Annotated in this window: 52 protein-coding genes and 2 pseudogenes; 25 read left to right on the top strand and 29 right to left on the bottom strand. The window is 38.4% G+C overall.

Annotated features, from left to right (window positions below):
- Positions 1-125: pseudogene (locus FTT94_RS09815) on the bottom strand (RNA-guided endonuclease TnpB family protein); the annotation flags it as partial.
- A 186-nt stretch (positions 126-311) separates the two neighbouring features.
- Here FTT94_RS09815 and yccS point away from each other — a divergent pair.
- The 3 genes from yccS to FTT94_RS09830 all read left to right on the top strand — a co-directional run bounded on the left by yccS (position 312) and on the right by FTT94_RS09830 (position 3,489).
- Positions 312-2,462, top strand: coding sequence for a YccS family putative transporter (yccS, locus tag FTT94_RS09820; protein ID WP_373686026.1), 2,151 nt, complete (start codon positions 312-314; stop codon positions 2,460-2,462).
- An 18-nt stretch (positions 2,463-2,480) separates the two neighbouring features.
- Positions 2,481-3,047, top strand: a complete 567-nt coding sequence (locus tag FTT94_RS09825; RefSeq protein ID WP_180170698.1) for a hypothetical protein — start codon at positions 2,481-2,483, stop codon at positions 3,045-3,047.
- 142 nt (positions 3,048-3,189) lie between these two features.
- On the top strand, positions 3,190-3,489 hold the full coding sequence (locus FTT94_RS09830; protein ID WP_078189335.1) for a DUF3817 domain-containing protein: 300 nt from the start codon (positions 3,190-3,192) through the stop codon (positions 3,487-3,489).
- A 79-nt stretch (positions 3,490-3,568) separates the two neighbouring features.
- Here the strand turns inward: FTT94_RS09830 and FTT94_RS09835 are convergent, their stop codons facing one another.
- From FTT94_RS09835 to FTT94_RS09850, 4 genes are all read right to left on the bottom strand, one after another.
- Positions 3,569-4,798: an MFS transporter gene (locus FTT94_RS09835; protein WP_180170699.1), complete on the bottom strand. Its 1,230-nt coding sequence runs from the start codon at positions 4,796-4,798 to the stop codon at positions 3,569-3,571.
- Positions 4,799-5,048: 250 nt separating this feature from the next.
- Entirely contained in the window at positions 5,049-5,930 is an 882-nt protein-coding gene (locus FTT94_RS09840; protein ID WP_180170724.1) for a pirin family protein, read from the bottom strand.
- Positions 5,931-6,274: 344 nt separating this feature from the next.
- Entirely contained in the window at positions 6,275-6,646 is a 372-nt protein-coding gene (locus tag FTT94_RS09845; RefSeq protein ID WP_180049223.1) for a hypothetical protein, read from the bottom strand.
- Between the two features lie 192 nt (positions 6,647-6,838).
- Entirely contained in the window at positions 6,839-8,248 is a 1,410-nt protein-coding gene (locus FTT94_RS09850; protein ID WP_078189543.1) for an FAD-binding oxidoreductase, read from the bottom strand.
- Between the two features lie 372 nt (positions 8,249-8,620).
- Between FTT94_RS09850 and serA the strand changes: the two genes are divergently transcribed.
- The 3 genes from serA to FTT94_RS09865 all read left to right on the top strand — a co-directional run bounded on the left by serA (position 8,621) and on the right by FTT94_RS09865 (position 11,827).
- Positions 8,621-9,853, top strand: a complete 1,233-nt coding sequence (gene serA, locus FTT94_RS09855) for a phosphoglycerate dehydrogenase (RefSeq protein ID WP_078192852.1) — start codon at positions 8,621-8,623, stop codon at positions 9,851-9,853.
- Between the two features lie 117 nt (positions 9,854-9,970).
- Complete coding sequence (locus tag FTT94_RS09860) at positions 9,971-10,840, top strand: EamA family transporter (RefSeq protein WP_180170700.1); 870 nt, start codon at positions 9,971-9,973, stop codon at positions 10,838-10,840.
- A gap of 117 nt (positions 10,841-10,957) precedes the next feature.
- Complete coding sequence (locus FTT94_RS09865) at positions 10,958-11,827, top strand: DMT family transporter (RefSeq protein WP_180170701.1); 870 nt, start codon at positions 10,958-10,960, stop codon at positions 11,825-11,827.
- Between the two features lie 143 nt (positions 11,828-11,970).
- Here FTT94_RS09865 and FTT94_RS09870 read toward each other — a convergent pair whose 3' ends face one another.
- The 3 genes from FTT94_RS09870 to truB form a co-directional block, all read right to left on the bottom strand.
- Complete coding sequence (locus FTT94_RS09870) at positions 11,971-12,432, bottom strand: hemerythrin domain-containing protein (RefSeq protein ID WP_180026083.1); 462 nt, start codon at positions 12,430-12,432, stop codon at positions 11,971-11,973.
- Between the two features lie 126 nt (positions 12,433-12,558).
- Complete coding sequence (locus FTT94_RS09875) at positions 12,559-13,332, bottom strand: TSUP family transporter (protein ID WP_111884173.1); 774 nt, start codon at positions 13,330-13,332, stop codon at positions 12,559-12,561.
- A gap of 26 nt (positions 13,333-13,358) precedes the next feature.
- Positions 13,359-14,267, bottom strand: coding sequence for a tRNA pseudouridine(55) synthase TruB (truB, locus tag FTT94_RS09880; protein WP_180059150.1), 909 nt, complete (start codon positions 14,265-14,267; stop codon positions 13,359-13,361).
- A 153-nt stretch (positions 14,268-14,420) separates the two neighbouring features.
- Here truB and FTT94_RS09885 point away from each other — a divergent pair, with 153 nt between their 5' ends.
- The 4 genes from FTT94_RS09885 to FTT94_RS09900 all read left to right on the top strand — a co-directional run bounded on the left by FTT94_RS09885 (position 14,421) and on the right by FTT94_RS09900 (position 19,019).
- Positions 14,421-15,449, top strand: a complete 1,029-nt coding sequence (locus FTT94_RS09885; protein WP_180170702.1) for a lipase secretion chaperone — start codon at positions 14,421-14,423, stop codon at positions 15,447-15,449.
- A gap of 42 nt (positions 15,450-15,491) precedes the next feature.
- Entirely contained in the window at positions 15,492-16,472 is a 981-nt protein-coding gene (locus FTT94_RS09890) for a lipase family alpha/beta hydrolase (RefSeq protein WP_373686027.1), read from the top strand.
- A gap of 368 nt (positions 16,473-16,840) precedes the next feature.
- The gene (locus FTT94_RS09895) at positions 16,841-17,851 is read left to right on the top strand and encodes a triacylglycerol lipase (protein ID WP_180170704.1); all 1,011 of its coding nucleotides are present in this window, start codon (positions 16,841-16,843) and stop codon (positions 17,849-17,851) included.
- A gap of 202 nt (positions 17,852-18,053) precedes the next feature.
- On the top strand, positions 18,054-19,019 hold the full coding sequence (locus FTT94_RS09900) for a triacylglycerol lipase (protein WP_180077096.1): 966 nt from the start codon (positions 18,054-18,056) through the stop codon (positions 19,017-19,019).
- A 61-nt stretch (positions 19,020-19,080) separates the two neighbouring features.
- Here FTT94_RS09900 and rplS read toward each other — a convergent pair whose 3' ends face one another.
- The 12 genes from rplS to ispH form a co-directional block, all read right to left on the bottom strand.
- Positions 19,081-19,452: a 50S ribosomal protein L19 gene (gene rplS, locus FTT94_RS09905; RefSeq protein WP_078189351.1), complete on the bottom strand. Its 372-nt coding sequence runs from the start codon at positions 19,450-19,452 to the stop codon at positions 19,081-19,083.
- 139 nt (positions 19,453-19,591) lie between these two features.
- Positions 19,592-20,332, bottom strand: coding sequence for a tRNA (guanosine(37)-N1)-methyltransferase TrmD (gene trmD, locus FTT94_RS09910; RefSeq protein ID WP_180004770.1), 741 nt, complete (start codon positions 20,330-20,332; stop codon positions 19,592-19,594).
- Positions 20,333-20,374: 42 nt separating this feature from the next.
- A complete protein-coding gene (rimM, locus tag FTT94_RS09915; RefSeq protein ID WP_078189353.1) occupies positions 20,375-20,923 on the bottom strand; it encodes a ribosome maturation factor RimM in 549 nt (182 codons plus the stop codon).
- 17 nt (positions 20,924-20,940) lie between these two features.
- The gene (gene rpsP / locus FTT94_RS09920; protein ID WP_078189354.1) at positions 20,941-21,198 is read right to left on the bottom strand and encodes a 30S ribosomal protein S16; all 258 of its coding nucleotides are present in this window, start codon (positions 21,196-21,198) and stop codon (positions 20,941-20,943) included.
- A 138-nt stretch (positions 21,199-21,336) separates the two neighbouring features.
- The gene (locus FTT94_RS09925; protein WP_104852627.1) at positions 21,337-21,795 is read right to left on the bottom strand and encodes a type IV pilin protein; all 459 of its coding nucleotides are present in this window, start codon (positions 21,793-21,795) and stop codon (positions 21,337-21,339) included.
- Between the two features lies 1 nt (position 21,796).
- Complete coding sequence (locus tag FTT94_RS09930) at positions 21,797-22,294, bottom strand: type IV pilin protein (protein ID WP_104852628.1); 498 nt, start codon at positions 22,292-22,294, stop codon at positions 21,797-21,799.
- A gap of 11 nt (positions 22,295-22,305) precedes the next feature.
- A complete protein-coding gene (locus tag FTT94_RS09935; protein WP_257231373.1) occupies positions 22,306-26,799 on the bottom strand; it encodes a pilus assembly protein in 4,494 nt (1,497 codons plus the stop codon).
- A 25-nt stretch (positions 26,800-26,824) separates the two neighbouring features.
- Positions 26,825-27,634, bottom strand: coding sequence for a hypothetical protein (locus FTT94_RS09940; RefSeq protein WP_180170705.1), 810 nt, complete (start codon positions 27,632-27,634; stop codon positions 26,825-26,827).
- Positions 27,634-28,614, bottom strand: coding sequence for a PilW family protein (locus tag FTT94_RS09945; RefSeq protein ID WP_180170706.1), 981 nt, complete (start codon positions 28,612-28,614; stop codon positions 27,634-27,636). Before FTT94_RS09945 ends, FTT94_RS09940 begins: the two co-directional genes overlap by 1 nt.
- Positions 28,614-29,123: a type IV pilus modification protein PilV gene (gene pilV / locus FTT94_RS09950; protein ID WP_180170707.1), complete on the bottom strand. Its 510-nt coding sequence runs from the start codon at positions 29,121-29,123 to the stop codon at positions 28,614-28,616. The genes FTT94_RS09945 and pilV overlap by 1 nt, the downstream gene beginning before the upstream one ends.
- Positions 29,120-29,611, bottom strand: a complete 492-nt coding sequence (locus FTT94_RS09955; protein ID WP_180170708.1) for a Tfp pilus assembly protein FimT/FimU — start codon at positions 29,609-29,611, stop codon at positions 29,120-29,122. The genes pilV and FTT94_RS09955 overlap by 4 nt, the downstream gene beginning before the upstream one ends.
- Before the next feature lie 164 nt (positions 29,612-29,775).
- Positions 29,776-30,726, bottom strand: a complete 951-nt coding sequence (ispH, locus tag FTT94_RS09960; RefSeq protein ID WP_180170709.1) for a 4-hydroxy-3-methylbut-2-enyl diphosphate reductase — start codon at positions 30,724-30,726, stop codon at positions 29,776-29,778.
- A 133-nt stretch (positions 30,727-30,859) separates the two neighbouring features.
- Between ispH and gmk the strand changes: the two genes are divergently transcribed.
- From gmk to bfr, 6 genes are all read left to right on the top strand, one after another.
- Complete coding sequence (gene gmk / locus FTT94_RS09965) at positions 30,860-31,483, top strand: guanylate kinase (protein WP_078192517.1); 624 nt, start codon at positions 30,860-30,862, stop codon at positions 31,481-31,483.
- Between the two features lie 76 nt (positions 31,484-31,559).
- Positions 31,560-31,841: a DNA-directed RNA polymerase subunit omega gene (gene rpoZ, locus FTT94_RS09970; RefSeq protein ID WP_067762989.1), complete on the top strand. Its 282-nt coding sequence runs from the start codon at positions 31,560-31,562 to the stop codon at positions 31,839-31,841.
- 218 nt (positions 31,842-32,059) lie between these two features.
- Entirely contained in the window at positions 32,060-34,165 is a 2,106-nt protein-coding gene (locus FTT94_RS09975; protein WP_180133208.1) for a bifunctional (p)ppGpp synthetase/guanosine-3',5'-bis(diphosphate) 3'-pyrophosphohydrolase, read from the top strand.
- Positions 34,166-34,219: 54 nt separating this feature from the next.
- The gene (locus FTT94_RS09980; protein ID WP_078189365.1) at positions 34,220-34,603 is read left to right on the top strand and encodes a RidA family protein; all 384 of its coding nucleotides are present in this window, start codon (positions 34,220-34,222) and stop codon (positions 34,601-34,603) included.
- A 216-nt stretch (positions 34,604-34,819) separates the two neighbouring features.
- Complete coding sequence (locus FTT94_RS09985; RefSeq protein ID WP_078192519.1) at positions 34,820-35,014, top strand: bacterioferritin-associated ferredoxin; 195 nt, start codon at positions 34,820-34,822, stop codon at positions 35,012-35,014.
- A 257-nt stretch (positions 35,015-35,271) separates the two neighbouring features.
- Entirely contained in the window at positions 35,272-35,736 is a 465-nt protein-coding gene (bfr, locus tag FTT94_RS09990; RefSeq protein ID WP_180170710.1) for a bacterioferritin, read from the top strand.
- 49 nt (positions 35,737-35,785) lie between these two features.
- Here the strand turns inward: bfr and tfpZ are convergent, their stop codons facing one another.
- The 4 genes from tfpZ to FTT94_RS10005 are packed head-to-tail and all read right to left on the bottom strand — an operon-like array spanning position 35,786 to position 38,749.
- On the bottom strand, positions 35,786-36,520 hold the full coding sequence (gene tfpZ, locus FTT94_RS09995) for a TfpX/TfpZ family type IV pilin accessory protein (RefSeq protein ID WP_180170711.1): 735 nt from the start codon (positions 36,518-36,520) through the stop codon (positions 35,786-35,788).
- A 6-nt stretch (positions 36,521-36,526) separates the two neighbouring features.
- Complete coding sequence (locus tag FTT94_RS16670) at positions 36,527-37,498, bottom strand: O-antigen ligase family protein (protein WP_373686028.1); 972 nt, start codon at positions 37,496-37,498, stop codon at positions 36,527-36,529.
- Positions 37,489-38,181 carry a pilin glycosylation ligase domain-containing protein gene (locus tag FTT94_RS16680; protein WP_257231374.1) on the bottom strand — a complete coding sequence of 231 codons (693 nt, stop codon included), beginning with the start codon at positions 38,179-38,181 and terminating at the stop codon, positions 37,489-37,491. Before FTT94_RS16680 ends, FTT94_RS16670 begins: the two co-directional genes overlap by 10 nt.
- 52 nt (positions 38,182-38,233) lie before the next feature.
- Positions 38,234-38,749 carry a pilin gene (locus FTT94_RS10005; protein ID WP_257231375.1) on the bottom strand — a complete coding sequence of 172 codons (516 nt, stop codon included), beginning with the start codon at positions 38,747-38,749 and terminating at the stop codon, positions 38,234-38,236.
- A 267-nt stretch (positions 38,750-39,016) separates the two neighbouring features.
- On the opposite strand from FTT94_RS10005, the pseudogene FTT94_RS16685 reads away from it, so the two are divergent.
- The 9 genes and pseudogenes from FTT94_RS16685 to FTT94_RS10050 form a co-directional block, all read left to right on the top strand.
- Positions 39,017-39,967, top strand: a pseudogene (locus FTT94_RS16685) (acyltransferase family protein); the annotation flags it as partial.
- 120 nt (positions 39,968-40,087) lie between these two features.
- Positions 40,088-40,921 (top strand): SGNH hydrolase domain-containing protein, encoded by an 834-nt coding sequence (locus FTT94_RS16690; protein ID WP_257231379.1) that lies wholly within the window; start codon positions 40,088-40,090, stop codon positions 40,919-40,921.
- 222 nt (positions 40,922-41,143) lie between these two features.
- On the top strand, positions 41,144-41,557 hold the full coding sequence (locus FTT94_RS10020) for a pilin (protein ID WP_180170713.1): 414 nt from the start codon (positions 41,144-41,146) through the stop codon (positions 41,555-41,557).
- A gap of 58 nt (positions 41,558-41,615) precedes the next feature.
- Complete coding sequence (locus FTT94_RS10025) at positions 41,616-43,523, top strand: tetratricopeptide repeat protein (RefSeq protein ID WP_218956005.1); 1,908 nt, start codon at positions 41,616-41,618, stop codon at positions 43,521-43,523.
- Between the two features lie 10 nt (positions 43,524-43,533).
- Positions 43,534-44,385 (top strand): glycosyltransferase family 2 protein, encoded by an 852-nt coding sequence (locus tag FTT94_RS10030; protein WP_180170714.1) that lies wholly within the window; start codon positions 43,534-43,536, stop codon positions 44,383-44,385.
- 5 nt (positions 44,386-44,390) lie between these two features.
- Complete coding sequence (locus FTT94_RS10035) at positions 44,391-46,109, top strand: ABC transporter ATP-binding protein (protein ID WP_180170715.1); 1,719 nt, start codon at positions 44,391-44,393, stop codon at positions 46,107-46,109.
- Positions 46,110-46,177: 68 nt separating this feature from the next.
- The gene (locus tag FTT94_RS10040) at positions 46,178-47,626 is read left to right on the top strand and encodes a glycosyltransferase (protein ID WP_180170716.1); all 1,449 of its coding nucleotides are present in this window, start codon (positions 46,178-46,180) and stop codon (positions 47,624-47,626) included.
- A 16-nt stretch (positions 47,627-47,642) separates the two neighbouring features.
- Positions 47,643-48,737: a UDP-galactopyranose mutase gene (gene glf, locus FTT94_RS10045; RefSeq protein WP_180170717.1), complete on the top strand. Its 1,095-nt coding sequence runs from the start codon at positions 47,643-47,645 to the stop codon at positions 48,735-48,737.
- Positions 48,738-48,770: 33 nt separating this feature from the next.
- Positions 48,771-49,838 (top strand): glycosyltransferase family 4 protein, encoded by a 1,068-nt coding sequence (locus FTT94_RS10050; RefSeq protein ID WP_257231377.1) that lies wholly within the window; start codon positions 48,771-48,773, stop codon positions 49,836-49,838.
- A 119-nt stretch (positions 49,839-49,957) separates the two neighbouring features.
- Here FTT94_RS10050 and FTT94_RS10055 read toward each other — a convergent pair whose 3' ends face one another.
- The 5 genes from FTT94_RS10055 to FTT94_RS10075 all read right to left on the bottom strand — a co-directional run bounded on the left by FTT94_RS10055 (position 49,958) and on the right by FTT94_RS10075 (position 55,816).
- Positions 49,958-50,269: a glycosyltransferase gene (locus tag FTT94_RS10055; protein ID WP_180170719.1), complete on the bottom strand. Its 312-nt coding sequence runs from the start codon at positions 50,267-50,269 to the stop codon at positions 49,958-49,960.
- Between the two features lie 24 nt (positions 50,270-50,293).
- Positions 50,294-51,355 (bottom strand): UDP-N-acetylglucosamine 2-epimerase, encoded by a 1,062-nt coding sequence (locus FTT94_RS10060; RefSeq protein WP_180170720.1) that lies wholly within the window; start codon positions 51,353-51,355, stop codon positions 50,294-50,296.
- 355 nt (positions 51,356-51,710) lie between these two features.
- The gene (locus FTT94_RS10065; protein WP_180170721.1) at positions 51,711-52,070 is read right to left on the bottom strand and encodes a hypothetical protein; all 360 of its coding nucleotides are present in this window, start codon (positions 52,068-52,070) and stop codon (positions 51,711-51,713) included.
- Between the two features lie 3 nt (positions 52,071-52,073).
- Complete coding sequence (locus FTT94_RS10070) at positions 52,074-54,131, bottom strand: hypothetical protein (RefSeq protein ID WP_180170722.1); 2,058 nt, start codon at positions 54,129-54,131, stop codon at positions 52,074-52,076.
- On the bottom strand, positions 54,128-55,816 hold the full coding sequence (locus tag FTT94_RS10075) for a hypothetical protein (protein ID WP_180170723.1): 1,689 nt from the start codon (positions 55,814-55,816) through the stop codon (positions 54,128-54,130). Before FTT94_RS10075 ends, FTT94_RS10070 begins: the two co-directional genes overlap by 4 nt.
- Positions 55,817-56,001: the final 185 nt, after the last annotated feature.

Here is a 56,001-nt window from a genome sequence, read left to right on the forward strand (position 1 = left end):
CCTTTCCGCTTCAAATGCCTAAACCCTAAATCATTGACATAATTCCAGACGAAGTTCACTTCTGATGCTAGTTGGTCTAACACCTTGCAATGTTTGTCTTTTATACGTAATTTAAGGGTTTTCATGTGCTTATATTAACAATCAAAACTCAAGGAAAATAGTCCTTAGTTAAATCAAACGACACTTCATGTCGTGTCGCTTATATCTCTGACCTGAAGGACAGAGTTTTACGCTCCATTTGATAAAAATTGACAGTTCACAGAAAAAAGCTCAGTCTAATTTACAAAATCATTCGAATACTACAAAACTCTGTGAACACGCGACTTTCCTGGTTTCAACAGTTTCAATCCAGTGCAATCATTATGTATTGCCTGCAAATTTGTATTGTTTTGAGTGGCACCACGCTCGGATTATATTTTCTCGGTTTTCATAGTTTTATTGTGCCCGTCACCTTAGGTGCGATTGCTACCGCGCTCACGGACTTTGATGACCGACTCAGCATCCGACTGCGTAATTTGCTCTATGTCTGCGTACTCTTCTTTAGTGTCAGTAGTATTTTAGATTTTCTCTATCCCTATAAGCTGCTGTTTATCTTATATCTTTCACTGTCCAGTGCAGGATTTATTTTATTAGGAGCTTTGGGGCAACGCTATGCCACGATATCTTTTGGCACGATTTTACTATCGATCTACACCATGTTCGGCTTGGGCGAATATGACACCTGGTATTTTCAACCCAGTTGCTTTGTTCTAGGGGCAATATGGTATGGCTTGACCTCGATTCTTTTTTACCTGATTAAACCCACCCTACCCGTACAGGACAATCTCTCGCGTTGTTTTTTACAAATCGCCGAAGTACTGAATGCAAAAGCACGCTTATTTGACCCAGATAATGTCAACAATGTGGAACACTTACTGTATGAATTATCACTCAAAAACAGTGATGTCATCCCGAGTTTAAACACGACCAAAGCTTCTTTACTCACCCGTTTAAAAGCCTCAAGAGCAAATAAAAACACCATCTACTGGCTGAATTTATATTTCTTGGCACAAGATATTCACGAACAGGCCAGTGCGAATTATTTACACTATGAACAAATTCATCAAAATTTTAGCCGTACCGATTTAATTTTCCGTTTTCAAAAAAATATTCGATTACAGGCGCAGGCTTGCCAACAGTTGGCCTACTGTATTTTACATCGACAGCCCTATCAGCCTGATCCCATTACCGCACAAGCACTGGAACATTTGCATGCCTCTTTGCAGGAGTGGATGACCAATAATCCGCAAAATATAGAAGTGAAGAACCTACAGCTGATCTTGAGTAATTTGGACAGTGTACAAGAACGTTTTTCGCATGTTCAAGATTTAGATCATTCACAGCAACAGGCTTATCAGCAGCATATTGATAACCTCAATTTACTCGATGACGATATTCACGGCTGGCATGATTTATGGCTCAAACTGAAACAGCATTTGAGTCCCGAGTCTGCATTGTTTCGCCATGCCGTTCGCATCGCTTTTGTCTTTGCCATGGGCTATGCCATTTCGCTACTGCCCTTTGCCAAAAATGGCTATTGGATATTATTGACCAGTTTATTTGTCTGTCAGATGCGTTATTTTGCGACCAAAAGTCGTTTAAAGATGCGGACTTTGGGAACCATATTAGGGGTCTTACTTGGCATTCCTATTTTGTATTTTGTGCCGAGTGTCGAAGGTCAATTGCTGCTGACGATTATTTTTGGCGTATGCTTTTTCTATCTGAGTGCCAAAAAATATGCCATGGCGACCCTCATGGCAACCTTAATGGTCTTGCTGATTTTTAATTTAAAAGGCGCAGGTTATGCGGTCATTTTACCGCGTATCGTTGATACCCTACTCGGCTGTTTTATTGCGTGGTTTGCGGTGAATGTGATCTGGCCAGATTGGGACTTTCGCAATATTTCCAAGACCATTCAAAAAAGCTCTGCTGCGACCCTGCATTATTTTGATGCCGTGGTTGAGCAATACCTCCATGGTAAAACCAATAGCATTGATTATCGGCGTGCCCGTCGTTCAGCCCATAATGCTCAAACTGAATTGTCGAGCATGATTTCAAGTTTAAGTACCGAGCCTGAACCCGACCAAACTTTGATTCAACATGCTTTTCGCTATTTGGTCTATAGCCATAGCCAGCTCAGTTATATTTCTGCATTGGGGAGCCACCGTGAACAAGTACAAGACCAACAAGTCCTTGAACTACTGCAATGGTGTCAAAGCACGTTGGACGACGTCTTAATTCAACAAAAACCGCTCAACCCTGAGAAAATTCAGCAAAAACTTTTCGAAATTCAAACACTCAGCACTGAAGAAATGCGCTCTAAACACCTACAACTGGTGCTCAAGCAGATCAGTTTATTATTAGAAACATTAGCCGAACTGATTCAGCTTCGAACACAACTAATTCAGGCGGAAATTAAATAAAATCATTTGAGACTCATAATGAAAATGCTTAGTTTAGGTCTTAAACGCCTCATATTACCCACGATTGTGGCGACCTCATGTTTAGCTGCGTCTTCTGTTTTTGCAGCACCGACAGCACAAAATTTAAAGCGTATTCTGGAATGTCAGGCCGATTACGACACCTACCATGACACTTTACTCGACTATGAAAAGGTTCTAGGGCAATTGGGTTGGAAACGCCATGATGACCCACATCAACCGTTTATTTATATCTATAAAAATAAGCAGGCTGTAGAGTTTTTTGGCATGCCGACCCAAGAAATTGGCCTGTCTTCCAATGCAGTATTCGCAATCTATCGCCAAGCCGATGTGAAAAAACTTGCCCAAAAGTATGGCATTGAGCAGCATCCAATGTTTGCCAATATGCCGTTTTTCCGTGGTGAAAAAATCCTACGCACGGAAGCTGAAACGGATGATCTGCATGCCATCAATCACAAACTAAGCCTGTCTGAAATGACCGGAAAAAGCCCGATGATTTTACTCGGCTGTAACTATGAATTTGATCAGGGTTCAATTGAGGATGCCTTAGCGGATCTAGAAAATTAATCCGAGCAGATGACTCAGAATTAACTTTAAAAACATTTACTTAGATTCAATATGCGGATCAATTATTTCAACAGGAACGCTTCGTTCCTGCTGTGCTTTCAGGTACACTCAAGACTGAAATCACTTTGAATTTAGACTTCGCATGAATATCAAGACCTTACGCTTTGTAGGCCTACTCGAAGGCATCTCCTTTTTATTATTGTTGTTCATTGCTATGCCAATGAAGTACCTAATGGATAATCCAATATTGGTCAAATACGTCGGTATGGGACATGGCGTCTTGTTTATTGCCTTCTTGGTGGTGCTATTTGTGGTCTGTGAAAAGCAAAAATGGTCGCTTAGCGTATTTCTAATGGGCCTGATTGCATCGATTTTGCCTTTTGGCCCGTTCATTTTCGATCGCAAATTAAAAAATGCAGAACAACCTGCAACATCAAATTAAGACGGGATACAACAAATAAAAAAGCCCAATGTTGTTCTACACAGCATTGGGCTTTTTCTATAATGGCATGAACTCGAATTTAAAATTCACCCGACAATTGACGTTGTCGTATAATATCTCGCACCACCAAGCGTGGTAGGCTGAACCACAAGATAATGAGGGTAAAGCCTGCCAAACTATAGGCCCAAAGGCCAAAGTTTTCATATAGCACGCGCACGATTTCGATCACGGCAAAGAACGTCAGCATCATGATCACAGACACTGCCGCAGCCACTGTGCCCTTCGACATTTCAGACGACATTAAGGCAAAACGATAGAGCACAGAAAAGCTAATCCCTTCACCAAAACTGACCAAACTCATGCCGAGAATGAGAAAGGTCAGAAAATAACTTTCAGTCATCGTCCCAATCACCACAAGGCTCGTCCCGAGTAACATCAATGGTAGCCCGATCATCACAGACTGACCTAGAGGCAGTTTGTCGATGATTTTAATCAGGACAATATTACCAAGGATCAGCCCGCCTAAAACAGGAAACTGTGCCATGCCGTATTGCATACTACTCAGTCCTAGCTTCTCCACCAATATGACTGGAGATAGCGCAATCCACAGCATCAGTGGCATTGCCACCATCGGTAGGCCCAGTGTCAACGCCAAAAAGCGTTTGTTTTTTAACACCTGTTTAAAGTCATCAATGATATAGCCCACCGGTTGCTTGGGGATGCTGATGTGCTGTGTCGGCATCTTGGCTTTTAAACCAAACCAACTCAGAAAAGATAGAAATGCGATTCCAATAAAGCCCCAATGCCATGACACGTGATCAATCATAAAGGCACCGAGGACAGGACCGATCAGTGGCGCCAGTAGTGAAATATTGGCCATGATCGCCATGACTTTGATGGCATCTCGCTCTTCAAAAGTTTCCTGAACAGCAGCATAGCCCACAGCTGAAATGACCGATAAACCAAAACCTTGTAAAAAACGCAAAGTTAAAAAGCTTTCGATATTATGCGTGAGCAATATCGCTAAACAGCATAAGCTAAAGAATGCCACACCACCCAACAAGACTTTTTTACGGCCTAATCGATCTGACAAAGGTCCTAAGATTGCAGCGACACAGGCACCACCCAATAAGTAAAATGACATCGACGAGGGTGCCCATGCACTACTCACACCAAACTCTTGGGTAATCGCAAGCATGGCGGGTTGGACTAAGTCGTTTCCGATATAGACAGAAAATTCAAATAAAACCAGTGCCAAGGGAAACATTAAGGTGGCACGACTTAATTTTGTGGTTTGTACGTTTTGCATTGTTATCTACATATCAAATATGTGCTGTCGAGCTTGAAATGACAAATAGGGAGAGACACTTCAGCCCAATGACGAGCACTGTAATATTAATTTTAAAAATGAATTTGCGGCTTATCCGCCATATGTGCGTCGTATTCACAAGACGCTAGATAGAGATAAAATGAACTTCAACGAACCGATCTGTCGGTTTGAGTCCGACTATTTTAACAGTGTTTGCTGGCGTTGTATTGGTCTTTTTAAACTACCGCTTTTATGGTTTTTCATTGTCTGCTTTTTGGATAAAGCGACCTTGTTTTAGGTCTTCATAGGCTTGCATGAATTCTGCAAAATGATTCATCACAAAATAACCTCGCCCATAGATGGGTTCATTTAAAGGCTGCGCCGATAAATACAACATGTGGCTATCTTCAACTGCCGTCAATTCGACATTTTCACCTCGGCTCGACATGACTGCCATATGCTGTGCATTTAACTGTTCATCTGTTTCAGTAAATTTCAGCTTGCCCGAACGTAAATACACAAGTGTGGTATCCCCTTCTTGTGCAGGCAGGGTGATGCTTTGATTTGCTCTGACAAAGACATCAAATACTTGTATAGGTGTATGTGTTTCTGCGGGGCCGTCGGCTGTTAAATAATGCCCTGCAATAATCCTTACATAACCTGCATCTTGGGCTAAATTGATCTTTGGAATACTGGCTTTGGCTAAGCTCTGATAGCGCGCAGGATTCATTTTATCTTTAGCAGGTAAATTGACCCACAATTGCAATATTTCAAATGCTCCGCCCTGCTGTGCAAAGGCTTGGCTAAAGACTTCTTCGTGTTGTATGCCTGAAGCAGCAGTCATCCACTGCACATCGCCCTCACCAATGACGCCACCGCCACCTGCCGTATCATGATGTTCGAGTTCGCCTTTAAACACTAATGTGACGGTTTCAAACCCTCGATGTGGATGTTCCAGCACGCCTTTTTTCAGTTTGGTTGGTTTCAGCACCCCAGGCCCTAAATGGTCGAGCAATAAAAAAGGCGAAACGGTATTGCCCAACTCATAATGGGAAAAAACTGAAGTCACTGGAGCAAAGTCACCGACAGGTGAGCCTGAGTCATTGACGTGAATAAAAGCGAGGGTTTTCATCATAAATTTGAAATCTGATCATGATTTGAATTCGATTCAATATTATTAAAAACTATACGAACTCACGAGAATATTTTTAGGATTGAATATTCTATGTTTAGGATGAAAATTAAGATACGCGGAAACTCATCCGCAACTGTCCGAGTCAGGACACATTCAATATGTAAAGTTTCTGCGACCTACACAATTGAAGATGGTATTTGACGAGTTTTGCGGATGAAAGATAGTTTTGCTACTTTTGCCGAAACAAAAGTAGATACGAGCTCCAATCATCGAATTTAAAATGAAAGGACCCCGTCATGCTGAATATTTAATAAGAAATTTAGACCTTAACTTTTTATAATTTAAGGACACTTCGCCGCTTGGAAAGTCTTGGTATTTTTACCACGTTGGCACTGATATTCCTTTTGCGTATTTACACGCTGCCAGTCACCATCCACCAATCTAAAACTATAAATAGTACGAACCGATTTCACTGAATCATCCATCAAACCCGTTTCCGTCACTTTTACCTGCCCCGCATTTGGCGACTCAACACGGTTAAAGTACTGACGAATTTCCACAGTCGACAGCTCTTTACGCAAATCAGGACGTTCTTTTAACACCTGATCGAGTGGTGTAGCAGAAGAACCGACTTTAGACACAATTTTCTGCGTTGTCGCACAACCCGCCAACATCCCCACACACAATGCAGACACAGCAATTAAACGATACATAGAAGCAACTCAAATTTATTATTCAGTCCTATCATGCCGAACATTTGTCCAAAACACTATTTAAGCAATGTAAAAGAAGTTCCTCACTCCACAAAATCAACGTGCTGTTTCTCATCCATGTGCGGCTAAAAAGGCGTGCTATAGCCATAAAAAAACGCACCCGAAGATGCGTTCTAGTACGTCTTTAAAAAATTAAAGATCGAACAATTTACCTGGGTTCATAATTGCATTTGGATCGAATACTTTTTTCAATGCTTTCATATATTCGATTTCTTCTGCTGAACGTGTGTAATCGAGGTAAGGCTTTTTAGTCATACCCACGCCATGTTCTGCTGAAATTGAACCGTCATATTTTTTCACAGTTTCAAATACGTATTTGTTTACCACTTGGCATTTTGCAAAGAATTCATCTTTACTTAAATCCGCAGGTTTCAAAATATTTAAGTGCAAGTTACCGTCACCAATATGACCGAACCAGCAAATTTCAAAGTCTGGGTAATTCGCTTCCACAATTGCATCAATTTCTTTAATAAATGCAGGCACATGTGTAATCAGAACTGAGATGTCATTTTTGTATGGAGTGAACGGTGCGATTGACTCTGAAATGTCTTCACGTAAACGCCATAAGCTATGTACTTGGTCTAAGCTTTGGCTCATCACGCCATCCAGTACCCAGCCTTGTTCCATGCAATGTTCAAAGATTTCCATTGCCGCATCCATGATCGGTTCAAATGGTGCTTCAAACTCAAGTAAAACATAGAACGGACATGGTGTTTCAAATGGACGTTGTACATGACCATTGTCCAATACTTTTTGCATTGCAAGCTCACCAAAGAACTCAAATGCAGTCAGGTCGATTTTCTTTTGGAAGGCATGTAGAACAGGCATAATCGCATCAAAATCAGGCACACCGAGAACCAACACTTGTAAGTCATGGGGTTGACGTTCAAGTTTGATTTCAGCTTCAGTCACTAAACCTAGCGTACCTTCACCACCAATAAATAAGTGTTGAAGTGCATAACCAGTCGCATTTTTGATCATGCCTTTGTTCAAGCGCAGGATGTCACCTTTACCAGTAACCACAGTCATGCCCAACACCCAGTTACGAGTCATGCCGTATTTAATCACTTTAATACCACCCGCATTGGTACCAATGTTGCCGCCAATTTGAGATGAACCTGAAGATGCAAAATCAACTGGATAGTACATGCCTTGTTCTTCAGCATAGTTCTGAAGTTGTTCAGTCACTACACCTGCTTGTACGCGAACCATACGGTCAGCTGGAAAGAATTCCAAGATTTGGTTCATCTTGTCCATGCTTACCACGATTTCACCGTTAGCAGCCACAGCACCCGCAGACAAACCTGTACGACCGCCACTTGGTGTGATCGCTACATTAAATTGGTTCGCAAGTTTTACAATTTGTTGAACTTGTTCTGTGCTTGAAGGGAAAACGACGACCGACGGGTTTGGATCGAAGTGCTTAGTATGGTCACGACCCCAATTTTGGAGACTATCCGCATCTGTTTTAATACGGCTTTCGCCAACAATAGCGGTCAATTGGGTCAATAACTCTGGGGTTAAAGCGACTGGAGCATTCATCGTTTTCAGACCTTGCAAGAAGTAAACAAGTTTTTTAAAGGTCCAGACTTCATTCAGTCAAAACTGCGGTAACGCATATTTCAAGGGAAAAAGCCTGAAACAGAGCGCATCAAAATGTCAGGGAATTGGTCATGATGATTTTGAGCGGCACCATTATAAGCTATAACTGGGCTTTTTTTGACAAAACCCAAAGAAAAACGTGATTTCAAAATGTCACGAGGAATATGACCAAGTTAATTAGACCAAATCTAAAAAATATTGACTCATCATTCGCCAAAATAGCCATGACGTCGGTCATAAAGGAAATGTATATCAGGCGACTTCCTATGCTATTATATGCGCACTAAATTTGGCCTTTGTAGCGGAGCCGTAATGAGCCAACATCTTTCTTTACCTAAAGATAAAATTCGTTTCTTGTTGTTAGAAGGCGTTCACCAAAACGCAATCGACACTCTAAATGCTGCTGGATACACCAACATTGACTACCGTAAAACTGCGCTTGAGGGTGAAGCGTTGAAAGAAGCGGTTAAAGATGCTCACTTCATTGGTATTCGTTCACGTACTCAATTAACTGAAGAAGTTTTTGAAGCGGCGAACAAACTGATTGCTGTGGGTTGTTTCTGTATCGGTACAAACCAAGTGAACTTAAATGCTGCAATGATTCGCGGTATTCCAGTATTTAACGCACCATACTCAAATACGCGTTCAGTTGCTGAACTAGTACTTGCTGAAGCGATTTTATTACTTCGTGGTGTTCCTGCAAAATCTGCTTCAACTCACCGTGGTGGTTGGAACAAGTCTGCAGTCGGTTCATTTGAAACTCGTGGTAAAACTTTAGGTATTGTTGGTTACGGTTCGATTGGCTCGCAACTTTCTGTACTTGCTGAAAGTTTAGGTATGCACGTAATTTATTACGATGCCGTGACTAAGCTTCCGATGGGTAATGCACGTCAAGTCGGTTCTATGGGTGAACTTCTTGCCAATGCAGACGTGGTTTCTTTACACGTTCCTGACGTTCCATCAACTCGCAACTTCTTCGGCAAAGACCAATTTGCTCAAATGAAAGAAGGCGCAATCTTCCTCAATGCTGCACGTGGTACATGTGTCATCATTGAAGATCTTGCTGATGCTATCAAATCTGGTCATATTGCTGGTGCGGCTGTAGACGTATTCCCTAAAGAACCTAAAGCAAACGGTGAAGAATTCGTTTCTCCACTTCGTGGCTTAGACAACGTGATTTTGACTCCTCACGTGGGTGGTTCAACAATGGAAGCGCAAGCGAACATCGGTCTAGAAGTGGCTGAAAAATTCGTTGCTTACTCTGATAAAGGTATGACTTTATCTGCAGTGAACTTCCCAGAAATCGCGTTACCGTTGACTGAAGGCAAACACCGTTTACTTCATATCCACAAAAACGTGCCAGGCGTGCTTTCAAAAATCAACAACTTGTTTGCTGAACACGGTATCAACATCTCTGGTCAGTCTTTAATGACTAAAGGTGATGTGGGTTATCTTGTGATGGACGTTGATGCAACTGCATCTAAAGAAGCTTTGGATACTCTTCACGAAGTTGAAGGTACCATCCGCGTTCGCGTATTGTTCTAATTTAATTAGACACTGAAGCCACAGCCTTCGGGCTGTGGTTTTTTTATTGTAGTAGACTTTTAAAATCTGGCTTTTGCCAATCTCCCGCTCTTCGAGTCATCGAAACAAATTTAGTCTATGCCAAATTTTAAAGTTGCACCGGCTGTCCAAGCACCGCTGATCTTGCTTATTGCAATGATCAGTATGCAAAGCAGTGGTTCGTTCGCTAAGTACCTGTTTGGTCAGTTTCCCATCCTGACCGTATCCGCGATGCGTTTACTGCTTGGTGCATTAATCTTGGCGATTATCTTTAAAATTTGGCAAATCAATTTTAAACAAGTCAAATGGTCTGCAATTATCAGCTATGGCTGTGCGCTTGCAGGCATGAATATGCTGTTTTACTTGTCCATTGATCGCCTACCTCTCGGCATTGCCGTGTCTTTTGAATTTATAGGTCCGCTCAGTGTCGCACTATTTGCTGCACGCCGAAAATTTGATTTTATTTGGGTCGGACTGGCTATTTTAGGCCTTATCCTACTTTTTCCTTTTGACCAAGCTGCACAACGGCTTGACCCAATTGGGATCTTACTTGCCCTCGGGGCAGGTGCGTGTTGGGCACTCTATATCGTGGCTGGTCAAAAACCGTCAGGGGTCTCAGGCAATCATACAGTTTGCTTAGGCATGTTCGTCGGCATGTGTGTTTTGATGCCCATCGCACTCTTTGCAGGTATGCCGGCACAGGCGTTTGAGCCAAGTAGTCTACTGTATTTTATTGCACTTGCGACCCTAGCCAGTGCTTTACCTTTTACTCTAGAAATGATTGCGCTCCGCAATTTAACGGCGCTCAGTTTCGGAACGCTCATGAGCCTAGAACCTGCGATTGCAGCACTCTCTGGTTTTGTTTTCTTAAATGAACAATTGCTGTGGACTCAGTGGTTAGCCCTTGCTGTCATCATCTGTGCATCGATTGGGTGTACCTATACCACGCAAAAAGCCAAAGTCATTTAAATTCAAAATCCATCATGATTTGGTCAAATGTTAAAATTCACTCAATTGTTAGCATTAACCGCTATACTGTACTGACTCAAAAATAGGGCTCAACACCGCCCAACAACTGTGTGCCGCATGCCAAACTCACAATTATTAGCAGTCGTTTTCATGGTACTTTCCATGATTTCCTATCAGATCAGTGCATCATTCGCCAAACAATTATTTTTGGTGCTTGATCCACTCAGTGTGACCATTTTACGACTCTGTTTTGCTTCAATTATTATTTGTTTAATGTTTCGTTCATGGCACATTTTAAAACGACTGTCGTTTTTAAAATGGCGTGATCTGCTCTGCTATAGCGCAGCACTGTGCCTCATGAATGTCTTGTTCTATATGTCACTGGGCAAACTCCCTCAAGGCATTGCCGTAGGACTCGAGTTTATTGGGCCGCTAGGTTTGGCACTGCTGTCGATAAAAAATCGTAGTGACTATATTTGGGTGTTTTTGGCGATCTTAGGGATTGCGTTGATGGTGCCTTGGGGACAAGCCCAGAGTGGTAATTTCTCACTGATTGGTGCGGCGTGTGCCTTAACTGCGGGGCTATGTTGGGCATTCTATATTTACTTTGGACAAAAAGTGGTACACCAAAATATTGGTATGCATGCACTGACCATCGCCATTAGTTTATCGGCATTGACCTTATTACCCATCGGCCTCTATAACAACGCATCAGCTTTATTGGATACACAATATTGGCCTAAAGCACTGTTGATTGCCATTTTAGCCACAGCGATTCCCTATGCCCTAGACCTCAAAGCCTTAAAGATTCTAAGTAAGCTGAGTTATGGCACATTGTCGAGTATCTCACCTGCTTTGGCAGCTATTACGGGTATGGTTTTATTGGGAGAACGTATCGGCATGTGGCAATGGATCGCACTGCTGTGCATTATGCTCGCCTCAGTCGGGGTGACGATGCGTTCCTCTAAATCGGAAACAGCCAACTAAATTTTTAAAGGCAAAATAGTTAAATAAAAATGGCGGGATTGCCGCCATTTTTCAACACCTTGTCTAAGAACTCCTACATCTAAGCTTTTAAATACAAGGCTTTTAAATACAAGGTTCGAAAAAGTCTAGCTTCTATAAAGGACTTAACCAGTCAGGCTGTCTTTATCTGCTTTTTTATATTTTTTATACTCGGCTAAGTATTGTTTAGCCAAAGCTTCTTTTTGCTTATCATCCAATATTTTACCGGCTTGTTGAAAGAAACCGTGTTCCTCTTCCTGTAAATGATGATGCACAGTTTCTGAAAGTTTTTTGGCAATGGCCAGCCAGCCCGGATTGCTAAATTCAGTCTCAGTCAACTGCTCTAAAAGTTCGTCCATTTCATGATGTTCAGCCAAGGCATGACGGGTAATATTCAGCCCCGAATCGGTCATCATTAAAGGAATATAAAAATATCGGTCTTCCCCGACAGCATGCGCGAATAACTCATTTTTGAGCAGCTCAAATAAATCTCGACGCTCAGGTGTATCCCCTGATGTTTGAATGAGTTTTTCAGCAAGTTCACGTTGCTTTTCATGACTTTGGCGTAAAGCTTCAAAAATATTCATTCTGATGATGTCCTCTGATGCTTAGCGATAGCTGAGTATTTTTTTTAATTCAGCAAAATAAAGTGCTTCATTTTTATACTAAACATATCCGCATCAGAATACAGCGCAGCTCTGTTAAGTTTTGTTTTAAGCTTGTCCCGTAAAGGTTTGATAACCCAACCGTACAATCAAAATACTCACCAAAATCAAAAATAGAATTCGAATAAAGCCACTACCGTATTTAATTGCCGCACGTACACCAACGATCGAGCCTAAAATATTTGCTACAGCCATCATTAAGCCTATCGCAAATAACACATGGCCAGTGGGCGCAAAAAAACTCAGTGCTGCAAGGTTGGTGGTTAAGTTGGCGACTTTTGACAAAGCAGAGGCATGTAAAAAGTCTGCTTGTAGATAACGAATAAAAAAGAAAATAAAGAAACTGCCAGTGCCAGGTCCAAAGATGCCATCATAAAAGCCAATCACCAGACTACCAATAGCGGCAAAACCGAGGATTTTAGGAGTCAGTTCTTGGCGTACATGCACCTGACCAAATTGTTTTTTGGCAAAGGTATAAATTGCAATCACGATCAACATGACCAAAACGAAAGGACGTAAGACTTCTTTTGGAATCATTGATACACAGGCTGCTCCCACAAAGGAGGCAACAAATGCACAGCTTGCAATGACCGCAAGTAATTTCCAACGGAGTTTGACTTGGCGTAAAAAAGAATAGGAAGCTGACGCTGTACCAAAAATCGAAGACAACTTATTGGTGCCAAACACCGTCGCCGGAGATAAGTGCGGCATGGCATTCATAATGGCTGGAATTTGAATTAATCCTCCGCCCCCCACTGCTGCATCAATTGCACCGGCAAAAAATGCAAAAAATAAGAGGCTTAAAATAATTTCAATTTCCATAATTTGGCTTCAGTGGCTGTTGATGACTATTCAAGATTTAATACACGTTTTGGTACTAAGCGCTTACGATCGGTAATTTCCGCTAGACCTAAGCAACGTTCCCCATCAAATACCAAAACCTGCGCTTCCGCAGCATGCTCAATATTACTTTGCATTCCACGACTAAAATATTCAGCTCGACCTTCCGGCGCTTGCACTTTGCAGAAATGATCGACAGGTGAATACACCGGCAGCAATAATGCTTCACGCTCAGCTTCGGTCAGACTCTCTAAATATTCAATGGTAAAGCTTGGGTTAAGATCAAAATGACCTGTTTGAATACGGTGTAGATAGGTTAAATGTCCGTAAGTACCCAATGCTTTAGCAATATCTTCGCCTAATACACGAATATACGTGCCTTTGGAACAGGTGATGTCGAGTGTAAGACTATTCTCAGTAAATGATAATAACTCGATGGCATAAATCGAAATTGGACGTGCTTCACGCTCAATTTCTATGCCTTTACGCGCCAACTCGTACAGCGGGCGACCTTCTTTTTTCAGCGCAGAATACATCGGTGGAATTTGTTGGATATCTCCCACGAACTGTGCCAGTACCTGCTGAATCGTGGCTTCCGTCAAAACAGGTACGGCTTGTTCCATCAGTACCTCACCCTCCACATCACCCGTCGTGGTGCTGTGTCCTAAAAAGACCGTGGTTTGATAACGCTTGGTCGAGTCGAGCAAGAAATGTGAAAACTTGGTCGCTTCACCCAAACAAATCGGCAATAAACCTGAAGCCAGCGGATCAAGCGCACCAGTATGCCCTGCTTTTTGTGCACGAAACAACCAACGCACCTTCTGTAAGGCTGCATTCGAGCTAATACCTAATGGCTTATTCAAAAGAAATACACCATGTACAGGACGACGTTGGATCTTAGGAGAGGCTTTTTTCATGTCAAAATTTGGCTAATACAGGAACAGCGCAATGGTAACAACCCACATCTAACGTTTACAACTCTTCTATGTTTTTATCTGCATTTTATGTCATATTGAGTTCGCATTTAGAACTCTAAAACAATTAAAAACGGAATAAAGGTGCATTGGGATATGCAAAAAAATAAACTTTGGCTCATCATTGCCTTGGTCGTTATCGCAGTTGCTGTATTTATATTTTGGCTGGCGCCAAAAGCATCACAAAATGATCCTTCAGATCAATCGATTCAACAACAAAATACGCCTTTAGCTCAGGGCGAAAGCGCTACGGCTCAAGCCACAAGCGGTTCTTCACTGCTCAGTCCAAGTCAACAAGACACGGAAGTTAACTGTCAAATCAGTATGGATGGTTCAAACCGTCTGATCGTGAACGAACAAACACGGAATTGTTTTGAATATTTCATCACTCAATATGGTGAAAAATCGATTGATCAAATCAAAAAGGACTTTAAAGCCTACATTGCACAAGGTCATAAAGAGCCGGCGCTGTCCCAAATTTATGATTTGTGGGATCGTTATATGAAATATCGTGAACAGTTAGGTAATTTACAGCCACCAAGCGACGACAAAGAATCACCACAATATTATCGCTCGATCTACAGCAGCACCCAGAATTTAAGAAAACAGTTCTTTTCTGATTATGAAATTGAAGGTTTATTTGGCAAGGAAAATACTTATCACGAATACACGCTAAATCGCATGGAAGTAGTAAATGACAAAAAACTGTCTGAATCAGAAAAAGCCAAAAAACTAAAAGCCCTGTTTGATGAACTCCCAGAAGATTGGAAAGAAAATCTGGAACAAATCAATAAACTTGAAGATTTACGTAAGCTCACAGCAGACATTAAAGCCCGTGGTGGTTCAAGCGAAGAAATCCATCAAATGCGGTTAAATTTAGTGGGTCCAGAAGCTACTCAGCGCCTTGAAAATCTAGACAGCCAGCGCAGCTCTTGGAAATCTAGCGTAAATCAATACCTCACAGAGCGTGACAGCATTGTGAAAAGCAATATGAGTGACAGTGCTAAACAACAAGCGGTGCAGCAACTCCGTAATCAACATTTTAAATCGAAGGAAGATCAGCTCCGCGTCAGTACCTTTGAATCTGTACATGATCAAGGTGGAAAATTACCTTTCGCAGAATAACAGCAAACAACAATTTAAAAACAACCTCAATTTCAGGATGAAATGATGAAAAAACCACAAGCTCTTTTATGCGCAATCATCGCTGCATCAGCAGTGATCGCCAGCACACAATCCCAAGCGGCGGCAGGACTCCAACATGTCACCGCCAACAGCTCGGCAAACTATGCCAAGACCAAATATCCGATTGTGTTTACCCATGGTATGTTCGGGTTTACTCGCATTGGTTTTGACAGCTTTGGCATGGATTATTTTTATCAAATTTTGCCAGATTTAGCTCGTAATGGGGCCAATACCTTTGCTGCCCAAGTTTCTCCGCTAGAGTCGACAGAAGTCCGTGGTGAGCAATTGCTCTCTCAAGTCGAAGAAGTTCTTGCTCTGACCGGCCAACCCAAAGTGAACCTCATTGGTCATTCACATGGTGGACCGACAACTCGCTACATTGCAGCGATCAAACCTGAATATGTGGCTTCGGTGACTGGGGTTGCAGGCACTTATCGTGGCTCTCTAGTCGCAGATAAAATCCAAGCGAATAAAACCATTAATTCAGTCTTTGGGGTACTTGGTGATCAACTCTTAGCACCGATTATTACTTGGGCTGAAGGCAACTCGAGTCTACCCAACAGTGTTGATGCATCACTTACCGCAATCAGTGAAAAAGGTTCGGCTGAATTTAATGCAAAATTTCCAACCGCAGCACTAGCGGCGAACTGTAATCAGTCGGGTGCCAAAGTCGACAATGGTGTGTATTACTACTCATGGACAGGTACAGCACAAACCACGAATGTATTAGATGTACTAGATACAGTGATTAGTCAGCTTGCCCCTTTGGCCTATGGAAATCGTGACAATGACGGTTTGGTTGGACGCTGTAGCACCCACATCGGACAAGTAATCCGTGATGACTACAATCACAACCACTTAGATGAAGTGAATATGGTCTTTGGTCTACGCAGCCTATTTTCACCTGACCCAGTTGCGCTCTACCGCCAACATGCCAATCGTTTAAAATTACAGGGACTGTAATTTCAAAAGTTGGCTCCCTTTCAGCACTGAACAGGACGTCTTTGGACGTCCTTTTTTTGTTTACAATTTTTTTATTTGTACGCATTAAACAATTTAATTCAATAAGTTCTTAAATGATAACAACTAAAATAAATAGCAAAAATAAAAGACGAATGTATATAAATATACTTGTCACCTCAACGCCGCCCATGTCCTAAAATGACATGGAATTTCAAACCGAGCATGAAAAAATGGCAAGGCATCTTTGTCTATTCAAACTCTCTAAAATCAAAGATATGGCCTGGCCAGTCACAAAGATGTTGCTTAAAAACAGAGAGTATTTTCATGATTAAAAAGTAATAAAAACAACATCAGATCAAGGAACATTTATGCGATCTTTAGTAAACACGGCCAAGATGGCTTCTGTAGCTGCAGTTGCAGGCTTAGCGATGAGTATATCGGCAAGCACTCAAGCTGCGCCTAGCGTCCTCCAGGTGAAGGAAACGGCAAAATCGGACTACGCAAAAACTAAATATCCAATTTTAATGGTGCATGGTTGGCTCGGTTGGTCACGTATCGGCACCGACACCATCGGACTGGATTATTGGTACCAAATCTTGCCAGATATGGCACGAAATGGCTCAACCGTATTCGCAGCGCAATTATCTCCTGCAAATACCACAACACATCGTGGCGAGCAGTTAATTGCACAAGTTGAAGATGTTTTGGCTATTACAGGGAAACCAAAACTTAACTTAATTGGTCACTCTCATGGTGGTCCAACTGTATTGTATGTCGCTCAAACAAAACCACAGTACATTGCGTCTATTACAGGTGTTGCAGGTACCTATCACGGCTCTAAAGTAGCGGATGATATTCAAGGCAACTCACTTTCTCGTACTGCCTTCAATATTTTAGGTGATTATATTGTCGGCCCACTGATTGCTTTAGGTCAGGCAAAACCTGAGCTTGAAATTAATTTCGATGCTTCTATGAAATCATTATCACAAACAGGTTCTGCTGCATTTAACAGTACAGTTGCAAAATCTGCTGTAGCTGACGGTGTTTTGGCATCTTCAGAAAATTGCAGCAAAAACTTAAAGCAAGTCGACAGCAAAGGCATTCAGTACTATTCATGGACCGGTGTTGCGCAAACCACAAATCTACTTGATATCGATACGATCCTAATGCAACTCGGGCCATTGTCGTATGGCAATAAAGACAATGACGGTATGGTTGCACGTTGTAGTGCTTATATCGGTAAAGTCATTAACGATAGCTACAAACTTAACCATACCGATTTAGCCAATATGATGTTTGGCTTAACAGGGCTATTTGCACAAGATCCTGTGGCGCTGTACCGTCAACATGCAAACCGTTTAAAACTGCAAGGACTTTAATTCTTATCGTTGAAATTTAAATGCAATAAGGGGGCTTCGGCCCTCTTATTTACTTTAATCGATCTGATAAATCATGCTCTTTTATTTTGTTACATTTAGCGTCACAGTTAATCTTTTTCAATTTGCAACAGGTGATCTTTATTGCTTTATTAGAAGTGACAATAAATATTGTCATAAAACAATAATACATTGAGGATCGCTCATGAAATACGGACCATTTTTAGCAGGTTTAATTGCAGCTACATGCATCGGTAATGTATCTGCATCGCAAGCAACCCAAGTCACCGCCAAAGCTAGTTCTAGCTATGCAAAGACCAAATATCCAATCGTATTTAACCATGGTATGGGTGGTTTCATTACCGTTGGTACGGACTCTTTTGGACTCGACTATTGGTATCAAATCCTGCCTGATCTTGCCCGCAATGGTGCAAATGTCTGGGCAACGCGCGTATCGCCGTTTAACTCCACCGAAGTACGTGGCGAACAACTTTTACAACAGGTCCTTGAAATCCGAGCACTCACCGGTGCAGATAAAGTGAATTTGATTGGACATAGTCATGGTGGACCAACGATTCGTTATGTTGCCGGTGTGCGCCCAGATGTCGTGGCTTCATTAACCAGTGTTGCAGGACCTCATCAAGGCTCCCCTGTTGCAGATTTAATTTTAAAAGCTGAAGGCACCGCTGTCGAAGCACCCTTGGTCGGAGCTGTGAATTTTGTCTCTAAAGCCATTGTTTGGGCGCAAGGTCTAGATCCAACGACTTATCCTCATGATGCATTGGCAGGTGGTTCAAGTTTAACGCTAGCGGGTTCTGCAAAGTACAATACCGCATTCCCTCTGGGCTTGCCTAAATCCAATTGTGCTGATGGTAATAGCGTGGAAAAAGGCATTTATAACTATTCATTTACAGGTGTGGGCCAAATCACCAATATTTTAGATTTAGACTCAGCACTAAAAGTGACCGCATTACTGATCGATGGCGGAAAAGACAATGATGGCCTCGTATCACGCTGTAGTGCCAAGTTTGGTAAAACCATTCGTGATAACTACAACTGGAACCATTTAGATGAAGTCAACCAAGTGCTTGGTCTCAAAGCGCTATTTGCACCAGATCCTGTCGATGTCTATCGTCAACATGCAAACCGGCTAAAATCTCAAGGTTTATAATTTTCTTTCTCGCATAAAAAATGCGCCAAAAGGCGCATTTTTTACAGCGTTGTAAAACAAATTATTTTGCTTTACGAGCTGGTAATTTTTCACGAATACGTGCAGCTTTACCAGACAATTCACGTAGGTAGTAAAGTTTAGCACGACGAACGTCACCTCGACGTTTCACTTCGATACCAGCAACGATTGGTGAGTGAGTTTGGAATACACGCTCAACACCGAAACCGCTAGAAATTTTACGTACTGTGAACGCAGAGTTCAAACCACGATTTTTCTTAGCAATTACAACACCTTCAAATGCCTGAAGACGTTCACGCTCACCTTCTTTTACTTTTACTTGAACAACTACTGTGTCACCAGGAGCAAAAGCAGGGATGTCTTGTTTCAACTGTGCATTTTCAACAGCTTGTACTAAAGGATGTTTACCGCTCATGGGGTATCTCCGATTATGCGAGTTAGAAGAGGTCTAATCATCGCTGGGGCTAGAGGCTAAAGCGCATAGACCCGATTGACTTTCCCTTTATGCTTGACCGCTTCAATGCACAAAGAGCCTAATATAAGATTTAAAAAATTTAAACCTTGGAATCTTTCAGCCATTTCTTTTGCTGCTTGGTCAATTCAACTTTTTCAACCAACTCAGGTCGGCGCTCTAAAGTGCGTTGATATCGCTGCAAAAACCGCCACTTCTCAATATTGGCATGATGTCCCGATTTTAATACTTCAGGAACATCTAAACCTTCAAAATGGTCTGGCTTGGTATATTGTGGGCAATCTAAAAGACCATCCACAAATGAGTCTTGCACATGTGATTGCTCATCAGACATTGCACCCGGAAGTCTCCGAATCACACTATCCAATAAAACCATCGCAGGGAGTTCACCACCAGATAAAACGTAATCGCCTATTGACCATTCCTGATCAACATATTGTTGGATCAAACGCTCATCAACTCCTTCATAACGACCACACAATACAATTAATCCATCATATTTGACGAAATCTTGTACCGCAGGTTCATTTAAGGTTTTTCCTTGCGGCGACATATACACCACAGGGACATGAACAGCACCCGCTTGCTTGGCAAGCTCTTTGGCACGATGAATTGCTTTCGCTAATGGCTCAGCCATCATCACCATACCTGGACCACCACCAAATGGACGTTCATCCACTCTTTTGTAGTTGCCCTCAGCAAATTCGCGTGGATTGATACAATGAACTTGCACAATGTCACGTTTTGCTGCGCGCCCGCTAATACCGTAGGCTGTAATCGCTTCAAACATTTCAGGAAAAAGCGTAATGACTGCAAAAAACATCGCAGACTCCTCTATTTTCCTGCTGCGTCAATCCTTAAAGGATTAATAATCTACGCCCCAATTTACGTAGATACGACCAGCTTCGAGATCAACACGCTGTACTACATCTTTATGCCATGGAATCATTCGCTCTTCGCTATCGACACTGTCAGCAGTAGCGCGAACTACCATCACGTCGTTAGCACCTGTTTCAAACAATTCGTGGATTTGACCGAGGTTGACTTCTTGTTCGTCTTCTCCAAGACCTAACACTGTTAAGCCCTTCAAATCTGACCAGTAGTACTCGTCCACGCCTGCTTGAGGCAGTTGCGATTTAGAAATCCAGATATTTGCGCCAACCAAGTTATCTGCCGCGGTACGATCACTCACACCTTTTAGCGAAACAACCAAGCCTTTGCCATGTGGTTTCCAACGTTTTACATCTACTGTTTGCCAACCTGCTTTGGTCTCAATGTACCAAGGGAGGTAGTCAAAAATATTGCTCATAGGTTCTGTATTGGAATAGACCCAGAGCCACCCATTTAATCCATATGCTGAACGTAGCTGTCCAATCTGAATACGATCTTCGGGAACATTCTGTGTTGGTGTCATGGGTAACCTACTACTAATTAAGCAGTAGCTGCAGCTTTCTTAGCTTCAGCAGCTAAAGAAGCAACACGTTCTGAAGGTTGAGCACCTTGTGAAACCCAGTGAGCAAAACGGTCAGCATCTAAACGAAGTTTTTCTGCTTTACCTTGAGCTGTAGGGTTGAAGAAACCGATACGTTCGATGAAACGACCGTCACGTGCATTACGGCTATCAGTCACAATGATTTGATAGAACGGACGTTTTTTAGCACCACCGCGTGCAAGACGAATAACAACCATGATAGAACCTTATAGTTTTTACGGATTATCCCTGTACCGACCATCGATACATTTCAAATCCCTTTCATAGAGGGCAATATTTTACGTGAAATTTGCCCTGAATGAAAGATCAAAAAGTGTTTATCCACAATTTTGAATTTATTTATCGGCCCAGCTTAAACAATTGCCCGTAGCATCATCTTTTTTGAACCAACACTGTGTTCCGGAATGTGTCAAAGTCAAAGCTCCGTTACTTTTCTGCATTCCTGTTGATATAGGTGTTGCTGTCATTGTCCAAGATGCATTTGGAGAAGCTGTTATCGTTAAATTGTACAATGCAGGACCACTTCTTGGTGATACTGTTTGCCCATAAATAGCTGGATTTTTTAATGGGTTAGTCGCATAACTCGACGTAGAATTACTTACCCCATAATCTCCATTGGTCAACTTATAGGATTGCAACCTTTGTGCAATTTCCATCATTGTACTCTGAGTCTCTAGACGATTTTTTCTTTTCACATAACTTTGATATGAAGGCAATGCAACTGCTGCTAATATTCCGATAATAACAACGATAATCAGCAACTCTAAAAGAGTGAATCCTTTAAACCCTCTCATACTATCTCCAATCTTCCCCATTTGTGCAGCTGGTGCTGGAAACTGTTAAAGCGTCTTTAGTCATGCATTTTACGCCGCGCGAATCCAATAATAAATATTGAGAAGCCCTCAGTGCATTTCCTTTTAATTGATTTGGAACCGCAATCATTTTCCACCCTTGCCCAACAGTAGAATCTTCCAAGGCAATGGTCGAATCATTGATATCGACTAATTTGATTTGATAATCAAAATCAGTTCCTGAATCATATGGAATATTGATTTCACCCTTCGTAGCCGTTTGATGATCTGGAACATAACCCGCATAACTTAATTGCTTGCCTTTATAATTTTCCAACCGTTCAGCAATTTTGAGCATTTCTGACTGTGCTTTTGATTTATGCGCTCTAGCAACATATGCTTGATAACTGGGTATAGCGATAGCTGCAAAAATTGCAACTATCACCACAACAACCATCAATTCAAGCAAAGTGAAGCCTGCAGTATTTTTAATTTTATCCATACATGCTTCCCTTACCACTCAAACCAGCGGACAGGCTTAATCTTACGTGCCTGGCTATATTTATACAGATTTTGATCTGTTAAAGTTGTATTTGCAGGCTTACAATTTCCGACACAAGATTCTTGTGTCTCCGCAATAGGTCCAACCAACATGGTTGTTCTTGGATCAGTAGAGGAAACAGCACCAAAGGCAGGGCCATTAATACCTTGATAGCTAGTTTTAACATATGCAGCACAGTCACCATATGGCATGCAAATACGGTGAGTCGTAGAAATACCTGTCACACCACCACCACAACCACTTACAGTTCCAGTCAATGTCGCTTTCGGATCATACAGGCTGACATATAAATCACCAGTAATAAGCTGTGAATCTTCAAATGCACGCGCATAATTTCCTGAATCAACTGAACGTAGTTCAAAACTCCAACCACGAAGCATAGTATTACCAGTTGTTAATTTCATATTAGCGATATCAGCAGCAGAAATTTGCTTAGAAACCGTTTTGCCAAGTATGCCTGAATTAGCCAAATTCGCTGGCAAAATAGTCGCAGCAGATGTAAAACTCGAGTTTTCCAAACCATTGGCTGCTGCATCACGGTCAATTAAACCGTAGATTTTGTTTTTTCCGCCGACTTCCGCTTCCAAAGGAAAACTGCGATTACCTGAACCTGCTGTCACAAGTACAAAGCGGTTTTGCCCATCATCAAAAACTGCCGTAGATAAACGGTCATAGAAACGCGGTACAAATGTTCCATCTTTTAACTTCGCTATGGTTTGCACACGCACCGCAATATTAGTATTGTCAGTTGCAGACATTTGATTATTGTTATTCAAGTCTACACGGAAAATCTGTCCACCTAAATCTGCAAAATAAATCATGTCTGCAAGACCATCGGCATCATAATCACGTACCACAGGCTGCCCTACAACACTGTAATTTATATCACTATTAATCGTTTTCTTATAACTGTCACTAATTCCTGAGCCATTTGAGCTACTCATCCAGATCAAGTTACCATTTGCAGCATCTACTATATATAAAGCGTTGCCATAAGTTGAGGACGGCTCTGTAAAAGTAGCCGCTGGTTTTTCATAAACATCAGCATCGTAACCGCCGCCAAAAATTAAGACTTTTTTACGTTCGCCTTTGACACGAATTTCAGCAATAGTCGGTTTAGCCCAGATTTGAGCCATACGCTGAAATTCATTTGTTGATGTCGGTTTAATTTGGAATAATAGCTTCGGACTTGCTGGATTAAGTATATCCAATCCATAAAGCCCACTTCCCCCCATACGTAAACCGCCATAAATATTCATTTTATTGGCAACATATTTTGTGGTTGAAACTGTACCAGACTTAGTAATTTGCACCTTAAATGTATTGTCCGCTACCCATGGTGCATCTACACCATAAGCTATACCCGACAGGCTACCCACCCCTTTTGAATCTTTACCAGCCAACGTATCATATTGATTCGTTATAATTTCTGGCGGAACAAATACCGACTGCTCTTTACCTGTCGAAGCATCCACAATATGCAAGCCGCCATCCATTGACCCATAAACTGTATATTCTTTACGTGTATCCGCAACATTACTAGAAGTTACTGTTGACTCTTTTGTTACCATGAGCGGCGTTGAATGCACCACCCCACCAAGGAATCTATATGGGCTAGCTGGATTAACTGCAAGTGTATTAATCTCTGTAGAAGTTAAAGTTGTCTGTGTCGCAGCTGCAGGGAATGCAGTTTGATAACCCATGTAATTCAATAAAGCTAGGCGCTGGTTGATTGTATAAGTCCCGCTCAGTGCATCTGTACCAGTAGTATTAGTTGCCAGATTTGTCTTAGTCACTTTCTTTAAAGAACTGCCATCTAAGATGTAGACTTTACGCTCACTATCTACATTGCTGATTGAGTCTGCTTCAGCCAAAGCTGTAGATGGAACAGGAATTTTATTCCATGCACCACCACTATTAATTAATGAATGGTCAGAGCCAGAAGCCGCGGTAGACCATAAATCTTTTGCAGATGAGTTAATAACCTGCTGATTGTTTTCAACTTTATAAATTGCATTATTACTGCTGTCTTTCAGCGTACCGCCAAGAATTTTATATTTCTTTAAATTCCCAGCCCATGTACGAAAGGTAGAATCTTCCATTGGCATAATCATTGGGAAAAAGCCTTCAGTCATTGACTTAGTCTGATCTAAAGGATCGCGCGGTACAGAAATAGAGCCCAAGCTTGAAGGGGTAAAACCAACTGTTACATCCGATACAAATTTAATAATACTATTTTTAATATCGTCAGAATTTTCAGCATAATAAAATCCGCCGTCTCCATATGCCTTACTGCCCCATAAACATGCATTTTTTGCATCATCATTTGGCGCACTTGCACAATTATATGTTCCATCTGGGTTTTTTGTTAAACCTGCAAATGAGGCACCAAAACCAACCACAGCTGTTTTAATGTTCATATCTGCAGGATTTTTTTGTGTATTCGACGAATCCGTTCTGTTTCTAATTTTTTTAGCATATTCACCAATATACTCCCACCCTCCAGTCTCACCCGTAAATAAACCAGAATTTAGAGTTGGCGATACTAAAACACCTGCTCCTGATGGTTTCCCAGTAAAACCAAATGAAGCAGAGTTATTTAAAGATGTATTCATGATAGTCTGCGCCATACTATCTTTAGTCGAGTTTGGTGAACCATCTGTTAAAAAGTAAATGCCATTACCATCACAGCTACTCGTCGAACCACCAGCTTGATATATAGAACCATTCTTAGTATCGGATGCTGAATATGCAAAGCCACCATAATTATTATCAACAGGACCTGAAGAAGTAACTGTTTGTGTAATATCTCCCCATGGGCGATTTACTGCAGAAACAGTTTGCTTACATACACTATCTTTTTCATTGTTTTTACCTGAACTAACATAAGATGTTTGTCTCATATTGTAAGTCTCGGTATGAGGGTTACCTTGTTCGTTTCTAGCATTAGGTAATGGATTGGCACTTCCATCTGCTGGACTCAAACATTCTTTAGCTTTTTTTTCCTCATTCGTCGCATCCCTAGTCCATGTACCTGATTTTTGACATAATGCAATCCAGTTACTCATCACAGAATAACCTGATGGACAATTTTGAAACCCTTGGGTAATTACTGTTTGTGTTGTTGTACCAGTTTTTATCGAGAAAGGACTACTACGATAAGAAACTAGATTATTTGCTCCCTTATTCCCCCAAACCTTACCACCAATAGGTTCAATATCCATCGGTTCATGGGCAAGTTTCATCCAGCCACCATAGCGCCAACCTACAGGTAATTTTGCATGAGTTTCCCATAGAGAATTCATATCTCCCACACCTTGTGTATTTTTCAACTCTATTGGTGTTACTGGCAGCCAACCTCCACTACCATTGGGTTTATAAATTTTAATTGTTGAGCCCATACGCTTATTTGTTGCATCGTACCAATCTGACTCGTTCTTGTTCCACTCATTATCACAAGCCATCACGGTTGCGCCTAATGCCGTTGGACGTTCAGTACCTAATGCAACACATACATAATAAACTTGTTTAGTTGCATCATCCGATTTTTGCATAACAGAATAACCATCATACAAGATTGTACTTGTTGAAGGTAAGCTGGAATCCTGTCCTGTGGTCGTTCCCATCATGTAAGCTGCAGCTTCAGCATAAGCATGAGCAGTTGGCGTACCACTGGAGGCTTTAAAAATATCTGGATAGGCTGTACTGGATAGTTTTAAATTAGCGTTTGCTGTACCATCTTCATTAGTTGTCGTATCGACCGACTTAAGACTCACTAACTGTAAAATCAATTTCTCCCTTTGGGCGGCATTTAGTTGCGCATTCGGAACTAATATTCTTCCAGAGTGACCATCAACTAATTTGTTGGTTGTAGTTCCTACTGTTAAAGGTGTTTTTGCAGAAAAATGTCCTAAGCCCATATAAGTAGTATTAGGAATACTATTATCAGCCAACAATTGAATAAGAGCATCTTTTAAACGAGATAAACGATCAAATTTACCTGTAGAAGACTCAATTAATTTTCCAGCAGAATCAATACTTGGATTACCGCAGCCACGTAAATAGTAAGAAATAGTTGTTCCATTTATAGTTACTTGCTTTTTAAATGAAGTTTTATTTAGGGTATCACTTCCTACACGCCTATCAATGGCGTTATATGCCCATTGTTTGATAGTCCTCGTTCCACTGTCTGCGGTTTCCGTTACATCCACTTGGGTACAAAGTGAATTATCAACATCTCCTGGACTACCATATTGATTATTTTTCGGTAGCACTAAAGAACTAATCCCCATACTTCCTGATGTATCCAGCATGAGTAAAATTGAAGTCTTGCCAGTCGTATTTCCTCTATACAGACTCAAGTCACTTGCAAGGACTGCTGTACTTGTTGGTACTGCCATCACTGGAAGCAAGGCCATCATTATTACAAGGGGTTTTAATCTCATTTCTCTTCTCCCAATCTTCCAGTGCTTAATTTTTTGCTTCGGTTAAGCGGACTACATATTCTGCAACTTGCGTATTTAGCGGCACACCCAGCTGATTCAGACACTCATGCAAAGTTTCAACTTTAACTTGCCCACTTGTACTATCAGCTCTATTTTTTAATAACAGATCATCCATTACACGCCCGCTCAAACACGCATTCATATCCGATAAAGTTACAGACGGCGCCATTGCAGGAGCAAACGAGGTTGCAACTACACGGATACGTTTGGTATCTACATCCGCCTTCAAATCTGTATTTTTATTGGTTAATTCAAATTTGCGCATTTCCACTGCAGGATCATCCGGATTCACCACAGAAACCTGCGTCACAATTGCTTTACGGCTGATAGAAAACATTTTTTCTGGATTACAAACCGCATCAATATCTCCAGAAAGCGCAGCGCTTACACCTGTAGCAGCAGTCGCCGAAGCTCGCTCAATAATCCGGAAATCTCCAAGATTAAAGAACATGTTATTTTTAGCCGCACTGCTTTCTATTTCTGTTGGTTTAAAACAAAACTGCAGCTCCTTACCTTGGTTGCCATCTAATAAAACTTGCCCAATTGGCGTACCCGCTAAATTTGTGCTTTCATTGGCATTAAAGTTTTTTTCTAAATGATCCAATGCAACGTCGGAAGTCTGCATTAATAAGGTTTGGACTTGAGCATTCGTCGCTAGCTTTAGGCTAAAAATACTGTTGCGGATAGCGTATAAGCCAACAACTGTGATCAATATCAGTAAAATCAATACAGTAATTAGGGTTACACCCTGTTGGTGTTTTGAATGATTTATCATTAGATATCCCCCAATCCACCATTACGGATCGCAATTGTTGTGGTGTAAACCTGACGCAGGTAACCATCTTTTGCCGCAGTAATCGTCTGATCTAAAACTTTGAATTCTGTTTTTTCAGCCATTGCGACTTTTTCTGAGGAACGTACAAGCCAGCCTAAATTCACTCCAATCACAGCTGGCCGGTGAGTAACCGTACTCGTCAGGGGTATAGCATTATATTCATTCACACCTAAAGTGCGTGTAGTACCATTGGTATTGCGAACAACCAATTGCACTCTCATGTATTCAATATTTTTTGCAATAATTTCACCAGCATTTGCTGCATAATTTGCTGTCAGTGTATTTACAGCATTAATAGTTTGAGACTCATAAGTTTGTGGAACAGTTTCTCCATCTGCAAGAAACATACTTGAGGAGCAATTCAAGTTTGCTTCACTTTTAGAACTATCCTTACTAATGTAATAACGCTCAATGACATACCAGCCTTTGGCATAAGTTGTACTTGTTTTTATTGGCCCTCGTACTTTTTTACCATCACATGTAAAAGTATCCATAGGTGCTTGATACATAATCACCAGCTGATCACTTTTTGGAAAAGTACTAAATGCACTGTCATTATTCACACTTGCTGATTCTAAGTTATTACCCGTCAGCAACGCAGTTCCAAATTTCAAACCTTTTAAATTACCATCCGCAGGAGGGGTAGTACTGCTTGTTTGATTACTTAACACAATACCGCCATACAATGATGCATCATTAATAATGCTGGCATTGCCATGGTTTGCTAAGCGGATATTTTTCGTGACGTAATTAATCCCAAATAAACCGCTATCCTGCAAAGACGCAGCAGAGGATTGAATCCGATAGTTTTGCTGCCCACTGACAAGCATCTGAATTGCTACAGCAACCAATATCAGGCCCAACGTGATTGCAATCATTAATTCTATTAACGTGAAACCAGCCTGTTTAAATGTTTTCATTAATACGCCTCCAGCACCAAGCAACTAGAATCATCGGCATATTTACCATCTACTTTTAAACATGCATTTTGAACTGCGGGAGCATCTGGAGTAGCTTTAGCATCAGTAATTGGCTGTGTTTCCCCCCAAGCAGCAATTAAACATAATCGCTCCTGACTAGCCGAAGTATTCAAACAATTCATTACGCCAATTTTCATCCCTTTTGATACCGCTACATCACTGTATTGTTTTAAGTCATAAAGCGCCTGATTCACTGCACTACAACCGCTATCACAGTTAGGCAAAGAACTCGGTACAGCTGCCTTATAATTACCTGTCGGATTAAGCCTTACTTTTTCTGCGAGCCCATTCAGCAAAATAAGTGCATCTGCCCTTTTAATTGATTCTTCAGTAGCTGCTGTCGCTCTAACTTGCAGCGCCGCATAGCCCAAGATTGCGATAGCAAGGATTAACATCGCAACCAAAACCTCCATCAACCCAACACCTTTTTGGCTAGAAAAACCAATCATGAGCAGGCTCCTCCTTGTGTAATTTCAACTGTTCCGGGGATGCCAACCGTTAATACATATGATCCGGCAGAAGAGCAAAAAGTGATTGTTTGTGAAGCTGTTAAGTTTCCACGAGCCGAAAATACAAAAATATCATTCGACGTACTTTTAACATTAATTTTCTTTTCTACATTCACAATAAGAACGCTATCTTTTTTTAAAGAAGATGACATAGTTGTTGAATAATTCGCAAGATTTGCACCACATGTATCCGGAGAAACGGCAGAAGCAGATTTACTCAACGATGTACATACAACAGTTGAGGCTCTGTTCAGTAATGCCCGACTACGGGCTTCTTTCAAAGTATCTCGCATATTAAAAGCTGTAGTTTTTAGATTCTCTTTAATCAATAAATTGTTAAACGAAGGCGCAGCCAAAGTCGCAATAATCGCCATCACAGCAATCGTCACCATCAACTCAATTAACGTAAACCCATTATTTTTCTGCATACTCCCCCCAAGACGCGCCAAACTTTACCCTATTAAAAATAATATCTAATTAAATTACAAAACAAACACAAATAAGGATAAAAGGCATAAAAAAACAGATGATTGCCAAAAAGCAATTATCTGTCAATTCTTAAAAAAATTCAGAATGTTAAGTCATTAACACTTTATGCCTGAGTTACAGGAATACGTAACTCTTTTGGCAAACTAAATGTAATATTTTCTTCGCAGCCATCAAGCTCTTGCGGTGCTTTTGCCCCCCAATCTTGTAGTCGCTGAATGACTTGTTTAATTAAAATTTCAGGTGCAGATGCCCCTGCAGTTACACCAATTTTAGTGTGTTCATTAAACCACTCTTGCTGCAACTGATCTGCATTGTCTACCAAATACGCATGCTTACCCATCCGTTCTGCCAATTCACGTAATCGGTTCGAGTTCGAAGAGTTCGGTGAACCCACAACCAGTACAACATCACATTGCTCAGCAAGATCACGTACGGCATCTTGGCGGTTTTGAGTGGCATAACAAATATCATCTTTGCGCGGCCCCTGAATTTCTGGAAACTTCTGACGTAGGGCATCAATAACTTTTGCTGTGTCATCTATAGAAAGCGTTGTCTGAGTTACAAACGCTACTTTTTCAGGATGCACCACTTTTAGTTCAGCAACATCTTGTTCATCTTCAACCAAATAAATCGAACCACCATTTTTGGTGTCATATTGGCCCATTGTCCCTTCAACTTCTGGATGACCTTCATGACCAATCAAAATCGCTTCCACACCTTCACGTGCATACTTGGTCACTTCTATATGTACCTTGGTCACCAAAGGGCACGTCGCATCAAAAACTTTTAGCCCACGGCGTTCAGCTTCTTGTTGTACCGCTTTAGATACACCATGCGCACTGAAAATCACGATATTGTCATCAGGCACTTCATCCAGTTCATCCACAAATATCGCACCGCGTTGACGCAGGTCGTCCACCACAAATTTATTATGTACTACCTCATGACGCACATATATTGGGGGGTTAAAGCATTCCAATGCACGGTTCACAATCGCGATGGCGCGATCAACACCTGCACAGAAACCGCGTGGATTAGCTAAAACAATTTCCATAGAATCCTCAATGCCCACTCAATTTTACGGGTATCACTTGAAATAAATGTAAACAATAGACGTCTGACTATTTTGTTTGGCGCGCGTCTACTCTAAAATAGAGAAGATATTTTATCATATCAGGAAAAATATCATGTCGGGTCTCTTGTTTGTCGTTTCTGCTGCTTCGGGAACAGGCAAAACATCCCTCGTTAAAGCCCTGCTTGAACGTGTAAACAATTTACATGTCTCTGTTTCTCATACCACTCGTGGTCAGCGTCCTGGCGAATTAGACGGCGTACATTACCATTTTGCAAAAAAAGAAGATTTTCTATCTTTGGTAAATGAAGGCGGCTTCATTGAATATGCAGAAGTTTTTGGTAATTATTACGGTACTGCACAGCGCACAGTAAAAGAACAGTTGGCCAAAGGTCATGATGTTTTACTTGAAATTGACTGGCAAGGTGCTGAACAGGTTCGTAAACTTTTTCCTGAATCTAGACAAATTTTTATTCTTCCTCCGAGTCAGTTCGATTTACGTCAACGTTTATCCAATCGTGGTACAGACTCTGTTGAAGTAATTGAACATCGTCTTAGCTGTGCCGTAGAAGATATGCAGCAATACGTTAATTTTGACTATATCATTATTAATGATGACTTTAATAAAGCACTGCATGACTTAGAGTCCGTTATTATTGCCAATCGTCTTGTTTTAAAACAACAAGCTATGCGCCATGAAAAACTGATTGAGAAATTAATCACCCCTACGGAACAGTGATTAAAACTTGAGTCTATAGACAAAGCACCTTATACTGCACAGTCTGTTAAAAATTTATATTCAAACGAGAATTCTTATGGCACGCGTAACCGTTGAAGATTGTTTAGACCATGTAGACAACCGCTTTGAGCTTGTACTAGTGGCAAGCAAACGCGCGCGTCAATTGGCACGTCAAGGTATCGAACCTACTGTTGAGTGGGACAATGACAAACCAACCGTTGTTGCTCTTCGTGAAATCGCAGCGGGTCACGTTTCTAAAGACATTTTGAAACAACGTGAACAAGACTACCAAACTTCAAGTTTAGACCTTGCACTTTCTGCAAATAACCTAAACTTAGACGGTTTTTCTTTCCAATAAGATAAACCTGACCTTAAAAGCCTAGTTTTTAACTAGGCTTTTTTTATGGATTCTCTTTAATATTTTACTCAGAACAGTTATAACATAAGCTTAAGAAGTGCAAAGCAAGCGAAAAAGATTTTCATTTTTTTAAACTAAAAAATTGACAAGTCATGCAATATGCATTTCATTAAAGTATTAACCGTTTCATTTGTAAATCAGTAGTAAAAGGGTGTTCTATGCCAGGCCCAATGGTCAGCCAAGCCAAGCAACAGTTAAATGTGATAATCGACGCTTACCTTTCAGTAAGTGATGTCGAACGCGTGCTTGAAGCTTGCGACTATGCGGATATTGCCCATGATGGCATTACACGTAAAAGTGGCGAACCCTACATCCTTCACCCAATTGCGGTGAGCTGTATTTTGGCGCATATGCGTCTTGATGCGGAAACTTTAATGGCCGCTTTACTACATGATGTCATTGAAGATACCGAATTTACAAAACAAGATATTACTGAAAAATTTGGTCTGACCGTTGCTGAACTCGTCGACGGCGTCACTAAACTCAGCCACTCTAGTGATAAAGAATACAATAAAGCCGCATCTTTCCGTAAAATTCTGCAAGCCACCCTACAAGACCCACGTGTCATTATTATTAAACTGGCGGATCGTTATCACAATATGACCACACTAGGTGCTTTACGCCCCGATAAGCGTGCTCGTATTGCCCAAGAAACCTTTGAAATTTTTGTGCCTATGGCACGCCTTGTCGGTATGAATGAAATGGCCGACAACCTTGAACATTTGTGTTATCAAAATCTAGATTTAGATATGTATAACAATGTTCAAGAAGCTTTATTACAAACCAAACCGAAACGCTGCGAATACCAAACCAAGTGGGAAAATAACCTCACCGCCTTACTAGAACAACACCATATTTCAGGTCGAATTAAAAAGAAGAATAATAATATTGAATTACTTCGTCACTTTGTAAAAAACGATATCGATCTGCAAGAGCTCACCCATAGTCATGCCTTTGAAATTATTTTACAAAGCATTGCAGACTGTGACCGACTTGCTGATATCCTCAAAGAAAGCTTTAAAGTTCTAAATTACACCGATCATATTCGCCGCCCGTTACCCGGTGGCAACCAGTCACTGATGATGCGCTTAAAAGGTGAAAAAACTATTTTGTCTCTGACCATCCAAACAGAGCTGATGCGTAAAGCAGCGCGCTTTGGTGTGGTCCTCGGTGAAAATGCGCCGCAAGCTTGTCGTTCAGCGATCCAAGCCTCCATGCAAAATTTAAATGTGCTAGTGGATGGCGAATGCGCAAAGACTACATTTAGTGAATTACTCGATTATCTACATCAAGAAAAAATTTGGGTTTATACCCCACACGGTCATTTGCATGAACTCCCTCAGGGTGCCACAGCGGTTGATTTCGCTTATTCAGCAAGCTTATTCTTGGGCAACCATGCCGTTGGTGCGAAAATTGATGGGGAAACCAAGCCCCTTTCAACACCATTACTGAGTGGTCAAGTGATTGAAATTATCACTGATGTTCTTGCAACACCAAACCCTGACTGGCTCAGCTTTATTAACACCCAAAAAGCCCGCCGCGCATTACAAAATATCCTCCGTGACCAAGACCAAGATGAACAACGTTTAGTTGGTCAGCAAGCTTTAAATCGCGCATTAAAACTCTTTAACCGTTCTGTAAGTGATTTAACATTAGCGGATTGGGAAAATGTGCTGAATTGGCGTCATTTAAATGATAAAGAACAATTATTTGAACAGATCGCCGTGGGTGATTTACTGCCTCAATTGGTTGCCAATCATTTATATGCTCAAGACACCATTCAGACTTCAAATTCTGCACGCTTGATCTTGGGTACTGATGGTGTCGACGTCAAATATGCGCATTGTTGTAACCCCGTTTTAGGTGATCCAATTCAAGGTCATTTATCACGTCGTGGTTTGATTGTGCACCGTTCACGTTGTCACAACTTATTGCATGAACAGCATTTACATCCTGAAAATATCATGCCTTTACACTGGACCACAGAAGACAGTGAAGACATTAGTTTTACAGCCTATTTATGCTTAAACATGCTGTTAAATGATGAGCAAATTTCAGAACTGATCTATCTATGCCGTAAAGAAAAGGTGGGGGTAGAGACTGTCCGCTCACATGAAGAAAAAACCTATGTGAATATTGTTGTACACAACCGTAAACAAATTGCCGAAATTATCCGTAATTTAAGAATGCATTTTGGCTTCCCACGCATCAGTCGTTTGGCACAACCTGTTGCCATAAATGAGCCTGCGAAAGTTGCCAGCTAACCTAACACCACATATTTATATGTGACGTGTCTGTGATGATAATAGGAGAAATAGATGTCCCGCCAGGTAATCCATACTGAAAATGCACCCGCTGCAATTGGTACTTACTCACAAGCCATTTTAGTGGGCGACACTTTGTATTTATCAGGTCAAATTGGCTTAGATCCATATAGCATGGAGCTGGTAGAAGGCATTGAAGCTCAAATTCGCCGTGTATTCGACAACTTAAAAGCGGTATGTGAAGCTGCAGGTGGTACGCTAGCCGATATCGCTAAGCTGAATATTTTCCTCACTGACCTTTCTAACTTCCAATTGGTCAACCAAATTATGGGCGAATACTTTGCTCAACCTTACCCAGCACGCGCAGCACTCGGTGTAGCTAGCCTACCAAAAGGTGCCCTAGTTGAAATGGATGGTGTGGTGATTATTAATCAATAAGTTACTAACATCGCTTAAGCCTTTCACGAAATATCACATTCCAAAAGAACAAAAGCCTCACCTGGAAATCTGAGCATTACTCAGATTTCCGCTTAAATGACATTTTTTATTCAAAAACTCAATCAGCATAAAAGTATTTTTAAATTATTTTTATTGACAAACGATAATAATTATCAATAATATTACTTATCCCATTTATTCACTTGGTTTGATTTCATGTACGTTTGTTTGTGCCGTGGTATTACTGATCAAGACATTAAAGATGCAATTGCCAATGGTGCAGAAAGCTATCGTGAAGTTCGCGATATGCTCGATTTAGGCACCTGTTGTGGTCGCTGTGCTCCTGAAGCACGTATGATCATCAGTGATGAAGTTGCGCAAATTGCAGCCCGTATCGCAATTGCTGCATAAGCCAAGCTTTTAAATTTTCTCAACAATCATAATTATAAAACCAATGGTCTCAGGCTATTCCTCCTCCCCCGCTTCTGACTCTAAGCGGGTTTTTATTTGTTAAATATCTGGAAATTAGCGCTTTGTTTTGATTGTGATTTTCATTTGCTGTTCTATAAAATACTCGCTAATTTACACTTTGTTGTTTAAGATATTTCTATTCTAATATCGAATTTATATTGCTTAGTTCGAGCTTTATTGCAGTTAAGGAGTCAGACATGAAAGGCAATCGTGATGTAATTAATCAGTTAAATCAGGTGCTTTATCATCATTTAACTGCAATTAACCAGTATTTTCTTCATTCACGTATGTTTAACGATTGGGGCATTGAGCAACTGGGCTCTGCGGAATACAAAGAATCTATTCGCCAAATGAAGCATGCCGATAAAATTATTGAACGTATTTTATTTTTAGAAGGTTTACCTAACTTACAACACCTAGGTAAGCTCTATATCGGTCAGCATACCGTTGAAGTTTTAAACTGCGATGTACGTAAAGTCAAAGAGAACATTGAAGCCATTCAAACTGCAGTTAAACTAGCAGAAGAACAGTTAGATTATGTCACTCGAGATTTGGTGCAAGAAATTTTAGAGAAAGAAGAAGAATGGCTGGACTGGACCACAACCCAATTAGACTTAGTTGAGACTGTGGGTATAGAGAATTATATTCAGAGTCAGATTTAATATTGATTTATTAAAATACCCGCAGATGCGGGTTTTTTATTGAATCAATTTATTTCCATGGGCGAAGGTCAACAATTTTTATAACCGCACCAGTTTCTTTATTGACTAATACCGTCATATCAACTGCATTGGCTTTTAGTGGAATATACCCTGTAGCTTCAGGATATTTTTCTAAAATTTGTTGTACAAGCATCTGATCATTATATTGCTCAAGCTCTTTTACATTTTTTGCTTGTTGTTTAATTTGAGGTATAGCTTGAATAAAATCCACATAACGCTCAGGTTTTTGAGCAATTGAAATTCCACCTAATACTTCAGCGAACATGTCGTTTTCGCGTTGTAATTTATCTTTAGAAAATTCAACAGCTACATATTGAGGTCTTAAAAATGAGGTTTTTTGAAATTGAGTTTTCGCTTGGTCTAAATTTTCTATAATTAATTCATTTTTTCGTACTAATTCAAAACGATCAACATTATAGGCAATCCAGACTGGTCTACCTTGTTCTAGTGTATAAACACCATAAAGTAAAGCAAAAATCTGAATAATAATGATAATTGAAAGATCAAATTTCAAAGATTTTTTATGCTCTTTATAAACTAATAATCCTAATAAGGGACCAAGCGTAATATCAATGAAAAACAATATTAAAATAATGCTCGTCACACCAACTGCTTTCGCAAGAGGCATTTGATACCAAAAATTTAATAACAATCCTAGTAGAATTATGCTAAAAACTAATGACAAAGTTAAATGTTTGATAAAAAATTTTAAACGTTTAGACATAAGTAGTTACTTCATATTTAGATTTGGTTTACTACTATTTTTTTCAAATAGTGATGAGATACCAATACCCTGATTCGTATTAATTTTAGACAAATCTTTAAACAATGCTTTTTTATTATAAAGAGAATTATATACTTCGAGATAATAATTTGCTCTATTCATATCTTCATTAAAATAAAAAATTTGAGCCATTTTATATAAATTGTACTCAGTAGGTTGGGTTTTCACGTAATACTCAAAAAACTCAAATTCTGATCGAGTATAATTTTGATCTATCCTTGCAACAATAAAATCTGCACGATCTGAAAATTGAGAAAACAATATAGACTTTTTATGCTTTGATTTTCCAGTATTTTCCATACCAGATACATAACCCAAATCACTGAGCCACTGATCATACTGTTTAAATATTAAAGCGTAAAAACATATGGAAATAAGAAAAATTATATGCTTAAATTTTTCATTTAATAAAAAATATTTACAGTTACAATCAATAAGTAATATACCAATAAAAAAACCTAATGGAAATAAAAAATAGCTATAATACAATGGGTACTCAAGTTGGGCGTGTACCAATATACACGCTACCATCATAAATAAGTAAAGCTGTGGCAAACCTTGGATACTTAGAAAAACCAGTTTTATAAGATATAAGCTATATCCAATAATAAGAACTGCGAATGGAATACCTACCCACAACATTAGATCACATATGATATTATGCGCACTAGAAAGATTACCTTCATTTTCAAATAAAACTACCCCTTCTAATTGTGCGATTGTGGTTTGAAACCAACCATAACCCAACCAAGGTTTTTGCATTGCTGCATAGAACATATGCTTCCACATTTCAATACGACCCAATCCACCATTCAGTCGCTCTTCTATTGAAATTGGCTTTAATAGATTTAAATATTCTGAAATTTCAGTATTGAATATAAAAATAAATACGTAAGAAAATACCGATATTAAAGCGATATAAACAGTCGTTTTTTTTCAAAGTGATTTTTTTTAATGATGAAAATCAGAAATAATATAAATAAAACAATCCATGTCGTTCGTGATTGAGTTAATACAAGCGCTAAAACCTCAAAGGGGAGTAGCAAAATTAATAATATATTTTTAGACCGTTGATGTTCATACAAAAACAAAATGCTGCAGATACTAAGCATGAGTAGTGTTGCCAATTGATTTGGCTGGCCTAAATTTGCATATGGTCGATTGTGACTTAAATTTAAAATATAAGGATGAGAGATTTGAAGCCACTGCGCTATTGCAAATACACTACTTCCAAATCCAACCAAAGTAAAAAAATATGCAGTATATTTAATTACTTTTTCCTTTTCAGCAATCTGAATACTATTGTACCCATAGATAACTGAAGCTAATAATCCGAATAAAAATAAGAAACTAAAAAATGCTGTCGTAAAATAATAAATTTGACCAAATAAGTATTGTACAAATGGTACTAAACAAAGAATGAACAGAGGGAACAATAATTTTGGGAAACTCACATTTTTTTTATAAAAAAGTGTAATGCACAATATAAGACCTAAAAACCAAAGCAAGTCTTGTGAAAATGAAGTCCATGGAAATGGAGATATACCTATAAAATAGGATAGAGAGAAAAAAACTAAAATAGTAGCAATTATAATTTTCATATTTATCACAACTAAAAAAGCTGACTTTAGTCAGCTTTTTTAGTTCAACTAATTACGATTGAGCTGTACGACAAGAAGCTGGTAAGTATTTAGCCATAATTGCAGCTTTAGTACTATTTTCAGGACCACATGACCATTCTTTAATTAGTGCACCATCCACTGTATTAGTAGGTCCAGATACCACTGCTGTAGTCAAGTTAAGATTACCTGCAACTTTTGGTGTCATAATGATTTTTTCACCAGCAGCTTTTTTTAACTCAGATTTATTTGCTAGTAATACTGTAATTTGTCCAATTGCAGGATTAGCGCTAGAAACTGTAATTGTTTGCACATATTTTGAAGCAGCTGTAGCTTCAGTTGTACCGGAACCTTGCTCACACCCCCATTGACCTGCAGTAGGTAGGGTACCTGAATCAATTGCTTCTGTAACTGCTGTACGGCAAGAAGACGCTGCAAGAATACCTTCAGACACTTTAGAACGTACGGTGTAGTCTTGATATGCAGGAAGTGCAACTGCCGCCAAAATACCAATAATCGCTACAACGATCATTAATGAATGACATTCCATAAGTCACTTTATATGGACATAAATCAAACCATTGAATTATATTAGTTTACTTTGCTATCCATTTTGTCCATATGGACATACTTTTGAATGGACAAAATATTAAAATTTGTCCATTCAAAAAAAATGATTTTTAAGGCTCCCTATGAAAGGCAGACTAAAACTTGAAGTATGACATTACTACCCAACTTAAAATTGGTTAAATATTCTCAGAACACCTTTCTTCTGCTACATTGCAATTCAATTTTTATAACGAAACTGATCAGCCTCATGAAGTCAGAATATCAACCACATATCGATATTTTACGTGCTCTTGCGGTATTACTCGTTATCTTCAATCACCTAGACTTTACTTTGTTTTCGGGTGGATTTATTGGTGTAGATGTTTTTTTTGTTATTTCTGGATATCTCATTACAAAAAATATAGTTTCAGAAAAAAGAACATCAGGTACTTTCTCTTTTAAGAAATTCTATCAAAGACGAGTTCTACGGCTCGCTCCCGCTTTTTTTACAGTATTGCTGACTTGCTCTATTGCTTTTTCTCTCATTCTTACACAAGAAGAATGGACACAATATTTAAAAACAGTTGCATCAACCGTTACACTTAGCTCTAATATTTATTACACAAACTTATTAAATGATTATTTTAGTATTTCTGGAAAATCCACACCACTACTGCATATTTGGTCTTTAAGCCTAGAAGAACAGTTTTATTTAATTTAGCCTTTATTTCTGTTAGGGATCATCAAATTTTCAAAAAATATAAAAATATTTTCACTGATTGTTATTATTTCATTATCATTAATAACCTCACATCTATTGATTCAAAGCAATCCAGTTGCAGCCTATTACTTACTCCCTTCCAGAGTATTTGAGTTTGCAATTGGCGCAGCTTTAGTATTTTTACCTTCCACAAGATTGAATAAAAATAAATCAATATTACTTGGCCTATTTTCGATTTTAATTATTATCATCTCAAGTTTTTTTATTCATAGCCAAATGCTATTTCCTTCTTATACTGCCTTGGTTCCTTGTTTAGCGGCAGCATTGTTTATCTCCTCAGGTCAATATTTCACTGGACTTTCAACCAAGTGGCTAGAATATATTGGAAAAATTTCATACCCTATGTATTTATGGCACTGGCCAATCATTGTTTACTTTAATCAACAATCAATTAAGCTCGACTTTATTACAAAAAATTTAATTTTGATTTTGGCACTTATATTATCAATATTCAGTTATGAGGTTATTGAAAAATCAATCAAGTTATCTTTAAAAAAAATTAAGACACCAATCCAACTGTTCTTTATCTTACCCGCTTTGCTAACCCTACTATTCAGTATGAGTTGGCTTGTATTTTTCAAAGAAACAGGTCAAAACGATTTCGATAATCAACACAATGATATCAAATGTATTGATCTGCCTAAACATCCTGTTGATGAGTGTTTTTTAGGCAAGAAACATATTGAAAAAGTTTCAGTCCTTTTGGTTGGTGATAGTCATGCTAATGCACAATCTGGTTTTATTCATCAACTTTTAATGGATACAAATTTAAAAGGCTATGAAATTACCAATTCCTCAACGGCATTTCTAGTGGGTGTCCATAGATTTAGCCAAAATCCGAGAACTCAAACCACTCAACGAATTGCTGACTTTCACACAAAGAATGCCGATATTGTCAATTTGATCAAGAGCAATTCATTTAAATATGTGATCATGGGAGGGTATTTTCCTCACAATTGGGAACGGCATATTTATTCAAAAACACTCCAGCCTGTCAAAGATCAATCAAAAGCCATGTTTATTGCAGGGCTCAATAATGCTATTCAAATCATTGAAACATCTGGAGCTATTCCTGTACTAATTAATGACAATCCAATACTTAGGGATGTCGATATAAATTGTCATTTGCGTACTACGTTTAGCGCATGCTATTTTGAGCGCAGCAAGCATTGGAACGACTTTCAGGAGTGGCAGCAGCTTTTAAACCGTATTCAAGCAGTGCATCCCAATTTAATTGTGATAGATTTTAATGATGTCGTATGTGATGCAAAATACTGTTATTCTGCACTCAATCAAACGATACTCTATCGGGATAATCAACATCTTACTTATGCTGGTTCTCGACAAATTGCACTTGAGTATTTAAAACGATATTCCAACCCACTACAGTAGTAAAAACCCTAGTTTAGGTATCTTATAAACTGACAAAACTGACATTATTTGTCACTTATTTACAAAAGTTAACCTCAAGGTTTTTTTACATTTTTCAATCCATTAAATAATGTATTGATTTCACGTTGAATTATTGGATAATATGCTTTGGCATACTTTGTGCAAACAATAAATTAGCTTACAAAGCTTATAACTAAATTAACAACATTTGTGGAGAATGTTATGAATACAATGCAGAAGGGCTTCACGCTCATCGAGCTTATGATTGTTGTCGCTATTATTGGTATTCTTGCTGCAATTGCGATTCCTGCTTATCAAAACTACACTAAGCGCTCACATGTAACAGAAGGTTTAAACCTTGCTGGTGGTGCTAAAGCAGCAGTTACTGAATATTTTTCATCGCAAGGAGAATTACCAGCAGATAATGCTGCGGCTGGCGTAGCAGATACTATCACTGGAAATTCTGTAGATTCTGTAGAAATTGAAGATGGCTTAATCACAATTACATATAATTCAAAAGTGACAAATGGTGCTACCTTATTACTAAGCCCAACCACATTAACAGGTTCAGTTGAATGGAAATGTAAAGTAGATTCAATTGATCCAAATTATGTTCCATCGAACTGCCGTGAATAATTAATTGTCTAAGAATTTAATAAACGCCCTGTTGGGCGTTTATTTTTGAGATGAAATTTTGAAAAAACTACAAATCATTTATATATTTTTAGCACTTCCTCTTACCTTTTTTGTTTATAAATCAGGTCTCAATGGGACATTTTTATTTGATGATATTCCTAACCTTAATCAACTTGGGACTTATGGGACAATAAATAGTTGGGAAAAAATCAATAATTTTATTTTATCTGGCTCATCTGGCCCTACAGGTCGGCCTATTTCATTACTAAGCTTTTTATTGAATGATAATACCTGGCCATCTGTTGCTTACTCATTTAAATACACCAATTTAATGATTCATTTATTCAATGGAGTTTTACTTTGTTGGGCAGTTTTACTTTTATTACGAAATTATAATTATAAAGAACAACAAGCAGTTTGGATTGCACTAATTGCATCAAGTATTTGGTTATTACATCCTTATTTTGTTTCAACAACACTTTATGTTGTGCAACGTATGGCTCAACTGGCTACATTATTTACTTTAATTGGTATCATTGGCTATTTAAAAGCACGTTTACTTCTAGCACATAAACCAATTCTAGCCTATTTTTATATGGCACTCTCTATCGGCTTGTGTACCATTTTAGCAACCTATAGCAAAGAAAATGGAGCATTACTTCCTTTACTTATTTTAGTCATAGAATTTTGTAATCCAAATAAACGCGACAAACCTATATGGCAATGGAGAGCCGTATGTTTATGGCTTCCTTCCTTGGCAGTACTTTACCTCATATTTAGAGAGCTCAATTTTTCTGAAAATCTCTGGCCGAATCGCAATTTTAATCAAGTAGAACGTCTATACAGTGAGGCTCGGATTGTAAGTGAGTATTTATATCACTTATTTATTCCCCAAATAGAAGGACGTGGACTTTATCAAGACGGATATTTAATATCTAAATCCTTACTAGACCCCATAACAACCCTATCTTCGATTGTCTTTTTAACAGGGTTATTATTCTCAGCTTTCTTATATAAGAATAAATATCCTCTATTTTCAGTTGCAATCCTATTCTTTTTTGCAGCACATATGATGGAGTCAACAGTACTTGGTCTAGAGCTATATTTTGAGCATCGTAATTATTTAGCCGCATTATTCTTATTTTTACCTATCGCTGCTGCCTTGTATTTTTTAAAAGAAAAAATAAATCCTAAACTAGTTTATTTAATTATTGCCGTTATTTTTTCAATTTTAAGCTTTTTTACTTATGAACGAGCAAAACTTTGGGGAAATACTAACGCTCTTTTAATGTACTGGGCCAAAAACACCCCTAACTCTCCACGTGCTCAAAGCACTATTGCAAGAAAACTAACAGAGCAAGGTTATCTATTTGAATCTAACCAGCATTTAGAAAGCTCTCTAGAAAGAATGCCGCAAAGTGCTTTGCTTAATATGCAACTACTTTTACAAAAAGTTTCCTATGCTTTAGCAACTGAACAAGATTTTGAATTCACCACCCAAAAACTAAAAAAACAACCTTTTGATGCCCAAGCAATACAAGGCTTACGTGTACTTACAGAAGGTGTTATTGCAAATGAACAGCAATGTATTCGTTATTGTCAGCTCACTTTAAGCTTAATTCAACATTTAGACCAACATGCGGGCTATAACAAAATTTCTGTTTACCAGCGTTTATCACCGTATCTTAAAGCAAAAATATATTTAGCTATGCATCAAGAGAAGGCAGCTATAGCATATTATCAAGAAGCACTTCAAAGATATAATGATGTTGAAGCTGGATTAATGATGGTTGCAGAACTTGGTACCTATGGCTCAGCACAAAATGCTTTAAATTTACTCAATAAAGTTGATGAAGTATATCAGCACCAAGATACATCTAAGTTAAAGCGTAGTAAGACCGAGTATGATATGGAAATATCAAGATTACAAAAAGTCTTCATAGATAAAATTCAAACTGAGCTTTAAGGGGAAAAATTTGAAGATCAGCATCGTCCTCCCTGCAAAAAATGAATCTGCTGCAATTGGTCAAACCCTTGCACAGATTCAACAATTACAGCTTGCTCATGAAATTATTGTGGTGAATGATGGTTCTACAGACCAAACAAAACAAGTTGCAGAAACTGCTGGTGCTAAAGTAGTCACTCATCCTTACTCTAAAGGTAATGGTGCAGCGATTAAAACTGGAGCAAGAACTGCAACAGGTGATGTGATTGTCTTTATGGATGCAGATGGGCAGCATGATCCGCAAGATATCCCTCGCTTGATTGAGAAAATTCAACAAGGTTATGACTTAGTTGTAGGGGCCAGACAAAAAGGCTCACAAGCCAGTATTGGTCGTGGTATTGCCAATGCACTTTACAACAACCTTGCAACGTATATGACTGAACAAAAAGTAGAAGACCTCACTTCTGGTTTTCGTGCCGTCCGCGCAGATAAATTCCGTGAATTTTTATATTTACTGCCTAATGGTTTTTCTTATCCAACTACCAGCACAATGGCGTTCTTTCGTGCGGGTTATTCGGTCACTTATGTGCCAATTCACGCGGCAAAACGAATTGGGAAAAGCCATATCAATCCAGTAAAAGATGGAATACGTTTTTTTCTGATTATTTTTAAGATAGCAACATTGTTCTCACCTTTAAAGATGTTTTTACCAATCGCTGTAGTGCTATTTTTAATGGGAACAGGTTGGTATGGCTATACTTTGTGGGATGCAGGTCGTTTTACCAATATGAGTGCTTTATTATATACGGGAAGTATTATGGTTTTTCTGATGGGGCTTATTTCAGAACAAATTACTAGCCTTATGTATAAAGATAGCGAATAATTAAGATGTTGGACATTATTTATCGTTTGTGGAAAACTTTAACTCAATTGGAAAAAAGAAAATTTGTTATTGTTCTTATTTTAACTATTTTAATGGCATTTTTAGAAACACTTGGTGTAATCTCAATTATGCCATTTTTAGCCGTTCTTTCTAGTCCTAATATCATTCAAAATGATCAAAAATTCCATTATTTTTATGTAATTTTAAATGCTACATCTTATACTAATTTTATTATTAAGTTAGGCCTGATTTCAATGGTGCTGATTATTTTGTCAGCTATTTTTAAAGTGATTCATTCTTATGGAACAAGTCGCTTTGTAAGTTTGCAGCGCCATTATTTATCAACTCGATTACTTTCGATATATTTAAAGCAAGATTATGAGTTCTTTATTCAGAAAAATAGTTCGGAACTAACAAAAAATATTCTTTCACAGATTGATCAACTGATTGATAATATTATTCAGCCTATCATGATCATAATATCTTATGGTCTAGTTATTTTTGCTATGATTATGTTGATATTTATGCATAATCCATATATGGCAATTACTGCATTTACTTTGTTTTTAATGGTATATGTTTTAATTTATTTAGGGGTAAGAAAATTTCTAGGTCGAATTGGTCAGGAATTTCATCATGCGAATAGTGAGCGCTATAAAGCTTGTAATGAAGTCTTGGGCGGTATTAAAGATGTTAAAATTAACCATGCAGATCAAGGTTATTTAAAACATTTTCAAGAGCAATCCCGAATTTTTGCAAGACATCTAGCCGCCAATCAAACTGTAGGGAATGTTCCCTTGTTATTGGTTGAAGCAATGGGGTATTGTGCAATTATAGGATTAGCAATAGGCCTAGTATTAAATAATCAAAATATTTCTACAATATTGCCATCATTGGGATTATTTGGTTTTGCTGCATATCGTATGTTGCCCTCAGCACAAAATATTTATCGTGCAATATCAAGCATGCGTTTTTCTTTAGATTCAGCCAATAAAATATTAGATGATTTGTACTTGCCTACTCAATTAGATCAAAAGCAGAATTATCCACAACTTAGCTTTAAAGACCGCATTGAGCTACGAAATGTAAGTTATGCTTATCCAAGTGACCCAAATAAAAATATATTAGAGAATTTTAGCCTTGTTATTCCTTGTAAGAGTAGTATTGGAATTGTTGGAAAAAGCGGCTCGGGTAAAAGTACACTGATGGATATATTACTTGGGCTTTTAGAACCACAGCAGGGCGAGTTATTGGTGGATGGCATTGTGATTAGTAAAAACAATGTGCATTCGTGGCAGAACTTAGTTGGCTATATTCCTCAATTTATTTACTTAGTAGATGAAACAGTCGCTCAAAATATTGCGTTTGGCGTTCCAAAAGATAATATTGACATGGATGCTGTTATGAAGGCTGCAAAGGCAGCACAAATTCATGAGTTTATCGTAAATAACCTAAAAGATGGTTATGATACTTTTGTGGGTGAGCGTGGGGTGATGCTTTCTGGTGGGCAACGCCAGCGTATCGGAATTGCTCGAGCTTTATATAGAGATCCACAAGTGCTGTTTATGGATGAAGCGACTAGTGCTTTAGATACAGAAACAGAGCAAGCGGTAAATGAGGCAATTCAAGGATTGAGTGGAGAAAAGACTATGGTGATTATTGCTCATCGAGAGAGTGCAATAGCAGTTTGTGATAAAACCATTAAATTGGAATTTAATGTCTAAAAATATCACAATGGCTGTAATATCTATGGAATATCTAGAAGTAAAAATTTTATGGTGTTGGAATTAATATGAATATTTTATTATATAATTTTGTTCAATTTGATGATCAAGGAAGTCCTGGAGGAGGAGTTAGTGTTTATTTGCGAAATTTAGTTAATGAACTAATAAATCAAGGACATAATGTATATTTTTTGAGTGCAGGAGATAGGTATGATTTTTTTAGAAAAGAGCCTTTCTTAAAATTTTATAGTGAGGGTAGGCTTACACGTTGTATTATTTATAATTCACCATTTATAGCACCTTCCGCCAGCTCCTTTCACAGACCTGATATATTTACTTCAAATATTGAGATAAATTCTCTTGCTGATGATCTTTATAAAGAAATTCCTGAAATTGATGTATTCCACTTTCATAATATTGAAGGTTTGACCTTTAATTTTATTGAAAATTTAAGAAATATTTATAAGAAATCAAAATTTATTTTCTCAGTCCATAATTATAACTTACTTTGTATGCAAGTGAACTTATGGTATAAAAATGAAAAAAATTGCTTAGACTATTCTTTGGGGGAAAATTGCCTTAATTGTGTTAAATATAATGATATCTCCTTGCATGAAAGAAAAGTAAAATTTATACAAACCTTTCTAAAAGAAAGGATAATGAATAAATCTAAGTTTTATAATGGATTCTATTCATTTTTAAGAATTATTTTTAAGAAATATCGTTATTTATTTAACTTGAAAAATAATTTTTTTTATGATGAGAATTCTTTTAATAGAGAGGGTAATTCAAAAAAATTTGAAGAATTTAGATTAAAAAACATTTATATGTGTAAAGAATTTTTTGATGAAATTATTTGTGTTTCTGAAAGAACTAAGGAAGTATTAATTAAATTTGGTTTTTCAAGTGAAAATATAAGTGTTAATTATATAGGTACTAAATTTTATTCAAATTATAAGAAAACAGTTTTGAAAGGGAAGTTTGATGATAAAATAACAATTGGTTATTTAGGATATATGCGTTCAGATAAGGGGTTTGATTTTTTTCTTGACGCTATTGAAAGTATGAGTATTGATTTAGCCAATAAAATTAATATAGTTGTTGCAGCAGGATATCGTGATCAAGATACATTGGATAGACTTGAAACTCTAAAAGAAAAATTTGAATACCTAAAATTATATAATGGGTATAATCATAAGAATATTCTAAATATTTTAGAATCTATAGATGTGGGTATCATTCCTGTTCAATGGGAAGATAATTTACCTCAAGTTGCTATCGAGTTGGTGTCTAGTGGTACTCCTATTCTTACCTCAGATTTAGGAGGGGCTTCTGAAATATTCAGTAAAGATACTAAATTTATATTTAAACACAATGATGTAAATGATTTTTACAGTAAGCTTGAATTTTTGACATCTAATCCTGGAAATTTATCTTTGTTTTGGAGGAATCAGATAAATATATTTTCCATGGATTCACATTTAAATAAATTAATGATTAATTATTATAATTGTTAATTTTTAGGTAAGAAATATGAAAATTTTAATCGTTGGGGCAGGTTTTGCAGGTGCGGTATCAGCACGTGAATTGGCAGAAGCAGGGTATCAGGTTTTAGTTGTTGATCGTCGAGATCATATTGCTGGTAATGCTTACGATCTCAAAGACACCCATGACATTCTAATTCATCAATACGGCCCACATATTTTCCATACCAATAGTGAACGTATATTTAACTACTTATCACAATTTACCCAGTGGCGACCTTATGAACATCGGGTACGTGGCGTACTCAATGGTCAGGAATACCCCTTCCCGATTAATAGAGACACACTCAATCAACTTTATGATTTAGATTTAACTGAAGAAGAAGCAGCTGAATATTTTGAAAAAGTACGTGAACCAAAAGAAAAAGTACTAACCAGTGAAGATGTTGTACTTAATTCAGTCGGTCGAGATTTATATGAAAAGTTCTTCTTAAACTACACCAAAAAACAGTGGGGGCTAGATCCTTCTCAGTTAAAAGCAGGCGTAGCGGCACGTATTCCAACACGTACCAATACCGACGACCGATACTTTACCGATACTTATCAAGCAATGCCATTACATGGTTATACAGCTATGTTTGAAAATATGCTGAATCATCCAAACATTACTGTCAAATTGAGTACAGACTATAAAGATTTGCTGGCACAAGGTGTCGAGTATGATCATCTGATTTATACAGGTTGTATAGATGAGTTTTATGACTATAAATTTGGCAAGTTACCTTACCGCTCCTTGCGCTTTGAGCATCAACACCTAGAAAATACTGAACAATACCAAAGTGTCGGAACTATAAACTATCCAAATGACTTTGAATTTACCCGCATTACTGAATTTAAACATCTTACAGGGCAACAACACCCTACCACCTCAATTGTTCGGGAGTATCCAACAGCTAAAGGTGATCCTTACTATCCAATTCCACGTGATGAAAATGAAGCTTTATTTAAGAAGTACAAATCCTTAGCAGACTGTGAAAAAAATGTTACTTTTGTTGGTCGTTTAGCAGAGTATCGCTATTACAATATGGATCAAGTTGTAGGTGCGGCGTTGAATGCTGTAGATAAAATACTGGAGAGAAAATAATTGAAAATCGCATTCTTATGTAAACGGCAATATATGTCTAAAGATGTCATTTTAGATAAATATGCGCGTTTATACGAGATACCGAATCAATTGGCACATCTTGGGCACCAAGTTGAATGTTTTTGTTTGAGTTATCAATCACATCATGAAGGCACTTGGGATGAGTCCAATCATGAAAAAAAACTTATTTGGCACTCAAAAAGTTATAAGGGCTTAAAAAAACTGGGATTATTCACTTATCCTTTTTTACTTTCACAAAAATTAAAACAATACCAACCAGATATTGTTATTGCTGCATCAGATATTCCACATATTGTTTGGGGTGCATGGTGTGCAAAACAACTAAGTAAGCCATTTGTTGCAGACTTATATGATAATTTCGAATCTTATGGTCAGGCCAATATTCCATTCATCAAAATTTTTTTTTATAGAGCATTGGATTCTGCTCAATTAATTAGTACGACAAGTGAGAGTTTGGCTGAAAAAATTAAGCAGGATCACCCAAATGTACCTCATATTTTAGCCATGCCAAGTGTAATTGATAAAAAACTATTCTTTAAGGGGAGTAAAGCTGAAGCAAGAATAAAATTAAATTTACCTGCTCATGCAAAATTAGTGGGGACAGCTGGCGGTTTAACAAAAATGAAAGGAATAGATGATCTATTTCAGGCTTGGGAAATGATTCGGCAGCAAGATCCAGATATATATTTAGTTCTTGCAGGACCTATAGAGGAAGATACACCCTTACCAAATGATGAAAGAGTTATATATTTAGGAATGTTGCCTCATCAGGAAATTAATTATCTGTTTCAATCTTTAGATATTGGGGTAGTATGTATTCCTGATGATGATTTTGGGCGTTATTGCTTTCCACAAAAAGCCTATGAAATGTTGGCAACAGATCTCACTATTCTATCAAGTAGTGTTGGTGATATGAAAAACTTATTAGATAGTAGTTTATTGTACCCTCCTAAAGACTATAAAACGTTGACTTTAAAGATAAATCAACAACTCTATAGTCTAATTAAAGTAAATATAGAGATTTTAGATTGGAAAAAGACGATAGAAAAATTTAATTTAATCGTCCAAAGACTTTATTAATTGATTAAACTTCTCTAAGAGATGATACCATGCAAATGGCTTTGTTGCACAAAGATTTCATAACTATATGATTTTAAAAGTTTTGATTATTTTTTGATCTAAAATTAAATTTATTTAAATCAGATGCTTACATATTTATGCAACAAAGCCCATGCAAATTGCTTAGCAGCATTGCTACATAGTGTCTTATCTATTAATAAATTACCTTTTAAAAACTCTAAGTTTGTTTGTGTCAGAGCTTGGTAATCTTGTTTTTTAATTAAAAACCCAGTTTTACCATGTTGTACAGCATCCACAATTCCATCCGTCGCAAAGGTAACAGTAGGTGTGCCATGTGCAGCAGCTTCTATTGCCACCATACCAAAATTCTCTGGGTATTTAGGGAATATGTTTGACTGGGAAATGGTGGTTGGTGAGTTTAATATATTCATTAAGTCATTCCTGTATTCAATATCTTATGATCTAAAGTAATTAGCAATTATTTCACTGGGTGAGGACGTTAGATTCAGTTTTTGTTTTTGTAGACGAGTGTATTCTCTAGACATAATAAATTTAACAATATTCAATGGTTCATTAATTAAAATAGCATTTTCACCTATACCATCCTGCCTCTCAGTTATTTCTCTTAGAATAATAGTTGGATGGCCAAAATATGCTAATTCCTCCTGGTTTGAACCACCATCAGTAATAACAATTTCATTTGATAATGCAAAATTTAGAAATTTCTGATAAACCATCCTTGGTAATAAATTAATTCTATTTTTTTTTAGTATTTCTAACAAGCCATATTGAGATAACTTTTTCTGTGTTGCTGGATGAAGAACAAAATTAATTGTATATTTTTCACTTAAGGTAATGAGCATTTCTACAATGGGTTGTAATCTTTCTTTATTGTAAATGTTATGAAAGCGATGTAATGAAACCAAGATTGTATTTGGTTCTTTTTTTATATTTTTCCCAATATTTAAATAGACAATACTGTCTAGAATGGTATTGCCATGAGTATAAAGAATCTTGGCTTTAGGATATTTTTTCATGTGTTGAGCATCTTTTCCACTGGGACAACAAGCAACATCTGTGCATCTAAATACAATTCTTCGAATTATTTCTTCAGGGAATGGATTGAAAAGCGTTTTAGAAGTTAAGCCACTTTCCAAATGGATAACAGAATTTCCAGTAAGTTTTGCTGCTAATGTACTCATCAAGGTAGTTAATGTATCACCATGAACAAAAATATTTGATTTTTTATACTTTCTTAATGTAAGAATAATTAATAAAAAAATACGAGGTAACCATAACAATAAAGCTAAAATTGAAGAGTGCTCTTTATTTTTAATTAATGGTATTGCTGGGGTTTCTATTCCAAATTCTTCAATGATGTCGTCCATAGTATCATTATGCTGCCCTGTCAAGATAAATTTTAATGGAAGACCTTTTTTTTCAAATACCCTTAAGGTTGGTGCAACTTTTATTAATTGGGCACGAGTTCCAATTATGAAAATATTATATTTAGTCATAATTCCTCTAAATAAATATGGAATGAATGGATACATTAATACACAATTTCACCTGCTCACCCCCAATCAGTGGAGCAGATTCCAAATCACAACAAGAATTTTTTATTTATGCTAGTTGACGTGGTAGATTGAAAATTTAGCTATATTACCCTGAATTATGAATAAAATATAGAATCGACTATTCGTTATGGTATAGATCAAGGCAAATAATAGTAATATCCGAAAATATCCATGCCCCCTTAAAAAAACCTAGCTATTTCAAATTATTATAAAATTTTAGCAATAAATTCATCTTTTTGTAAGGCGAATTAAAATCAAATAGCCACTAAATTACAAAATTTAGTGGCTATCTCAATTATAAAGTTCGGACACTTTGCCTCAATTCAAAATTTTCCAGCAACAGCGAATTGCACTTTTCCAGCAGTTTTTCATAATCTTCTTTCAGCTGCTCATAATCACTTTTCACCGCCTTGGTCTTAATTTTCGCTTGCTCAATTTGCTGGGCAGGCGAAAGAACATTTTGCCCTGCTGCCTGTGCAGCTTGCTCAATTGCCTCAATTAATGCAGCATGACGGCTCTTTTTAATCGAGCCTCGTTTACGTCCAGCCTCCATTGCAACCGTATCGTTATTAATGGCAGAGCCTTTCGGTAGAACAATCGGTTTGTTGGCTTTTAATCGCTCTAAAGCTGCGTAATAATCATTAAGTGCACTCATATTTTACACCTCAATATTAATCGTTTGAATTCTTTGAATCATTTTGTTTAAAGCCAAAATCTCACTGTCCATTTGCCCGTATAGCAGACTGTTCTGTACTTGCATATCTCGCTGCCGTTGTAGCCGCTGAACCGCTTTTTGCATTTTTTCAGCACTTGTTGCGTCAAACACAGCATGGGCACAACTCAAACAACTAGTAATTGCAGTAAAAGAAATTTTTTCGCAAGAATCAGGATTGCTACATGCTCCAAACAAGCTAGGCTTATAGGCGATTTCACCCTTTTTCATACGCTTGATGGTTTCATCACGGTTAGGGAATACTTTAAGTAATTGCTTACGGTCTTTTTGTAGCTGTAAATAGGTTCCTGCACCACCTGCCAAGCGACTAGAACTATTAATTACACTGTCCTCGAACTGGGCATAAGAATGTACCAGTCGCTGATACTCAAGCTCTTGAATAAACTCTTTTTGGCTATCATTGGCTAAAATATTCGGAGCAAATACTGAATTTTCTCGATAATATAGCGTCATCGCTTCGGTTAAATGCTTATATTGCACAGACAAGGCCCCTAGCCCAATAACGCCTGAACGTGCACCATAGACCGCCAAAGAACGTCTGAATTGATGCGTGCAAATATTCCAATATTTACCAATTTGACAGTCTTTTTCTTCTCGCCAGTTGCGGAAGCTATCGAATGCTTCCAGCTCAGCTATATCGCTTTCAGTGATTCGTAGTTCATCTCCCAACTTTTCTAGAATATGCTGACGATAGTCATTAAAATTAGTCTCTGTGCGAGTCGGAGCACCTTCATAATTAGAAATAAAATCCGCCTCATGCTCAATATTTCGATTATTTTTATGCCGAGGTTTTTGTAAATATCTTGTTGGAAATAAGGGATATTCACGAGGGTTAGAAAAATCATAATGTGGATTGAGCAAAGCATAAATCTCACCAATGCTTTGAGCAGCATTCACTCCGATTTGAATATCTTCAAATGTGATCCAATAGGTGGATTTATTACCGCCACCGTGTAATTTTGAAGTATAACCCATCAGCACATGCACAAGATGCTCATTGCTCTTAACCGTTTGATAGCAATCATAAGACAGTTGATTGACTTCGTTATCCCGCATACCTGTGAATAAGTGAATCCAAAGTTTGGCCATGCCTTGAATCAACGTTATATAACGGGTCAGATTGGCATGTTTTTTAATCTGATGATTCTCAAATAGTTCTGTTAAACCCAGCAAATCACGAGCATCGTCGAAACTTATTGCTCGTTTAGCACGTTTAAACTCTATAGGCATCAGTGCAAAATTGGCATCCTGCTGAATACGCTGAAACCATTGCAACAACGCAGGTGCATTTTGATTAAATTCATTCAATTTATCTGCTAAAGCATTAATTAAAGCGATATAAAGCCGTGAAGGAATAAGTTTGGTTTGCGGGCCGACTTTACCTGACTGTAAGCGCAATAATGCAACGAGTTTGACTAAATGCTCAATCGGTTGATATGTACTAAAAGCAGGGATTAATAAGGGGTACTGCTGTTGTAGCGTAAAACAATCGGTTAAAAATGCTTTGATGCACAAAGCGGTTGAATAACTCACGCCAGCATAAGCATCATTGACTTTCGATAGATAAGCACCATCACCAAATAACTGCCGCAACGTACAACCATTCTTGTATGCAAGTCGTGCAAACTGACGCAATGCAAGATGGCGTTGCTTAATACTTTTAATCATCGACTTACCTGTTTTAACGTATAATAATGCAAAGATGATTTTTTTCATTTCTGCACGTATTTGACAGAATAGAAAATTATCTTCACGAGCATTTTCAAGCCAGCTATCAAAATTCAGGCGACAGTGGCACTTCGGTAAATAGGGTGAAAGATCCCAAACATTGTCTGTATAAACCGATAATGTTGCACCACTTTTCATTCGAGACAATACAAAAGAACTTGGAATAGTCAGCTGATTATTTTGTAGATTGTACTCATCAGGTAAAAACTGTTCAGCAACGCCAGTAGCATATAAATACGAATTAAATGAACTCATGCGATCCACCCCAAATCAAGTAATAATTCAAAATGATTGAGCCAATAGGCATCTAAATCACCGCTTTCTACTTCTTCTTGAATTGAAAAAATACGGTCACGTAGATTTTCATAAGTGTTTGATAAATCATTAAGCACTTCGTCAATTCGGTGTAGTACAACACCGAACTGCTGTTCCCATTTGATCAAATCCGTGGCTTTTTGTTTGACATAACCAAGTAGACTTTTCAGTGATAAAAGCTTACGAATATCCGTATCATCGGCATGGATTGCATAGTGATGACAGAACAAGCAATGCTCAAATTGCTGGCAGTTTGGGGTTGGCGCTTGTGCAGTAAAACCAAGTGCTTTTTCAGGCTGTGGCGTTGCTGTCACACATGCACCGACAGGTAAGGTTTGAACATCAACAGGCTGATCTATCGTTTGTACCGAAATTCGCTCAAGCGTTCGAGTTTGTGCGACTGCAACATCTCTCAGCTCATTAAAGAACTGTGAAATTTGCTGAGCTGCATCTTTAAATGACGTACGTGCATAATTATTTCTTGCTGTATCGAGTGAGTGACCCATAACTTCAGCTTCAAGCAGTAAATCACCATCACTTAACTCAACGGTTTGACTGCTTTTATGCTTACGCCACTGTTGTGGTGTAATCCAAACCATTTGAGGAAAAATGCGTTGTAAAAAGCTTTTTATATTTTGCAATTTATTATGTCCAATCGGCACAAGCCTTCGAATTTCATTACGTTGTGGAAAGACAAAATCACAGGTTTCATCTTGGATATACCATGCTCTAAGTTCTAAAATTTGTCTAAAAACAGGTTCAAATGTCACCCCAAACTCAGGCCGAACTTCTTTCCCTCCAGCACGACTTTTTGTTCCTGAGAATCTCCGCCCCTGAGTTGAGGGCAAGATTTCCATCGTATCTAGCTGTAACTGCTGAGCTGTGTCTAAATTAGCCCCCGTTTGTGTGATAAACAACAACATGCCGATGCAAAGACCATAGGAGGCAAGTCGCTCTCGCTCCATATGTCGTTTATCTTTATTACGCTCTTCAAGCTTACGAATCGCTTGATTACGATTTTCACGTAAGCGCTTTCGATGATCACTATCTTCAGCAAGCCCGAAATCCACCAACATTTTTGAAAAATCGGGAATAGCTGAATATTTAGACAAATAGCTGTGCATATCAAACTGAATATGTTGTTTTTCAATTTGATGATTAAAGCCTGAGTAAAAATAGAACTCTTCCTGATCCACGGATTGAAAGTGCGCGGGAAAGTTACCCTTCTGGACAACGATACGATGGATTTCCGAAAATACATTCAACAAAGTTGCATACGTTTTTTGATGATCCTCCTGTGCAATTGGTAAAACGGGAACATCATAACGCTGCGACTGTACTTGCATCGCTTGACTAGCAATATCAATTTCATGACAATCAAATACATATGCGATCAGTTTTGCAACATAACGCTGATACTGCTTTGCGGTATGCGCAGCCAAGTTATCGTCATCAGTATCCGCAAGCAGAGTCCGATCTACTAAATATTTACTGTAACGACGATAGGCATCGATCACACTATCTTTATTGGATAAATCAAAATTTTTCTTTTGCTGATCAATCCAATCTAAAAATATTTTGATAATGAAATAGAACAACCCTTTTGATAGATCCGATCCATCCATTTGCAGTAGATAATCGGTAAAACATTTTAAAAAATAGCGTCTTTTTTCATAAAAAGAAGGCTTTGTTGCACAAAGATTTGAAATACAAAGCCCCCTAATTGAGCCAAATTTAAGGCGTAACTTGGGTAAGTGGTCGACCTAATTCCGTAAATCTGTTGAGGACTGCTACACGTGCATGAATTTCA

This window comes from Acinetobacter sp. YH12027 (assembly GCF_013420085.1).
Taxonomy (GTDB): domain Bacteria; phylum Pseudomonadota; class Gammaproteobacteria; order Pseudomonadales; family Moraxellaceae; genus Acinetobacter; species Acinetobacter amyesii.

Coding starts and splice junctions, on each gene's coding strand:
- serA (WP_078192852.1), top strand. CDS start 8,621: ATGAGCCAACATCTTTCTTTACCTAAAGATAAAATTCGTTTCTTGTTG.
- FTT94_RS09945 (WP_180170706.1), bottom strand. CDS start 28,614: ATGAAAACATTTAAACAGGCTGGTTTCACGTTAATAGAATTAATGATT.
- FTT94_RS09935 (WP_257231373.1), bottom strand. CDS start 26,799: ATGAGATTAAAACCCCTTGTAATAATGATGGCCTTGCTTCCAGTGATG.
- FTT94_RS09840 (WP_180170724.1), bottom strand. CDS start 5,930: ATGAAAACCCTCGCTTTTATTCACGTCAATGACTCAGGCTCACCTGTC.
- rpoZ (WP_067762989.1), top strand. CDS start 31,560: ATGGCACGCGTAACCGTTGAAGATTGTTTAGACCATGTAGACAACCGC.
- rpsP (WP_078189354.1), bottom strand. CDS start 21,198: ATGGTTGTTATTCGTCTTGCACGCGGTGGTGCTAAAAAACGTCCGTTC.
- pilV (WP_180170707.1), bottom strand. CDS start 29,123: ATGATTGGTTTTTCTAGCCAAAAAGGTGTTGGGTTGATGGAGGTTTTG.
- FTT94_RS10055 (WP_180170719.1), bottom strand. CDS start 50,269: ATGAATATATTAAACTCACCAACCACCATTTCCCAGTCAAACATATTC.
- FTT94_RS10005 (WP_257231375.1), bottom strand. CDS start 38,749: ATGGAATGTCATTCATTAATGATCGTTGTAGCGATTATTGGTATTTTG.
- FTT94_RS09975 (WP_180133208.1), top strand. CDS start 32,060: ATGCCAGGCCCAATGGTCAGCCAAGCCAAGCAACAGTTAAATGTGATA.
- FTT94_RS10070 (WP_180170722.1), bottom strand. CDS start 54,131: ATGAGTTCATTTAATTCGTATTTATATGCTACTGGCGTTGCTGAACAG.
- FTT94_RS09895 (WP_180170704.1), top strand. CDS start 16,841: ATGCGATCTTTAGTAAACACGGCCAAGATGGCTTCTGTAGCTGCAGTT.
- FTT94_RS09925 (WP_104852627.1), bottom strand. CDS start 21,795: ATGAGAGGGTTTAAAGGATTCACTCTTTTAGAGTTGCTGATTATCGTT.
- trmD (WP_180004770.1), bottom strand. CDS start 20,332: ATGTTTTTTGCAGTCATTACGCTTTTTCCTGAAATGTTTGAAGCGATT.
- FTT94_RS09875 (WP_111884173.1), bottom strand. CDS start 13,332: ATGGAAATTGAAATTATTTTAAGCCTCTTATTTTTTGCATTTTTTGCC.
- FTT94_RS16690 (WP_257231379.1), top strand. CDS start 40,088: ATGAGTTGGCTTGTATTTTTCAAAGAAACAGGTCAAAACGATTTCGAT.
- FTT94_RS09825 (WP_180170698.1), top strand. CDS start 2,481: ATGAAAATGCTTAGTTTAGGTCTTAAACGCCTCATATTACCCACGATT.
- FTT94_RS10035 (WP_180170715.1), top strand. CDS start 44,391: ATGTTGGACATTATTTATCGTTTGTGGAAAACTTTAACTCAATTGGAA.
- truB (WP_180059150.1), bottom strand. CDS start 14,267: ATGAAAAAAGCCTCTCCTAAGATCCAACGTCGTCCTGTACATGGTGTA.
- rimM (WP_078189353.1), bottom strand. CDS start 20,923: ATGACACCAACACAGAATGTTCCCGAAGATCGTATTCAGATTGGACAG.
- FTT94_RS10075 (WP_180170723.1), bottom strand. CDS start 55,816: ATGGATGGATCGGATCTATCAAAAGGGTTGTTCTATTTCATTATCAAA.
- FTT94_RS09985 (WP_078192519.1), top strand. CDS start 34,820: ATGTACGTTTGTTTGTGCCGTGGTATTACTGATCAAGACATTAAAGAT.
- FTT94_RS09845 (WP_180049223.1), bottom strand. CDS start 6,646: ATGTATCGTTTAATTGCTGTGTCTGCATTGTGTGTGGGGATGTTGGCG.
- FTT94_RS09865 (WP_180170701.1), top strand. CDS start 10,958: ATGCCAAACTCACAATTATTAGCAGTCGTTTTCATGGTACTTTCCATG.
- rplS (WP_078189351.1), bottom strand. CDS start 19,452: ATGAGCGGTAAACATCCTTTAGTACAAGCTGTTGAAAATGCACAGTTG.
- FTT94_RS09980 (WP_078189365.1), top strand. CDS start 34,220: ATGTCCCGCCAGGTAATCCATACTGAAAATGCACCCGCTGCAATTGGT.
- glf (WP_180170717.1), top strand. CDS start 47,643: ATGAAAATTTTAATCGTTGGGGCAGGTTTTGCAGGTGCGGTATCAGCA.
- tfpZ (WP_180170711.1), bottom strand. CDS start 36,520: ATGTCTAAACGTTTAAAATTTTTTATCAAACATTTAACTTTGTCATTA.
- gmk (WP_078192517.1), top strand. CDS start 30,860: ATGTCGGGTCTCTTGTTTGTCGTTTCTGCTGCTTCGGGAACAGGCAAA.
- bfr (WP_180170710.1), top strand. CDS start 35,272: ATGAAAGGCAATCGTGATGTAATTAATCAGTTAAATCAGGTGCTTTAT.
- FTT94_RS09930 (WP_104852628.1), bottom strand. CDS start 22,294: ATGGATAAAATTAAAAATACTGCAGGCTTCACTTTGCTTGAATTGATG.
- FTT94_RS10040 (WP_180170716.1), top strand. CDS start 46,178: ATGAATATTTTATTATATAATTTTGTTCAATTTGATGATCAAGGAAGT.
- FTT94_RS09890 (WP_373686027.1), top strand. CDS start 15,492: ATGATGAAAAAACCACAAGCTCTTTTATGCGCAATCATCGCTGCATCA.
- FTT94_RS09885 (WP_180170702.1), top strand. CDS start 14,421: ATGCAAAAAAATAAACTTTGGCTCATCATTGCCTTGGTCGTTATCGCA.
- FTT94_RS09955 (WP_180170708.1), bottom strand. CDS start 29,611: ATGCAGAAAAATAATGGGTTTACGTTAATTGAGTTGATGGTGACGATT.
- FTT94_RS09860 (WP_180170700.1), top strand. CDS start 9,971: ATGCCAAATTTTAAAGTTGCACCGGCTGTCCAAGCACCGCTGATCTTG.
- FTT94_RS10020 (WP_180170713.1), top strand. CDS start 41,144: ATGAATACAATGCAGAAGGGCTTCACGCTCATCGAGCTTATGATTGTT.
- FTT94_RS10065 (WP_180170721.1), bottom strand. CDS start 52,070: ATGAGTGCACTTAATGATTATTACGCAGCTTTAGAGCGATTAAAAGCC.
- ispH (WP_180170709.1), bottom strand. CDS start 30,726: ATGGAAATTGTTTTAGCTAATCCACGCGGTTTCTGTGCAGGTGTTGAT.
- FTT94_RS09835 (WP_180170699.1), bottom strand. CDS start 4,798: ATGCAAAACGTACAAACCACAAAATTAAGTCGTGCCACCTTAATGTTT.
- FTT94_RS09940 (WP_180170705.1), bottom strand. CDS start 27,634: ATGATAAATCATTCAAAACACCAACAGGGTGTAACCCTAATTACTGTA.
- FTT94_RS10060 (WP_180170720.1), bottom strand. CDS start 51,355: ATGACTAAATATAATATTTTCATAATTGGAACTCGTGCCCAATTAATA.
- FTT94_RS09830 (WP_078189335.1), top strand. CDS start 3,190: ATGAATATCAAGACCTTACGCTTTGTAGGCCTACTCGAAGGCATCTCC.
- FTT94_RS09850 (WP_078189543.1), bottom strand. CDS start 8,248: ATGAATGCTCCAGTCGCTTTAACCCCAGAGTTATTGACCCAATTGACC.
- FTT94_RS10050 (WP_257231377.1), top strand. CDS start 48,771: ATGTCTAAAGATGTCATTTTAGATAAATATGCGCGTTTATACGAGATA.
- FTT94_RS09870 (WP_180026083.1), bottom strand. CDS start 12,432: ATGAATATTTTTGAAGCTTTACGCCAAAGTCATGAAAAGCAACGTGAA.
- FTT94_RS09900 (WP_180077096.1), top strand. CDS start 18,054: ATGAAATACGGACCATTTTTAGCAGGTTTAATTGCAGCTACATGCATC.
- FTT94_RS16680 (WP_257231374.1), bottom strand. CDS start 38,181: ATGAAAATTATAATTGCTACTATTTTAGTTTTTTTCTCTCTATCCTAT.